The sequence below is a fragment of the Adonisia turfae CCMR0081 genome (genome assembly GCF_011009555.1).
GTDB classification, from domain to species: Bacteria; Cyanobacteriota; Cyanobacteriia; order Phormidesmidales; family Phormidesmidaceae; genus Leptothoe; species Leptothoe turfae.
Window position 1 is genome coordinate 7,244,883 of record NZ_QXHD01000004.1, and the last position, 48,995, is coordinate 7,293,877.

32 protein-coding genes and 1 pseudogene are annotated in these 48,995 nt (G+C 47.3%); 6 read left to right on the forward strand and 27 right to left on the reverse strand.

The window, feature by feature from the left end; all coding sequences use genetic code 11:
• From DXZ20_RS34880 to DXZ20_RS34920, 9 genes are all read right to left on the reverse strand, one after another.
• On the reverse strand, nt 1-1,757 hold a 1,757-nt coding region (locus DXZ20_RS34880; protein ID WP_250566029.1), incomplete at its 3' end, for a condensation domain-containing protein.
• Nucleotides 1,757-7,234: a non-ribosomal peptide synthetase gene (locus tag DXZ20_RS34885; protein ID WP_163703111.1), complete on the reverse strand. Its 5,478-nt coding sequence runs from the start codon at nt 7,232-7,234 to the stop codon at nt 1,757-1,759. The genes DXZ20_RS34880 and DXZ20_RS34885, both read right to left, overlap by 1 nt.
• Nucleotides 7,235-7,236: 2 nt before the next feature.
• Nucleotides 7,237-7,476, reverse strand: a complete 240-nt coding sequence (locus DXZ20_RS34890; protein WP_023070732.1) for an acyl carrier protein — start codon at nt 7,474-7,476, stop codon at nt 7,237-7,239.
• Nucleotides 7,477-7,561: 85 nt separating this feature from the next.
• Nucleotides 7,562-9,220, reverse strand: a complete 1,659-nt coding sequence (locus tag DXZ20_RS34895; RefSeq protein WP_163703112.1) for an amino acid adenylation domain-containing protein — start codon at nt 9,218-9,220, stop codon at nt 7,562-7,564.
• Nucleotides 9,221-9,229: 9 nt separating this feature from the next.
• Entirely contained in the window at nt 9,230-10,378 is a 1,149-nt protein-coding gene (locus tag DXZ20_RS34900; RefSeq protein WP_163703113.1) for an acyl-CoA dehydrogenase family protein, read from the reverse strand.
• A 30-nt stretch (nt 10,379-10,408) separates the two neighbouring features.
• Nucleotides 10,409-11,515 carry an ornithine cyclodeaminase family protein gene (locus tag DXZ20_RS34905; protein ID WP_163703114.1) on the reverse strand — a complete coding sequence of 369 codons (1,107 nt, stop codon included), beginning with the start codon at nt 11,513-11,515 and terminating at the stop codon, nt 10,409-10,411.
• A gap of 59 nt (nt 11,516-11,574) precedes the next feature.
• Nucleotides 11,575-12,783: a HupE/UreJ family protein gene (locus DXZ20_RS34910; RefSeq protein ID WP_163703115.1), complete on the reverse strand. Its 1,209-nt coding sequence runs from the start codon at nt 12,781-12,783 to the stop codon at nt 11,575-11,577.
• Between the two features lie 701 nt (nt 12,784-13,484).
• Nucleotides 13,485-16,883 carry a GAF domain-containing protein gene (locus DXZ20_RS34915; RefSeq protein ID WP_163703116.1) on the reverse strand — a complete coding sequence of 1,133 codons (3,399 nt, stop codon included), beginning with the start codon at nt 16,881-16,883 and terminating at the stop codon, nt 13,485-13,487.
• A gap of 82 nt (nt 16,884-16,965) precedes the next feature.
• Entirely contained in the window at nt 16,966-18,831 is a 1,866-nt protein-coding gene (locus DXZ20_RS34920; RefSeq protein ID WP_163703117.1) for an AAA-like domain-containing protein, read from the reverse strand.
• A gap of 764 nt (nt 18,832-19,595) precedes the next feature.
• On the opposite strand from DXZ20_RS34920, the gene DXZ20_RS34925 reads away from it, so the two are divergent.
• On the forward strand, nt 19,596-20,486 hold the full coding sequence (locus tag DXZ20_RS34925) for a metal-dependent phosphohydrolase (protein ID WP_163665336.1): 891 nt from the start codon (nt 19,596-19,598) through the stop codon (nt 20,484-20,486).
• A 197-nt stretch (nt 20,487-20,683) separates the two neighbouring features.
• On the opposite strand, the gene DXZ20_RS34930 is transcribed toward DXZ20_RS34925, so the two are convergent.
• Entirely contained in the window at nt 20,684-20,944 is a 261-nt protein-coding gene (locus DXZ20_RS34930) for a hypothetical protein (protein WP_163703118.1), read from the reverse strand.
• A 77-nt stretch (nt 20,945-21,021) separates the two neighbouring features.
• On the opposite strand from DXZ20_RS34930, the pseudogene DXZ20_RS34935 reads away from it, so the two are divergent.
• Nucleotides 21,022-21,165 (forward strand): annotated as a pseudogene (locus tag DXZ20_RS34935) (transposase); the annotation flags it as partial.
• A 268-nt stretch (nt 21,166-21,433) separates the two neighbouring features.
• On the opposite strand, the gene DXZ20_RS34940 reads toward DXZ20_RS34935, so the two are convergent.
• The 6 genes from DXZ20_RS34940 to DXZ20_RS38025 form a co-directional block, all read right to left on the reverse strand.
• Nucleotides 21,434-21,865, reverse strand: coding sequence for a hypothetical protein (locus DXZ20_RS34940; RefSeq protein ID WP_163665340.1), 432 nt, complete (start codon nt 21,863-21,865; stop codon nt 21,434-21,436).
• Between the two features lie 520 nt (nt 21,866-22,385).
• Nucleotides 22,386-22,814: a DUF1622 domain-containing protein gene (locus tag DXZ20_RS34945; protein WP_163665342.1), complete on the reverse strand. Its 429-nt coding sequence runs from the start codon at nt 22,812-22,814 to the stop codon at nt 22,386-22,388.
• Nucleotides 22,815-22,913: 99 nt separating this feature from the next.
• Nucleotides 22,914-23,348: a GNAT family N-acetyltransferase gene (locus DXZ20_RS34950; RefSeq protein WP_163703119.1), complete on the reverse strand. Its 435-nt coding sequence runs from the start codon at nt 23,346-23,348 to the stop codon at nt 22,914-22,916.
• 272 nt (nt 23,349-23,620) lie between these two features.
• Nucleotides 23,621-23,995, reverse strand: a complete 375-nt coding sequence (locus tag DXZ20_RS34955) for a VOC family protein (protein ID WP_163665346.1) — start codon at nt 23,993-23,995, stop codon at nt 23,621-23,623.
• Between the two features lie 102 nt (nt 23,996-24,097).
• Nucleotides 24,098-24,556 (reverse strand): GNAT family N-acetyltransferase, encoded by a 459-nt coding sequence (locus tag DXZ20_RS34960; RefSeq protein WP_348918750.1) that lies wholly within the window; start codon nt 24,554-24,556, stop codon nt 24,098-24,100.
• Nucleotides 24,525-24,773 carry a hypothetical protein gene (locus DXZ20_RS38025; RefSeq protein ID WP_250566030.1) on the reverse strand — a complete coding sequence of 83 codons (249 nt, stop codon included), beginning with the start codon at nt 24,771-24,773 and terminating at the stop codon, nt 24,525-24,527. The genes DXZ20_RS34960 and DXZ20_RS38025 overlap by 32 nt, the downstream gene beginning before the upstream one ends.
• Nucleotides 24,774-25,652: 879 nt before the next feature.
• Here DXZ20_RS38025 and DXZ20_RS34970 point away from each other — a divergent pair.
• The 4 genes from DXZ20_RS34970 (at nt 25,653) to DXZ20_RS34985 (ending at nt 29,448) form a co-directional block, all read left to right on the forward strand.
• A complete protein-coding gene (locus DXZ20_RS34970; RefSeq protein ID WP_163703120.1) occupies nt 25,653-26,285 on the forward strand; it encodes a hypothetical protein in 633 nt (210 codons plus the stop codon).
• Nucleotides 26,286-26,804: 519 nt separating this feature from the next.
• The gene (locus DXZ20_RS38375; protein WP_163703121.1) at nt 26,805-28,109 is read left to right on the forward strand and encodes a cadherin domain-containing protein; all 1,305 of its coding nucleotides are present in this window, start codon (nt 26,805-26,807) and stop codon (nt 28,107-28,109) included.
• A gap of 285 nt (nt 28,110-28,394) precedes the next feature.
• The gene (locus DXZ20_RS34980; RefSeq protein ID WP_163703122.1) at nt 28,395-28,679 is read left to right on the forward strand and encodes a transposase; all 285 of its coding nucleotides are present in this window, start codon (nt 28,395-28,397) and stop codon (nt 28,677-28,679) included.
• Between the two features lie 13 nt (nt 28,680-28,692).
• Complete coding sequence (locus tag DXZ20_RS34985) at nt 28,693-29,448, forward strand: IS3 family transposase (RefSeq protein WP_163665356.1); 756 nt, start codon at nt 28,693-28,695, stop codon at nt 29,446-29,448.
• Between the two features lie 78 nt (nt 29,449-29,526).
• Here the strand turns inward: DXZ20_RS34985 and DXZ20_RS34990 are convergent, their stop codons facing one another.
• The 11 genes from DXZ20_RS34990 to DXZ20_RS35040 all read right to left on the reverse strand — a co-directional run.
• Complete coding sequence (locus DXZ20_RS34990; protein ID WP_163665358.1) at nt 29,527-30,321, reverse strand: arylamine N-acetyltransferase family protein; 795 nt, start codon at nt 30,319-30,321, stop codon at nt 29,527-29,529.
• 373 nt (nt 30,322-30,694) lie between these two features.
• The gene (locus DXZ20_RS34995; RefSeq protein ID WP_163703123.1) at nt 30,695-31,180 is read right to left on the reverse strand and encodes a hypothetical protein; all 486 of its coding nucleotides are present in this window, start codon (nt 31,178-31,180) and stop codon (nt 30,695-30,697) included.
• Nucleotides 31,181-31,476: 296 nt separating this feature from the next.
• On the reverse strand, nt 31,477-34,380 hold the full coding sequence (locus DXZ20_RS35000; RefSeq protein WP_163703124.1) for an NHLP bacteriocin export ABC transporter permease/ATPase subunit: 2,904 nt from the start codon (nt 34,378-34,380) through the stop codon (nt 31,477-31,479).
• A gap of 40 nt (nt 34,381-34,420) precedes the next feature.
• Nucleotides 34,421-36,607, reverse strand: a complete 2,187-nt coding sequence (locus DXZ20_RS35005; protein WP_163703125.1) for an NHLP family bacteriocin export ABC transporter peptidase/permease/ATPase subunit — start codon at nt 36,605-36,607, stop codon at nt 34,421-34,423.
• Nucleotides 36,608-36,852: 245 nt separating this feature from the next.
• Nucleotides 36,853-37,953: an agmatinase family protein gene (locus DXZ20_RS35010; RefSeq protein ID WP_250564988.1), complete on the reverse strand. Its 1,101-nt coding sequence runs from the start codon at nt 37,951-37,953 to the stop codon at nt 36,853-36,855.
• Between the two features lie 101 nt (nt 37,954-38,054).
• Nucleotides 38,055-39,338, reverse strand: a complete 1,284-nt coding sequence (gene speE / locus DXZ20_RS35015; RefSeq protein WP_163703126.1) for a polyamine aminopropyltransferase — start codon at nt 39,336-39,338, stop codon at nt 38,055-38,057.
• Between the two features lie 308 nt (nt 39,339-39,646).
• The gene (locus tag DXZ20_RS35020; protein ID WP_163703127.1) at nt 39,647-42,181 is read right to left on the reverse strand and encodes an EAL domain-containing protein; all 2,535 of its coding nucleotides are present in this window, start codon (nt 42,179-42,181) and stop codon (nt 39,647-39,649) included.
• A gap of 54 nt (nt 42,182-42,235) precedes the next feature.
• Nucleotides 42,236-46,078: a CHAT domain-containing protein gene (locus DXZ20_RS35025; protein WP_163703128.1), complete on the reverse strand. Its 3,843-nt coding sequence runs from the start codon at nt 46,076-46,078 to the stop codon at nt 42,236-42,238.
• Between the two features lie 193 nt (nt 46,079-46,271).
• A complete protein-coding gene (locus DXZ20_RS35030) occupies nt 46,272-47,015 on the reverse strand; it encodes a DUF928 domain-containing protein (protein WP_163671435.1) in 744 nt (247 codons plus the stop codon).
• A gap of 660 nt (nt 47,016-47,675) precedes the next feature.
• Nucleotides 47,676-47,933: a hypothetical protein gene (locus DXZ20_RS35035; RefSeq protein WP_163703129.1), complete on the reverse strand. Its 258-nt coding sequence runs from the start codon at nt 47,931-47,933 to the stop codon at nt 47,676-47,678.
• A gap of 161 nt (nt 47,934-48,094) precedes the next feature.
• The coding region (locus DXZ20_RS35040) for a dihydrolipoyl dehydrogenase family protein (protein WP_163703713.1) at nt 48,095-48,995 on the reverse strand (901 nt) is incomplete at its 5' end.

Consider the following 48,995-nt stretch of genomic DNA (forward strand, 5'->3'; position numbering starts at 1 on the left):
TGCCCCTGTGCCTGCCCTTGCACCTTCCCATTCCCATCCAAATAAAGAACAGAAACAGAGGTATGCGGCAGGATAACTGAGCGCTGCGTCAGCAAGAATTTTGGGTTGGTGTCTTCTAGGCAGTATTTCAGCCGTTCAGCCGGATATGCTGGATCAAGGGGTACGTAGGCTGCGCCTGCTTTGAGCACGGCTAGAATACTAATGATTCTGTCTAGAGACGGCTTTAGGCATAGGGCAATTCGATCACCAGGGGTAACGCCTTTTGAGCGAAACAGATTGGCCAGTTGATCGGCCTGTTGATTAAGTTCGCCATAGGTGAGTGTTTGCTCTTTAAACACAACTGCTAGAGCGTCTGGTGTTTGCTGTACCTGGGCTTCAATCAGTTGGTGAATAGTTAAGTTACGGAGATAGTCGATCGTCTCCCAGGTGGTTAGCTGCTGCTGTTCTGCTGGTGTGAGACGGGGCAGATCAGCGAGTTTGCTTTGAGGCTGTTCGATAAAGGCAGTCAGCAACAGTTCTAAATGGGTGTGTAGGTGTGCGACTACACCTTCCTCAAACCTGCCCGAATCAAACAACAGCAACAACTCCAATGACTCACCAGGAACCACCAGCAGCGCCAGCGGATAATTGCTCTGCTCCAAATAGCGCACGTCGCTGGTATCAAACCCCAGTTCTGTAACTGCTGCCGCTGGATAGTTTTCAAACACCACAATGCTTTCAAACAGGGGACTGCCCTGGGGCACATCACTCCAGCGTTGGATATCGGTAAGGGCTGTGGTTTCGTACTGTCGCAGGTCGAAAAGCTGTTGCTGTCGCAACCGTAGCCAATCGATGAGAGTTTGGTCAGGCTCAATGCTTATCCGCACAGGTAGGGTATTAATAAACAATCCCACCATGGTTTCCACACCGCTCAGAGCAGCCGGACGACCCGATACCACCGAACCGTAGGTCACTTGGTCCTCACCGCTGTAGTGGTTTAACAGTAATGCCCATGCTCCCTGAACCAGGGTATTCAACGTTAACCGATGCTGTCGCGCCAGATTTTTAAGGGCTGTGGTTAAAGACGGTGATAGGGATTGTGTCTGTTGCTGGTAGTGTTGAGATGTGCCAGCAGAACAAGCAGCAGGCAGCGGTGTGGGCTCAACAAAACCCTGAAGCTGTTTTCGCCAGAAAGATTCAGCCTTACTGGGATCCTGTTCTTGCTGCCAGGCAATGTAGTCGCGGTAGGGGCGTGTGGGCTGTAGCTGGGGTACGGTTCCCTGAAGCAACGCGCCGTAGTAGGTCAACATGTCCTGCCAAATGAGGGGCAGTGACCAGCCATCAAATAGCAGGTGGTGAGAACTCCAAACAAACTGATGGACGTTGTCGCGTAGGTGAATTAGGGTGAGGCGTAGCAGTGGAGCCTGGTCTAGGTGAAAGCCTTGGGTGCGATCGCACTCCAAAAACTCCTCCAACTTAGCCATCTGCTCAACATCCGTTACCCCACGCCAGTCCAATAACCGCCAGGGTACATCTACCTGCTCACGAACCACCTGTAGTGGCTCATCCAACCCGTCCCACAGAAATGCCGTGCGTAAAACCGGATGCCGTGCCACCGTCTGTTGCCACGCCTGCTGTAGGAGTTCTATCTGGAGATCACCGCTCAGCTTACAGGTGTATTGATTCACATAAACACCAGCCTGGGTATCGGCCAGGGTGTGAAACAACATACCTAGCTGTACCGGCGAGAGCGTATAGATATCGGCAACATTTTCCATTAACCCTGACCTCCTGCACGATCGGCCTTATTTAACAAAGCTGAAAGCTTATCGAGCTTTTTGCTGTTAAGCTTTGCCAGGGGAAAGTCTGCAGCTGTTACCTTGTTGCCTGGTCCCTCCAGAAGTGTTTGGAGATGCTGCATTACACCATCAGCGAGTGCCTGGGCTGCAGAGTCGCCTAGACCGCTGTAGCACCAATCAATATGGAGCTGGCCTTCTCTAATAAAGGCGCTGATGTCGAGGGGGTGCGATCGCATCTGTCTCGGACTTCGAGATACCTGTAATGGCTGAGAAAATCGGAACATAGAGTTGGGCGGTAGCAGCTGCTCTAAAGTCCCGAGATAGTTAAATAAGATTTCAGGCTGGGGCTGGTTAGTAACAGCTTCATTTCCTCTGAGATAGCGCAAAATACCGTACCCAATACCATTTTGAGGAACCTGTTCTAGGGTTGCTTTAATAGATCTCAATGTCTCACCAGGTTCAGATTGAGCTGTTAGTGTTACCGGAAAGAGCGATGTAAACCAGCCAACGGTGCGCACCAAGCGAATATTGGGAATTATGGATTCTTCTCGTCCATGACCTTCCAAAGCAACTTGAACCGTAGGTTGCTCAGTGTGTTGTTTAACGGCTAAGGTCAAAGCCGCTAACAACAGTTCTTGAGGACGCGCACGAGATGTTTGCAGAAACGTTTGGGTCAGGTCATCACTGAGCTGTCGAGAAACAGTGCGAGCAGTAGCTTCGGACTGAGTAGTACCACTTAACTGAGCAACGGAGTCAGGCGGAGAGAGCCAATAGTCAATTTCTGATTGAGGTAATGCGATCTCTTTAAGCCCATGTGCCCATGCTTTAAAGGAGCTAGTCTTGAGCGGAAGCGAAAGTTCCTCACCCTGACTGAGTTGCTGGTAGGCTGTTTCTAAATCCTGAATTAGCGTTAGCCAAGATAGAGCATCTACTGCCAGGTGATGTATGACCAGCCCTAGCTGCTGGCGGTCACCTAGATCAAAGAGAACCGCTCGAACAAGATCTCCTTTGGTTAAGTCAAGCTGGGTCTGAAGTTTGGCAATGGTTTTAGTAATGATTTCTTGAGGATGGGGCTGCGCCGAGACATCTACTTCGATAGTGGCCACATCAGAAACAGGTTCACCATAACGTTGCTCCCAGCCTGCATCGGTTTGAGTATAGGTCAGCCGTAAACTATCGTGATGATTTACCACGGCTGTCAGGGCTGCCTTCAAAACTGACAGGTCTAGTATTTCAGCCACATTTAGCACCACTGTCTGGGTAAACTGTTCTGGCTCTGGTGATTGTTGTTCAAAAAATGCCTGCTGGATGGGAGTGAGAGGTATCAACCCTGTCAAATCTTCTGGGGTCAGATGCTCATGCTCAGGGGCCACTACAGCAGACAGCTTTGCCAGGGTGGGATGCTGAAAAATCTGGTTGGGAGATAAGCTAAAACCAGCTTCTGACATCCGGGCAGCAATTTGAATGGCCATAATCGAATCGCCGCCCAGCTCATAAAAGTTGTCGTGGATGCCAATGCGATCCACCTTCAGCACCTGCTGCCATAGCTTGGCTAATGTCTTCTCCTCAGCCGTAGCAGGGGCAACAAATTCTGCCCGTAGCTCGGGACGACTGGCTTTTGGATCCGGCAGAGCTGCAAAGCTCACCTTGCCATGCACGGTCAAGGGCATCTGCTCCAGCTGAATAAAATAGGCGGGCACCAAATTGCTGGGCAATCGCTGGGCTAAAAAGCGTCTCAAGTCTGCTGTCGAGGTCTGCCCCACATAATAGGCCGCCAGCTGGGCTTTGTTTATTTGCGCGTCTTCGTAGCCAATCTCCTGAAGAATTCTCTCCACTTCGGCCACGTCAATCTCATCATTGAGTTCGTCGATGGCCGCTTCTGGCGTTTTGTGCCCCATACGCACATCCCAGCTGTAGGGCAGAGCGTAGTTATGATAGCCACGCTTCTTAGTATGCAGATGAATGCCCACATTGTTGATCAGACAGTTGGTAGAACGCCCTGTGTCTGACGGACGAATCCAGGGTACCTGGTCCTTTAAGAAAGAGAGCATCTCTGCTAGCTCTACATCGCAATAACGGTAGAAGTCAATAATCTCCACCGTCTCAAAAATGTCATCGGTTTGAAATACCTTCACATCCATCAGCTGTGATACGGCATCGTCAGTGCGATGGTAGGCTTTGCGAGCGGCCAGAATGGTCTCGTCAATCTGGTCTACATCAAACTCAGACTGGCCAAACAGCTCCGTAAACCATTCTTCTGTCAGACGGGTTTCAAAAAACTGTCCCCGTGAGAGACCCGTCACAATGCAGGGAATCCCCCGCTCGTAAGCCAGCTGCATACTCAGGGTATAAATAGTCTTAAAGCAGCCGTTACACACGTTACAGTGGCGATTCAGGCTATCGACAAAAATGTCGTTCATCGCCGGTGTGGTGCCAAATTGATGCTTCACACCCAGAGTCTTAACAACACGTCGAATATTGTCTTTTGCTTGCTCAGAAATGTAGCCGTTATCGAGGGTAAAGGCAAACACCTTGAAGCCCATGGTCACCAGCTGAGCCAGGGCATAGGTGCTGTCCTTACCACCGCTGAGCAGCATCAGACAGTCGTACTCACCCTGTTTGCGCTGACGGGCTCTCTCTAGACGAGACTTGAATTCGTCAATCGACTTGAAGTATTGCTCGGTGCGATCGCGATAGGTCTCATAGGTTTGACAAATATCACAAACACCCTCGTGATCAAAGGTAATGCCAGGATAGTTGGAGGCAATGCCACAGCGAGTGCAGTAAGTCACAGGACCAGCCTGCACAGGACCAGCCGACTGAACTAAGCTAACGGCACTAGCACTTACTTCAGGATGGTCCATCAGGGCCGCTTCGATTTCCCCTAGCTCAATGCGGGTACCGTGAATCTTTACCTGACGGTCACCGCGCCCAAGGTACGTTAGCTGCCCATTCTCCTGCCAGCGACCCAAATCGCCCGTGCGATACAGTCTTTGATCACCGCGAGCAACAAACCGTTCCGCCGTTAATTCAGATCGATTGAGATACCCCCGCGCCAGACCAGGGCCACCGATAAAGATTTCACATACGGCTCCCTGGGGCACCAGGTTTAAATGATCATCCAAAAGATAAATTTCCGACCCTGCCGCTGGTTTCCCAATGGAAACAGATGTGGGTGCATCAGGCTCCATTTCAAATTGATGAATCATACAGCCAACCGTAGCTTCTGTTGGACCGTACTCGTTGTAAATCTCAAGGGGATGGTCACTAGCATTGGCAATGGCATCTGCCAAAGATGTTTTCAGATCCTCCCCACCTAAAATCAGCGTCTTCAACCGAGAGCCAATGGCCATGCCCTGCACCAAGGACAGGTGAGAAGGGGTTAGTTTAATCACATCTACTACATTCTCTTGGAAGATCTGCTGCAGCGAAAGATCAATAGCTTCATCCCCTTCAGGATAAATCACCACCTGTCCACCTGAGAGCAGAGGCACATAGATAGAAGTAACCGTTAGATCAAATGTAAAAGGAGAGAACAGGGGAAACGCCAGGGTTCTCCCTCTCACATACTGTTGAATCGCCCAGTTAACGTAGTTGGCTAATCCACGATGTTCAACTTCTACGCCCTTAGGCTTGCCTGTAGACCCTGACGTGTAGAGCAGATAAGCAAGCTGATTAATGCCAGACGGATTATTTAAATTGTTGTTTGGCTGCGACGTTAAATCTAATGTGTCCAACTGGATATTCACGGCATGACTGTTCAGGTGCACCGTAAACTCAGACTGGGTCAGCACCCAACGTACCTGGGTGTCTCTCAGAATATGGGCAATGCGCTCATTGGGGTGGCTGGGATCAATGGGCACATAGGCTCCTCCGGCTTTAAGCACTCCCCAGATAGACACCAGCATCTCAACAGAACGGCGCAGACAGATGCCAACGGGCATCTCGGGCATCACACCCTGCTGTCGAAGATAGTGGGCCAGCTGATTGGCTCGGGCATTCAGCTGACTATAGGTCAAAGTTTCATCGTTACAAGAGATTGCAACAGCATCTGGGGTTCTCTCCACCTGTTTTTCAAACTGTTGCACTACGGTTTGAGTAACGTCAATGCGATCGCACTTCCCCAGATCTACAAGGTGAGTCTTTTCCGACCCATTAACAATCTCCACCTCAGCAATGGGTTGGTTAAGATCAGCCAACACCGCATCCACCAATGCCAGAAAATGGCCTGTGGCCCGTTCCTGTAGTTCTGGCTCAAACAAGTCACAATTAAAGTCGAAATGTAGCTGCAGACTGCCCCGATCATCAAAATCATGCACCTGTAGCCGTAAATGATGTCGTGGATCGCCAGCCCCTGGATGAATCCATTCTGAAGACACTGGACGACCATCAAAATCCGACAGCCTAGCGTGGATAAAATTCAGTACCACATTGACATCACGACTGGGGGCAAACTGGCTAACACCAGGCTGGGCATAGCGCAGCATACCACCGCTAGCATGACTCACTTTCCGCAACAGCGATGCAAAGGTTTCCCCTGGTTCAATGTCAGCTTGTAAAGGAAACAGTTCGATAAATACGCCGATAGTCTCTTTCAACAGTGCGGTAGTGCGACCATGGGCAGGGGTGGCAAATGCTACTTGATTGCTGCCGCTAATCCGATGGAGATAGGCCAGCAGAATACCAGCCACCAGGTTAAACAGAGACAGCTGGGGCGTTAACGCCCGTGCATCCGAGTTCATCGCCAGCTGTTTCAATGCAGCCGTTCTTTCTGGGCCTAGTTCCCATGAAACACGGCGGGTGCGAGGGGATACCTGGCTTGCTGATCGATGGTAAAGATCTACTGAGTTCGCCTGCTGTTGTTGCCAGTAGTCAATGGCGCGAGACGAGGGTGATGGCAACGATACATCACTATATGCTGGTAATGCTGGGGCCTCTGACAAATTGCCCGCTATCGAACGATGATAGAAGTCTCCTACTGTTTGGTAAATCAGTTGAACTGACTGAATATCCGTAATCACATGGTGCTGACTGATATACCAGGCATAACAGTTAGAACTGAGACGTATTAGAGCTGTTTCAAAAAGTCTCTCGGATAAATTGAACAGTGTCTGACTACGATTCTCTGCCCAGGTACATGCCTTTACTTGGGGATTCCCTTGATCGCTGAAATCAAACACCGGCACTTCATAATCCAGTTGAGACAATACCCGCTGCTGCGGCACACCGTCCACTTCCTCAATCACCATCCGTAGAGCATCGCTGCGTTCCACCAATGCTTGGAATGCCGCCTGAAAATGAGCAGGCTCAATCTCACCGGATAGCGTAAACAAAAACGCCATGTTGTAAAGCGGTGATTCTGGTGCCAGCTTTTGCCCCAGCCACAGCAGATGCTGGGCCGTTGTCAGATTAGACTGGGCGGCAGTGGATTGAAGTGGCATTGCAACAACGGTCATGATTACAGGCTCCGCTTAGCAAGGTAGGCATCAATGGCCTTGATGGTCCTAAAGTTAGTGATGATGATGTCCGACTGGGGCACATCACAGCCAAACTTATCTTCCACAAAAGCCACCAGCTGCATCACTCCCATGGAGTCAATAATCTCTTCACCGAGGAGATCATCGTCTGCCTCAACCTGCATCCGACCGTTAAGCAGGGTCTGACTAATATATTGTTTAAGAATTTCTTGGTTATCCATCACTGTGAGTCTTGAATTTTGAGTTAAAGTTTGCCCGCCAAGAGAAATCACCTTATTTCTATAACTAAGAACTAAGAACCAATAACTAATAACTAATAACTCTCCTCTCCGCCTGTTGTTGCAACGCCCGTCGATCAATTTTGCCAGTGCCCGTTCTAGGGAATGCGGTCGCGATCGCAATCCTCCTCGGCACCGCATACCCCGGCAATCGTTCCCCCACATAATTAAGCAGTTCACCATCACTCAAGGTAGCCTCGGCCTTCAGAATCACCACCGCTTCCACTTGATAGCTACCGGCCTCAGCCGACACCGCATAGGCCGCCGCTTCTTCCACATCAGGGTGTCCCACCAAAACCGCTTCCACCTCATCCAGTTCAATGCGATAGCCCCGAGTTTTAATCTGACGATCTTTCCTGCCAACAAATTGATAGTTACCGTCCGGTAGCTGCTGCACTAAGTCCCCTGTGCGGTAAAATACAGCCGTCTGATGAGCAATTTCAGTCCGGTAAAAAGCACTCTTATTTAAGTCAGGTCGCTGCCAGTAACCCATCATCATGGTCGGCGTTCGCACCAGCAGTTCACCCACATCGCCTGACATAACTGGATTGTCCATATCATCCACCACAATTTCCTCTGCATTAGCCCAGATTTGTCCAATGGGAGCCACCTCATCAGGCATCGCCTGGCCCTCAGACAAAGGAGGGACATGGTAATAGCTACACTGGTTGATTTCTGCTGGTCCATACACATTACTAAAACGTGCCTGGGGCAAACGTTCCATCAACCCATACATATATTTCGCCGGGTAGGGCTCTCCACCAAACAACACCCAGCGCAGTGAGCTTAAATCTCTCTCTTCTAGCACACCCCGCAACAGTAGCTGGATTAACGCAAACGGTACCGAGTACCAAATGGTTAACGCTTCATCCTGGGCCAACTGCGAAAGACTGGCAGGCATTTTCATATAGGCTTCAGGGATAATCACCGTTGTCGCCCCTACCAACGGCCCTGAGAAGTAGTCCAGGGTGGACATGTCGAAATGAAGCGGCGAGTGATTACCCAGACGATCTTCGTGGGTCAAACCATAGGTATAGGCCGCCATCCGCGCATAGTTTAGACCACTGCAATGGGTATGCATAATTCCTTTAGGAGTGCCCGTAGACCCCGAGGTATACATGATGTAGGCCAGGTCTTGCTCCATGGTGAGCACCGACGGCGAGATATCGCTGGGTAGAATATCTGACCAGTCACAATGGTCCACAGCCTGTTCCAGGGCAAATGTTTCTGGCAAACCAATGATGTACTGTAGGGGTGCACCGCTGCGTGCCCTAATTCCATGGGCTCTGCTCCCATGCATGCCCACACCATGGGCCTCTCCCACCAGCGTATCTAACAAATCCGGCATCCGCACCCGCTTTGATTTCTGGGTAATCAGGTGACGAATACCGCAATGGTTAATGGCGTAGGCTGTACGGGCAACAGGTGCACTCGGATCAAGCGGCACATAGGCAGCACCGGCTTTCCAAATGCCATATATTGCGATCGCACTCTCCAAACTCTTATTCAAGTAAATCCCTACCCGGTCTCCCCGCTTTACCCCCAGATCAACCAACTTATGGGCCAACCCATTTGCACGCCGCAACAGTTCGCCATAGGTAAGACTCTCACCATCACAACGAAATGCTTCGCGTTCAGGAAACTGCTCGGCAGAGTGATCTAAAATTTGAGACAACAAATAAATCATATCCACCTCCTACAATCCCAATGAGCGCGCAATAATGTTGCGCTGAATATCCGAGGTGCCCGCATAAATCACCCCGCCAATGGCGTCCCGTAAATCTCGTTCCACCCCATACTCCGTGAGATAACCATTACCGCCATGGATCCGCACCGCATCTAACCCTGAGGCCACAAAACACTCGCTCAGATACAGTTTGAGCAATGCCGCCTCAAGCATGGCCGGTTGCCCGCGTTCTTTTAACCAAGCCACCTTATACAGCAACAGCCGCGCCGTCTCGAGGCGTAACTTCATATCAGCCACTCGATTCGACACGGACTGAAACTTACCAATGGGTTGACCATACTGCTCCCTCGCTTTGGCATACTCAACCGTCTTCTCTAACTGACGCTCCATGGTGCCTAGTTCGCTGGCCAGGTTAAAACAACGGTCATACTCCAGCGAACTATGGGAGAAACTAAACCCGGCTCCTTCCGGCCCCAAACGATCTTCTTCGGGAACAAAACAGTCTTCAAAGAAAATCTCTCCAAAGGGCACTGTGCGTAGACCCATTTTCTCCTTGACTGGCCCCGTGGAGAAACCCGCCGCTGTCCGCTCCACCAGAAAAGCCGTCACCCCCCACTTGCCTAGACTCGGATCAATGGTGGCAAATACCAGGGCCAAATCACAGATAGGAGCACAGGTGACAAACTTTTTACTGCCGTTGAGCATATAGCCCCCGTCACACTTTTGGGCATGGGTTTTTAGACTATAAACATCTGACCCAGCATTGGGTTCAGATAAGGCATGCACACCGATCCATTCACCTCGACATAGTCGTGGCAAATATCGTTGCTTTTGGTCATCAGTCCCAAACTGCTGCAAAAGAATCTGCACCGTCCACATCTGGGCATTCAGACCCAGGGTAAGGCCATTATCTTCACAGCCATAGCCGAGGGCTTCCATCGCCAGCACCGCTGTCATAATGTCCAGGGCGGGCGATCCGCTATAGTCTTCCGGCATACACATGCCTTGAATACCAAACTCAGCACATTTTTTCCAGTTCTCCCAGGAAAATTTGCCATGGTAGTCGCGCTCAACCATGTCACCATTGAGGTTCTTTTGCGCAAACTGAATGACACGATTCTTAAAAGCGAGTTGTTCGTCTGACCAGGAAAAATCCATGACAAATCTTGGGGGCGAGATGTGGGTAGATTACAGGACAAAACTGTAGGGATTTTTGACCTCAGCGGTGGCGCTTTCTAGCTCAACTAAGGTACCGACCTGCAGCTCAGTTGCATAGTCCAGCAGCATATTCATGGCCACCTGATCCTCAAGGGCAAATCCGGTGGAATCAAAAACCGTGGTCTGTTGCTGATGGTGACGATACTGGGCTGGATGCTTGACTACGTTAGATAGCTCAGCTCCAATCTGCTTCAGGTTCTTAAACTGTTGACATTCGCCTTCGCGAATGGCCTGATCTCGAAAATCAGGACACACAAAACTGCGCTCTAAAAGACTTAAGGGTACCTCAAACTTACCAGGAAAATCAGCCCCCACTGCGTTAACGTGCAGCCAGGGTTTCAGATTTTGATCGGGAAAGACCGGTCCATCATTCACATCCACGGACGTTGCTGTGCAGAGGATATCAGCTGCGGCAACAATATCAGCAACGTCTGCCTGGCAAATCTCTAAAGGGTTTAACCCCAAACATGCCACACGCTCAGCAAATGATTGACTCACGGCTGGATCGCTATCGAAAATGAGCACCTTCTTAAGATCAAAGCAGCGAGAGAGACCATGAAGTTGTGTAACGGCTTGGGCTCCAGCACCAATTAGGCCAAGGACTTGACTGTTGGATGAGGCTAGGAGTTGGGTTGCGATCGCAGATGCCGCTCCTGTCCTCAACGCCGTCAGAAATGTACCATCGATCACCGCAGACAAATGCCCCGACGCCGGATCATAGGCAGAAACCGTGGAAAGGACCGTCGGTAGGTTATGCAAGCTCGGATTCTGGGGATGATATCCCACCGCTTTGACCACAATCTGACGATGCTTTTCGAATAGCGGCATCCATTCCACTAAACCCACATGGGGTTGCTCATAGCTGAACCCAGTACGCACGGGCACCACAGTTTTTGCAGGATCGAAGTATTCAAATGCCTGGGTGAGGCGAGTAATCGTCTCATCCATCAGGGCATCTAAACCCACATACTCAACAATTCGTCGGGTATCCTCTACCGTGAGTATCAGCGTTTGTAACGGTGACTTAGAAACCACAACGACGTTATCAACCATGCTAGATTGCGCCAAAGAAACCATGGAAAACCTGTTTGCCAACTTACCATCTTAAAAAATGATGCTTCACCCCACTAGCCACCCTAAAACAGACCCTGTAGCACTGGTAAAACTCGAATATTGACATCAAACGCCCGTTCTATAAACCAATAGAGTGACATTACCCCCAGCATCGAAGCTCCTGTTTTCATGACAAAACTGGGATAAAATTGTTGGTTTCGCAACAAATAGAGCACTGGAAAGACTACAGCAATAATCATCAATTGCCCAATTTCCACACCCAGGTTAAATCCAAACAAGGATAGGGCCGCGTTTTGACTGGTCACCCCTAATTCTGCCAGCACATCGGCAAATCCAAATCCATGGAATAACCCAAAGAGAAAAATGATTAACCATGAGCGTCCCCGAAAGATGGGATAAAAAATATCCACCGCAGCTAGACCAATGGACGCCGCAATAATAGACTCCACTATGCGAGAAGGCACCTGTACAATCTGTAATGTAGCCAGGCAGAGCGTAATACTGTGGGCAATCGTAAAGGCCGTAGCAATCTTGATAATGTACACAAACGCAGTTGAAAACTTGCCCACTGGCTGCCACATTGAATCGTCTCGTCGCCTCAACACCGATGGCAGCAATAAAGCAACTAAAAAGAGAACATGGTCAATACCTTCTACGATATGTATTACCCCAAGATGAACGACCGCCGAAAAGCCCTGCCACAGACTACCGGATGTTAGATCTAACGTCTGAGTCTGCCCCGGTTGTCTAAATATCATTAGCGGCGTAGACTCATTTTGGAAGGTTCCAGTCATCCAGTTTTCTTCCACCAGCAACATATTTGTATGCTGCGGTAATTGCTCTAGAATCACATCGTAGGTAACATCAATAGCCTCAGGCGTAGTCTGAAAACCCTCTAAGGTATACTCAAGCGTCAGAAACTGGGCAAATGTGGTGTTCAAGAATCCATACTCTTGGAATGTAAGATTACATGCCAGAGGAGAACAGTCAAGGGTTAGATATTCATCTACATAGGCTCTAATCTGCTCTATATGAGGTTCAATATCTCCTCTACGAACCTTCTTTTTACTAGCAAGCCCCAGCTCAAGTACCTCATCTAATTCTTTAACGGGCATTTCTACCCGTGTCGAGACAGCATCTTCCCTAATTTGAAAGTAGACATAGCTTTGCCCTAAATTATGTGCTGACGCACTCGGCAATAAAGATGAGCTAACAACACACAACAAACAGGCCAAAGTAGCCAGTAAAACTCTGGCTGCGGTAGATCGCATCAGCTTACCAAGCATGACTCTTGCTAGGTCAAAATGACCTCTCCTTAAAATATCTCGTGAATATGAAAAAACACTGAATTCTGTCTTAAACCTAACTAATTCCCAAACCTCAACTAATCAGAGACCAGTTAATGTCTGGAATCTCCACACAAGTCCCGCTTAGTGCTTCCCCAAGAACTATACATTAGATTTACTGTTCTCAAAACATCATAGATATAGACCGTTATTCCGATAGTCCAACAAATCAAAGATTTTCTATGGATAGTACGGAAAGGTATGAAAACTGGTTTTAAAGCTCACATAAACTTTATTTGAAGTTAACATGAAGATAATGGTGTCACCATACAGTAACTATTCCAACAGTTCAAAACAGTTTTTATGAATATATTGTGAGATTATTCTTGTAGTCAGCAAAACAGACAGTATATAAGTCTTATGGTCAACAGTAATAGTCTAAATCTAAACAAGCTTTAGGCAATAAAGCATGAGGCGAAAGTCCTAAGTGTTAGGGTGGGTCTTTAGCCCTATGGAAGAAATTGCCAGGAATCTCAAAACATTACGTTAAGACATATTGGAATTATTTCGAAACATATTGAAATATTGAGTTATTTCTTCCGCGTCAATGTCTGCCTTGTGTAATATAAGACGCTTGCAAGAGCCAATAGTCAGTTTTATAGAGCTTTGTCAAAGGCACGGAGGCGTCACTGCTTGGACAAATTCTCTCTCAGAATCTGCTCCTGTTGTCGTACGGCAGCCAATAGCTCTGCGTTCTGAATGATCATTCCCACCTGATTATTAAAGATATAGAGACACTTTTGATCGCTATCATCAAAACTAGTTCGATACAATTCTGGCACGGGTTGGTCGTACACCAGCGGCAACTCAGGATAGTGCCCTGCTTTCTGTTTATTAATCAGCTGGGTCACACCAATCAACTCACCGTCTTGATTAAGAATCGGCATACAAAGTAGACTACAGGTGCGATAGCCGCTGCTAGCGTCAGTATTCCTTGCTCGTTCAGAGGCCGGATGGTCGTACAGGTCAAAGGGAATGTTTAAGGGGTCACGGCTTTTAGCCACTTCTCCTGCAAATCCTTCACCGATCTGGAGTCGAATTTCTTCCACCTGACCATTATCAAACTGGATGCGGCTCCAGAGTTCATTGCGATCGCAATCCAACAACCACAAGGTGCCCCGATCTGCACTCATTAGTTCTTTAGCCGCATCAATAATTCGTCCCAATATCTCCTCTGGTTCAGCTGTATTAAAATCGCAGGAACGTACCGCCCCCATCAACGTGGCCGCCACCCGCTGCCCCCGCGATGTCTTATGGTACGAAAAGAAGCTCTCTAAAATAATCTGAATAGCAGCGGAGCTAGCATTAACAGTTTCAATATCTTCGGCAGTAAACCCCTGACGATCAATGCGCTCTTCTAAGGGTAAATCTGGGTTCAAATAGGGCAACAATTTGTTCAAGAGCTGCACCACGGCAATCAACTCACCCCGATGATTGATCAAGGGTAAAGATAACAACGTGTACGTTCGATAGCCTATTTTTAGCTCTTGCTCTTGGGCAAACGCTGAACGTGGGTCGCCATAAAAGTCGTAGGGGATATTAATCATTCGATGGTGGGCTGCAACCTCTCCTACAATGCCCTGGTTGAGAGGCACCCGAATTTCCAAATCATTGGCTTCGCTATCGGTTTCTGCCACAATGGACCAAAATTCCTGACGGTCGGAGTCAAACAGAAAAATGGTCGTCCGATCGGCTCCCAACGACTGGCCCAATTTAAGGGTAATAGAACGCAGGGTGGTGTCTAAAATCTCATCGAAACCCTGTTTGTCCATGACCTGATTTAACAATTCCAGGGTTCTGCTGACAACATTACGAGGATAGGCCGACTGACGTTCAAGTTCGTTAAAATACTGAACATTTTGCAGGGCAATACCCACCTGGGTATTAAAGACCTCCATATGTTGTTGGCTAGTAATGTCAAAACTGGCCTGAAAACAGGCGGGGGGCTCAGGCCAGGTACTGGGATCGTAAGGAGGGAAATCACCCTGGCGGCGTTTATTGATCAGTTGGGTGACGCCGAGGAGCTGGCCGTTGCGATCACACACCGGCATACACAGCAAACTACAGGTACGATAGCCCGTCCGCCGATCCGTCAACTTAGCCCGCTCAGACTGAGGATGGTCATATAGGTCAAAGCTAATATTTAAAGGTTCTCCCGTTTGCGCCACCATTCCTGCATAGCCCTGACCAATGGGAATGCGGATTTCTTTGACCTCACCATTTTCAAAGGGAATATTCGACCAAAGTTCTTGACTTTCAGGGTCAACCAACCACAGAGTCACCCGATCAGCATTCATCAATCGCTTGGCTGCATCAATCACCCGCCCAATAATTTCATCAGGATTGAGACTACTCTGGGACACGGATGTTGTCGCTTCCGTCAGGGCCTCAGATGTCTGTATGCGCTGGGTAAGACGATAACAGTAATGACACTGTTCTAAAATCCGCTGAATCGGTTCAGCATAGTCCCTTAATTGCACCTGATCTTCTTGGTTAAAGCCCACCAAATCAACGCGTTCTTCTAAGGGGGCGGTTGGATTATGGGAGAGTTTGAGCTTATTCACTAAATGAACAAACGCGATCAAATGCCCTTGAGATTGAGGCAAAGAAAAAAATAAATCATTATACGTAATATAGTTCTCGGCTTCACGAGCAGACCCTTGAGTAGCTTGAATAAACTGTTGAAATTCTGTCAGCTGGCCTGCACTCGCCTCATTGGTCAAAATCTTAATTGTAGGGTATTTGATATCACCGCTATTGGCTTCAATGGACCACAGCTCATTTTTCTCTGGATCAATGAAGAATATTGTCGTGCGGTCGGCACTCAACAACACACTCATTTTCAAGGTAATATCACTCAAAATCTCATTAAGGATATAGTCAAACCCCTTACCCTCCATGACATTGAGCATGGACAAAAGTTTTTGCTCTTGTTTAGAAACAGTTTTCATAAACTCCTCGTAAACGTTAGACAAAACCCGTTGCACCCATTGGTTATTAAAGACCGTGGCATAAATCCGATTGTAAACACGCAGTTGTTCGCCCCGTTTTACCACCAGTCCTGCTAGCTGTAGCTCTAACTGTTCACCACTGTCATCGGCAGAGACATACCGATCTTTGAGAATCCGCTCATACAGCTGTAATAACGGTCCCGTTCGTTTCTCAATATTTAGCAAGCGATCGCGAATTGTCTTTAAATGGGGTGGCTCATCCTGAACTTCCCAGTTATCTAAAACGCGAGCTTCCACCAAAACTTCCACATAGCGCCGTTCTTGCCCTGCCGTAATCGGCTCATTCTCAGCCGTAATGACCTGACATAGCTTCTGAGTCAATAACGGCTGTCCCCCCGTCCAGTTCAAAATACATTTCAGCACCACCTCTGGACGTTCAGCATTAACCAATCCTTTGGCCAGGGTGCGGGCTTCTTGAAACGTAAACCCATGCAGATCAATAGCCCGTCCCACATTAAAGGGGGTGCAATACTTATCTGTAATCAAATCAGAGGGTGTCGTGACCCCCAACAGCGCAAACGTTAGCTGCCCCGAATCGAGACAAGAACGAATACAGGCAAAAAAATCATCGGTCTCAAACGGCAAGCGCCGCATGCTGTCAATCTCATCAATAAAGATAACAATTGGCTGGGTAACATTATCTAACAATATCTGTTCTATAAACTCGTTGAGTATCTTTACCGGTGATAGATAGTCATACTCTTTTAACCACTGACGCAGATTGACAGGCAGGTCAAAACTGGTCACTAAACGCCGCATAATACCGGCATACCACTGTTGAGCCGTAATATCTCGACTACCAATCTTGTTCAGATCAATGGCCACACAGGCAACACCAACCTGTTGCAAACGATAAAGTGTACGCACCCGCAGACTGGTCTTCCCCATTTGGCGAGAGTTAAACACATAACACAGCTCGCCCGCTTTCAATGCTTGATAAAGCGCCTCATCTGCTTCCCGCACGATATAGCTTGGAGCATCCAGAGGTAAATGTCCTCCAACCTTATATTTCATACCTATATCACCCCCTCATTTACACACAAGCCTGTCATCTCTTTGATCACAGCTTCAGACCATTCCCTCTAGATAATCCCCTTTAGACAATCACCTTCAAACGGCCACTAAAGTACTGACGATACAATTCAAAGCGAGGAACAACGCCATTGCCTTCCAGTTTTACTAATCCAAGACTGTGAAGCTTGAAAGCACATTCCGATTCCAGACAAACGGGTTCATGTCGAACCAGCACCTGGCTAAATGAATTAGCCAGAACAGAATTACGATGTAAAACCCACAAATGGCGGCGCAGATGGTCACCATAAATGCCAGATTCTGTTGGCGCACTTTCTAGAAGCTGCTTCCAGGTGAGGCGCTTTTGAGCAATGTGATAAAACGCAAATCTCACAAGATATGGATGACCACCAATCAACGTCATCAGCTGTTCAAGCTGCTCAGCTGTCCAATTCAATCCGTGACGACAGGCCAGATCGGTCACCTGGTCTAGATTAAAATCCTGCAGTTCAATGGGCAGACCGACGTTAAACGGCGACTGGTTAATATCCAGAGGAATATAGCCCTCCGTCGAGTGCACCACCACTAACCGTAATTTTTCCCAAAGACTGCTGCCTGCCATGCCATAACCCGCTTCTTCATACCAGGCCCGCAATAGTCCAAAAAAGTCATCTACAATATTGGCATAATGAAACACCCGATCAACCTCATCCATCCCCAACACCAGAGGTGTGGTAATTTCAGGCAGCAGATAGTCCTCAAAATAAGCCGTACAGTTATCCTTACTGCCATAGGTATCCGTCCAAAAATCCTCTAGCCGAGGCGGAAGATTTAGTTTGCGAGCCACACGCACACATAGCCAGCGCAGCACCTTATCAAGGCTATTGAAAATCTCCTGGTCCGCATGCTGAAAGCTAAGGGGAATCGTTTGATATCCCTGCTCGCGCGCTTTAGACAAAATCCGAGCCATCAGAGATGTCTTACCCATCTGGCGTGGGGCCTTAATGCGAATCAGAGCCCCTGGTTTGAAAATTTCTTCATAACACAGCACGTCTTGAGGATTGCGTTCAATGTAAAAGGCAGAAGCCAGGCGTACTTGCCCCCTGGGTAGCTCTGGATCTGCAACAGGCCGTGGGGCAGGCAGAGAGGATTCAGACCGCTCTACATCAGCAGAACATAATGATGGACTTTCAATTGTTTTTTCTGTAGAGCTAACCTTAGCAGTACCCACTATGGGCGGTTTGCCAACCTGAATAATTTGTACGAGATCTCGAACCAGTCGTTGCTCATCGTTGGGCTTCACCCAGCTATACTGTCGAGCCTGCGCTAGATAATTACGCAGGTCATGATTTAAAGGAAATGGTGACTCTGTACATACATGCAGCACTAACAACCACGGTTTATGGCTGTAGTAACTAACATGATGGTCCCAAATGCGTTGCAAAATCTCAATGACCATCTCACTCATCGCCATTTGAGATGACAACACCAAAATAAAGTGGCTGCAGCAGATCAGCTTTGCCTCCAGCTGGCTAGCCCAGCTACCGCCTGTACTGGATACCGTATCTAAATTAGCTGAAAAAGAATGGCCTACTGGTTGAACCGCCCGGCTTAAAATCTCAGCGATCTGAGCATCTGGCGTTTGTTGTCGATAAATAATGGCAATCTGTTTCTGTTGTTTAATTGCCCGTTCAACACATCCTTTCAGGCGTTTTTTAGTAATCTTTTCCCCTAAAACATCGGAGAGTTTATGCCAAAGTCGATAGCCGACAGACTTCTCAATGTATTCTGCCTTAAACGGATAAATTTCCTCATAGGTTTTTCCATGCCACGAACCCAGAAAAACCTGACGTTCTAGGTCATTAAGTCGTTTTTCTGTCTTGGCATAGACTAATCGATCAACAAATTCCAAGGCTGCATCTGCATCCATAGCAAAATCGCTGCTGAGCATGGGAGTGACGAATCATGGTAGGTAGTCGAGGCAGGGGATGCACAGTCCTAAGTTACCCCGCTGTTTATTTTCTGACAAAGCTAATGTGGAGGTTTGGAGGGCTTTGCTGAGGTTTTATGAGGTTTAGATAAAGCGAGCGTTTGAGCAGCTATCCTATACTTAGCAAATTTTTCCCCAGATTGTGAGCTTTTCTGGTTACACTCCAGAGCTTAACGTCAGATACTAAGGGTGACGGGGATAGTCAGATAGCACAAAAATACTGGACTAGCCACGGGGTTACTCCCCTGTAGCCTTGGCCCATGATTCGAGCCAAACTATAGACTTAAGCAAACGCCTGTGCAGCGCCAGTATTAAATAGCCCAATGCAAGCATAGTGCCCCATTACAGTGTCAAGCAGCCGCACCTGGAAGGAGAACATCAATGGCACCTGTTCTTTGATATTTCTCTGTTTTTCTCCGGCTATTACTGCTTTTCAAAAGGGTCAATGCCAGCACGGCCAACCCCAAACCATCTTAGCTATCTATCGAAAAGGTAATCGACCTATTCGGCGGTCAGGATGACGAAATTATTATCGTTTATCAAAAGAAACGCTAATGCAAAGAGCAAATATATTCATCAAACCAAGTAAGATTGACATTAAGACTGAAAAGGGTAGGTTAAATGAAACATATAATTTACCCATAGCTCATAGTTCCTTAAACGCAAGCTCTTTAACCTGCAATCAAGTTCCACGGACATTAAAAGTGCTATACCCCTCCACCTCAATGAAGCAAGCTTGTGTAAATCAGCTGCACGAGAAGTATATCCAGATGCTGGGGAAACCTTTGGGCTACCTATCTGCAAAGCCTGAACAAGCGTTTCAATTGGACTATGGTCATTTATTAAGCACGTTTGCTGCTCAGGTATTGGATAGGCTTAGTGCTAGCACAGCATTGTACCACAATGTTGAACACACGATCCTTGTCTGTCTAGTAGGGCAGGAAATCTTGCACGGCAAGCATCAGCTTGAGGGTAATGTCACTTGTGAGGACTGGCTGAATTTTATGGTGTCGTTGCTCTGCCATGATATTGGCTATGTCAGCGGTGTCTGCCAGCAGGATGATATTGCACAACGCCGTTATGTTCGATCGCGGGTTCAGACCTCTGGTTTAGTGCCAGAAACAACCTGGGTTACCCTACCTCCAGGGTCAACAGATGCTAGTTTGGCTCCTTACCACATTGAACGAGGTAAGCTATTCGTGCAAGAGAATTTCAGCCACTATGAAGTTTTAGACCTCCAGGCAATTAAGCGCAACATTGGCTTTACCCGATTTCCGGTACCAGATGAGCCAGTCTATCAGGTTACGGGGCACTATCCTGGTCTGACCCGTGCGGCGGACCTGATTGGTCAGCTTAGCGATCCGGGTTATTTACAAAAGACAGTGGCGCTTTTCTATGAGTTCGAGGAATTAGGGAAGAACCAAGAGCTGGGCTATCGGACTCCTGAGGATCTGAAATTGGGTTTTCCTAAGTTTTATCGCACTCAAGTTTATTCCTACATTCAGCCTGCGTTGACCTATTTGCAAGCAACCCCCCTAGGACAACAGATTGTTGAAAATCTAGAAGCTAATGTGGAGGCGGTAAATATTAAGCAACCAGCTCTCACAAAACGCTAATTTTTTTGAGGATAATATTGGATGAAATTGCTTCAAATTAATCAATATTATCTCAAAGTTCCAGGCCATCCCCTTGAAGCTAGCAACTCAAGTTTCAAAGCTTATTAAATAGGCTATATCGTAGTTTTCTATCTTCTGTAACAACTTTAAACTTGTATGAAGAATAGAATTACATGTAATTGTTGGATAGTCTAGTGCTATTCAACAATGCGCTCAAAGCTTCCTTCACGTAATTCCACCAATATCCCATCACCATTACTACGCTCTTCTTTGGATTCAGAAACAACTCGGTTACCTGAATCAAATCTCAACCTACCAGTTGCTCCGTAATCTAATGCGACTTGTGTCGCTAGCTGCTCTTGAACTTGGGTGCGACAAAAAGCAGTATTTTCCATAGTTGGCACACAAGAAGATTTTTCAAGAGCTTCATAAAAAATAGCTGCATCATCATATGCCATAGCGCTACGCCAGTTTATAGCATTATCGACTCCCCATAATCCAACAGCATAGCGTTCAAATGTATTTCTATAATCATGCCGCCGTCAAGGCTGGTCTCACGTTGGAGGTGAGTAATGGACCGGTCGAAGGATTAAACAATCGACTGAAAATGTTGAAGCGGCAAATGTATGGCAGAGCAGGGTTCGACCTACTGGCAAAACGATTTATTTTGGCTGCATGAAAATACCTCTCTACTAAACTAGCAAGAGGGCATTGATCAGATAACAACAGTTTCGGTAACAACCTCTGCAAGGTGGACTTCCAAGGCAATAACTGCCTTGACCATTTGCGCTGCCAAGCAACTATGCCTTTGACCTGAAAGGGATGTGGCAGCATCTCTAACGGAAATGCAAGGAGTTCAGATGATAACTGAACGGTGATTTAGGCCAATTTTAGTCACCAAAAGCTCGGAAGAGCCCAAAGTACTTGACATTTAATAGGCGATTAATTTACTGAATCTCAATGCTTTCAATCGACCAACTTTGGGGTGAATGGTTAAAGGTAGCCACAAAATCAGCCTCAGTTCGCCCGCCAACCTGATCGATAGTTACTTCCCTGAACTCTTCAGACCGTCCTTCTTGCTGAGCACGAATAGTGAGCGTAATGTTGCTAATGGGCGAGGTTCCAGAATTTCTTAGCGTCCCTTCTATGTTATTACCGACAGCCCTAACGCCATAGGTATATAAGTTTGATAGCCTCTGCTGATTGAGCACGGCAATCGCTTGTTCCTCTCTCGCCTGGGCCGCGACGTCTCGCTCGTTGCACATATAACTCAGGTCCGTGCGTACACCATACATATCCATGTAGCACACAGGTATAGCCAATGCCGAGGGAGCAGCAGAAAACAATGCAAACGAAGCGATAACCGGGGTAAGTTTCATGTGTTGTATGTAGGGAAACTACACTAAAAACTTCCCTGGGATGGCTTGCTATCGGGAGCCTTTTACTAAATGAGACTTTCGGCTAACCCCCTCAATAGATAGCATTGAGTATTCCTTCGCAACTTTTAAAGACACTCGGAGGTCTATGCTACATATTCCTCAGGACAAAAGGGTGCTCACCAGACTCTAAATTCACTGTTCATGTCCCTCAGCTATTACCAGCCGAGGGATTTTTTTCAAAAAAATACCCCAACAAATAACCCCCGAAGCAATGAGCGTCAGGGGGTGTTGCAAGGTGCTATGTCTATCTTGAGTTAGGGTGCCCAGGTGCAGGGTGCTCTAAGCCATCTCCGTCTCCAACCGCTTCCAGATAGGCACGGGGTTAGGCGTGTAGGTTCCTGCGCGGTTTGCCTTCATGCGACCGATAAAGGTAAGCCTCGGTGGTTCCCTTAGCAGGTAAGACAAATGCTGCAAGAGGTTTACCCAATAAAGGTGTTTTATCCTGATGCCCTGTCCTCACTTAACTTGTACTTAACTTCTCAGAACTTGTACTTAAGTTATCAGCTGAAGATCTCACTAGCACAGCTTCTTCCAACCGGTGTAATTCTTCCAGTTCTCGGGTGAGGAAGAAGTTGAGGCCCGTTCGGATCACTGCAAGGATTGCTAATTGGCCCAAGGACTCAAAGGATGGGAATACCGCTGTCGCTAAAATATCGGCGGCTAATTGAAATTCTAAAGCCAGAGCCAGGGCTCGCCCAAAGCGGGCACGGACTCGGGTGTAGTGATAGGTGTTGGGACGTCGTAAGAGTAAGAACGCAAGTCGCCCACTCGTAATTAGCCCAAATAGGATGGTACCAATGGAAATAGCTTCAAAACAAACCTTCAGCGAATAGGCAAATAATCCGATAGTCGCTTCAAAATTTTCGACGAAATGTGTGAGAACGTCCATTCACCATCACCTCAAGAATTCAGTATCTTTAGTCTCGTTTAGCCTATTGTTTTATCCACACATTAAACCGATTATAGGAGTTGAAGCTCCAACGAGTGGTTAGGCGCGCACCGAACGTTTGACATACACGATCTCCGGATCGTCGGGATCAAGATTATGGATGACTCCTGACCGTTCGTAACCCAGTTTCTCAAGGACATGTTGAATGTGCGAGTTGGATTCGTTGGTCGAGGTGAATAGATCGCTCGATTGCGATTGTCTTTCGAGAAACGCCACCAATTTAGGTCCGTGCCCGGATGAGCGATGGGGTTCTGCAAGGTAGATGAGATCAATGAATGAGCGGCCAAAGAACCCATGGGAGATGACTCCGTAGCCAATAATCTCACCGGAAATTTCGACCACCCAAGCGCAATCACTTTCCACCGTGTTTCGGATAAAGTCCCTTCGATTGGAACTGCCACGGGCAATGTGATCGAGATCGCTTAATGTGGAAGCATCGTTGACGATCGCCCGGCGGATTATATGGTCTGGCATGTGCGCCTAACGTATGGCTGAGCGACGGCCAGTAGTTTTTCGATACCTGGATGTAAATAGTTCCGTCCGCTCCTGCACAGGGTTAGGCGGCAAGGTAAGGGCCTTTACCTGTGTTCGCATCGCAAATATTTTAGGCTGAGAGCGCTTGCTTCAGGGAGTTTATAAGCATGGTGTGGCCCCTAAAATTTATTAGAGAGGTATTAGAAGTTGCAGCAAGAACCACACCTTACAGTTTGTTGTTATGTGGAATTACCATTGATGGCGTTGTGCAATTACTCATACCGGTAGAATACAGCGATTTTATTTCCGTCAAAGTCTCTAAAGTACGCACCAAAGAATGCCCCCTCGTTCCTTTCTCCTGGAACACCTTCACATGAAGCGCCTAATTCGACAGCCTTGGAATAAACTTCTTTGACCTTCTCTATACTTAGCAATTTAAACGCAACCATAGTTCCATTACCATGAGTAGCTGGCATACCGTCAAACGGTATGCTTATAGCTAATTTGGTATCGCTATCCGGAAAGCTGAAAAAGACAACTTTTTCTGATTGATGGATTAGTTTTCCACCAAACAAACCTAGCAATGTTTCATAAAACAAAACTGCCTTTTCGATATTTCCAGTACCAAGCGTAATATGTGAAATCAAAATTTAACCTCAATTACTAGTGTAACGGCTTGGGCTTGAGCGAACGACAATAATGTTTCATTATATCAATAGTGCATATTTCCGTTCCGTTGCAAGTGCTTGTTAGCCATTGATGGTGAATGAGCGTATTTGCTCTTCTGATCGAGGCCATATATAGGCTGAGCACTGTTTATGCCAACCTAGTTTTTCATAAAAGCTGTTTTTCCCTGGTACGGCTGTCAACATTGTAGTAAGAAAAGGCTTGAGGTCGTTTTCAAGCTCACTAAGGATTTTAGAGCCAATCCCATTCCTTTGATATTCCGGCAACACAGCCAAATCAACTATCCATCCATAGTAATATCCATCATCAACTGTTCTACCTACACCAACCAATTCATCACTAATATAAGCAAAGCGTTTAAAGGAGCTTCTTTCGAATGAGAGTCTAACTTGTGCCGAAAGCCTTTCACCCCATCCGACAGCTTTGAATATATTGGACATGTCCTTCCAGTTTGTATTTTCAACTGAAGTTGTATACCTGACATTCATATCAATATTTTTGATAGCTAATAGCTCGTTCACGGATACGGCGTTTATTGATAAATTCTAAGATCTTTTTCTCATCGCTTCTGGCTAAGCCGCTATATTTTTCAGCAAGGGTTAATGCAAATTTGTCATGAACCCAATCTTCTTCAGTCATCTCGGCGAGGGACTTGAGCGGTCGTGTTTTACGGGTCCAACGAGATTGATACTCCTTAAGAGTTTGTGTAAATTGCTCAATCGAATTGAAACATAACATTGAGGTGTCAATGGCAAAAGCATAAAACGCTTCATCAGAATGCCCCTAGGTAAACTGTTCAATTTTGGAGCAGCAATCAACAAATATTTTATCAATGTCGAATGGCATTAAGGTTATCTCTTTGCAGCATAACGCCTAGCTCAGTGGCGCTTGAGGCGGCACCTCCCCTACACATCCTGGCCGCTCGCTTTGGACAACGGTTCTGGATGCGATCTCGGGGCAAGCCTTTTCACTCATGCGGCAATTCTACCCCGCCGCAACACCCACGCCATCAGCGCGTTGGATTGCCGAAAACGAGCCACAAAACCGCTGGAAATCGCGGACAAAACATCCGTGACGACTAACTCATTATTGGGAGGAAACTTTCTGCCTAATCCCCTGATTTAGTAGATTAGGTAGAAATATTTCAGTCTAACACCCCGATAAGATAATTAGCTGGACAGCTGTCAGCCTAACATGCTGATTTGGGTGATTAGGTGGAAACTTTCTACTGAATCACCTAAGGCTCTATACCGTGGATTAGTTGCACTAGACACAACGGGGCTATGGATTTTTCAGGGCTTTCAGCGATCACAGCAGAACGGCAGCATCAGGCTTTGAGTTTATGTCCCCGTTTTTTTGCCATTAGCGGGCGTCATCATGGGGTATGGCTTACTAATCTCCCCCCCAACCCCTGCCGCTCCCCTTTGCCATCCTGGAGGCTTTGGCTAAGATGCTGAGCATTTCTATGTTCTCAGGAAAGTCATGCAAAATCAGTAAAAAGTCATGCATTCTCAGTCTTGAAGTCGGTCGATGACCCATGACAATAAAGGCGTAATGACCACAATGAATATCATTACGCCTCAAATTAAAGCCTCATAGAAATGGAGAATTGAGATCATGAAATACAAACAAATATTATTTGCTGCTGCCACACTCATTGCGACCGCAGCCTTTCCAAAATTATCAGTCGCTGATACAGGTAACGTGGTTGGTATTGGTATTGCCGGGTCTAATGACCACACCTACTACTTCTACACTGGCGGTCAGGTGAGTTCTGGTACCACTGACGATCCAGAGCATCACCGACAGACCTATAGTGCCAACTACCCGCCTCAAAAATCTGTTATCGCAGTCGGCATTGCTGGATCAAATGATCATGTTTATTACTGGTATGTCGACGGCACGGTAAGTTCGGGAACGACCAATAACGCAACTAGGTATCGAGACTACTATCCAGGTAACCTTCCAGAGGATGAGGATAAAGATCTGATAGCGGTTGCCATTGCAGGGTCTAACGACCATGTTTACTATTGGTGGTCGGATGGAACCGTAAGCTCAGGTACTACAGACAATCCCGTGCTTCACCGAAATTATTATGAGTCTAACCAACCAGAGAATAAGAGTTTGATTGGTGTCGGTATCGCTGGTTCAAATGACCATGTTTACTATTTCTATTCGGACGGAACAGTGAGCGCGGGCACGACTGACAACCCAACCAAACATCGTACGTACTATAACTCGGGGCTTTGACACTCATTCAGCCAAATCAGAGATTATGGTTGATGAGCATCAAAAGATCGAGATACACCTTACCCTTCCAACCCTGGCTTCGGTCAGGGTTTTGTTTTGGTTAGGTGACTGCATCTCCCTTAATCAAGTCCGGTACCCGCTCACTCCACTTAAGATTCTGACCGATTCAAGCCGCTCTAAAGTGGTTGTGCTTGGCTGCAATATTTATGCCCAGGGTTACGAGCTGATGAGTTACCGAGAAACTAGAGGCAGGGTTCGGAGAAAGTTGAAGAATCTGGAAAATTAATAGGTGTCAGGCATGGGAATTAGGATGGATTGTTAGTTTCAGCATGCGCTAGATCACAGAACGTTGAGTAGTGGATCACATAGTCTCATCAGACCTGAATAAACCTGAATATTTACCTGAATAAACCTGAATATTTCGGTCTTTTTCCTACCCTTGAGATTCGCCATAGTAAGGCCAGCGACATAGGGAAAAGATTGTCACTTATCTTGTAATTGCTTTAGGAGATTGAAGGAATGTTTGGTGAATTTTTTAATCAAATTATCGATAGCGGTGTCCGCATTGGAGATGAGGGTAATAATGTCTTAAACGGAACTAATTCAAGCAATCAGCTTTTGGGTCTGAGTGGTAACGATCGTCTTAAAGGAATGGCCGGAGCGGACTTGCTAGAGGGTGGTACTGGCAATGACTGGCTGTATGGTGGGAAAGGTCAAGATCTACTAAAGGGCGGTGCCGGTAATGACTGGCTGTATGGTGGGAAAGGTCAAGATCGATTAGAGGGTGGTGCTGGCAATGACTTACTGGTGGGGGGATTAGGTAACGATATACTGGTGGGTGGAGCAGGTAACGATATTGTTGTGCTAGCTCCCGGTAGCGGGTCTGATACCCTGATAGACTTTCAAAATGGACAGGATAAGATTCAGCTAGAGGGTGGCCTTACCTTTGATGATTTGGATATCCTTTCTCAAGGTGCTAACAATACAGATATCTTTATTAACAAGGCTGGTGATCCAAATGATGGTGAGAAATTGGCCACTTTGATAAGAGTTCACCCTACACAGCTAACTAAGGCTGATTTTATCAGTGCTCCAACTATTACCAGCACTTTTACAGCAAGTGTTCCAGAGAATCAGATTGGCGCAATTAACGTAGAAACATCAGATGATAGTGATTCTGAAGGCTCTGGTTTAACCTATAGCATTTCAGGGGGTGCTGATGCAGCATTGTTCTCCATTAATGCTGATAACGGTGTAGTCACCTTCAACAATGCACCTAATTTTGAAGCGCCTGGGGATACCAATGGTGATAATAACTATGACGTTGAAGTAACGGTGACTGATTCGGATGGGTTAACGGATACTCAAACAGTCACTATCAGTGTGACGGACATAGCAGAGGATGCCGCGTCAACAAATAATATCCAAAGCTTGCAGGCAACAAATAACATCAAAGATTTGAAGTCCTTTCTGAAACGAAATAGGAAAGTTGATTTTCGAACCGCAAATTTACTCAAAAATTCGACCCTCGATAGCTATAATTGGAAAGGCTTAGAGGACAATAAAGAAAGTGTGATTTTTCAGCTTAAAGCCTACCAACGCTTGCTAAGAATTGTTCCCAATGGTCAAGAAGACGTCGCTATAAAGTTACTACAAGAAGGGTTTCACTCTTCTTTGCAAATTGCCAATACGCCTAAAGCAAAGTTTCTCCAAGATACTCATAGCATCTTTAGTGGCGACACAACCCTGGCCGAACAGTTGTATAAGCGTGCGTTGGCGGTGCGTAAACTGGTTATATTAAAATATCTGAACCAAGCCCAGTAGCAGTCTAACCATGCTGTTGCTCCATCATAGTGAGAAGTGTATGCGCCTGGGGGGCGTTTGGGACAGAGTTCGGGAAAGAAAACCCCTCTGGCCGATTGGTCACCAGAGGGGAATGTCAACTATTTGCTTTACACAGAATTACCTGACGTATTAACGTACATTGTGGTTCCCACACAGCAACATCAGCCTTAGTACAGATGGGAGGCGAAAGCAGGACTATAGTGACCCCCAAAATTAGGACAGGACTGAGAGAGCGTAAGCTAGAGTCCAATAAGGGGAATGAATATGGCCAGCAAACCCAGAAACTACAGTAGCGAATTTAAGGCAAACGTGGTGCTGGAGATCGTCAGTGGCCAGCGGAGTGTGAGCGAAGTGAGTCGAGCCCATAAAGTTCATACATCCGTGATCAATCGTTGGCGCAATGAATTTCTAAACCAGGCGCATTTAGCGTTTGGAGGCAAAGGAGGTGGGCATGAATCAGTCGAGCTAATCGCGGAACTAGAACGCATGGTAGGTCGGCTAACGATGGAATTAGCGGTAGCAAAAAAGCTTCAGACGTATGGAATCTGAGCGGAAACGAACGATGATTGAGCAGTTAAAAGCCGAGTATCCGATCCAGGTAATCTGTGATGTGATTAGCTACAGCCGAAGCCGCTATTACTATCGGACAGAATCAGATAAACAACAGCAAGAGGAGGAACTGAAAAAAGCGATCATTGATGTAGCGGGACGGTATCCCACCTATGGTTATCGCCGGATTACGAAACAATTGCAGCGAGAGGGATGGACAGTTAATCATAAACGTATCAGCCGATTAATGAGAGAATTAGGACTACTGGCCAAGCGGCGCATACGTCGGAAACGAACAACGAATAGTGGGCATGGCTATAAGCGGTATCCTAATCTAGTCAAAGGGTTGGCAGTAGAGCGTCCAGGGCAGGTGTGGGTGGGCGACATAATGTATATTCGATTGAAGGATGAGTTTGTTTATTTAGCGGTGTTAATGGATGTGTTTACCCGCAGTATTCGAGGCTGGCACTTGGATAGAACGATGGAGAAACAGTTAACGATAACAGCCTTGGAGAAAGGACTGAATCAATATATTCCAGAGATCCATCATTCAGACCAAGGGGTGCAATATGCGGCCAATGCGTATGTTCAGCTATTGGAGGAGAACGAGATAGCCATTAGTATGGCGGGTGTGGGCAAAGCCTATGAGAATGGCGATGCTGAACGACTGATGAGAACAATTAAAGAAGAGGAGGTTGACTTATCAGACTATCGCAACTTTAATGAGGTACATACCAGAATAGAAGAGTTTTTAGACGAGAGAAACTGAGAACCTAAGGTTACCTTTAGCGGTGCGGGGGGTATCTTTTAAAGAAACTGAAAAACAACTTATTTATCAGCTGTAAGGCTAGTTAGGCAATACATCTAGACCTATAAGAATATCAACGCATACTCCTTTTTTAAATTCTATCCCGAACTTAGATTTCAGAAGATTTCGATACGCCTTCTCATCTGCCACCATCTGTTCCTGACGCTGCCCTCCAGCAGTTACGATCAAACGATTATTTGAAAGCGTGATACGTCCATCTCGCGTTGCCAGTGAGCAGAGTGATTTTTGTTTGAAAGCTGACTCTAGAGAAGTCTGTTGATGCTCGCACATGGTGCTGAATTCAGCAAGCTGATGGGGAGTCAATGAAAAAACATATTGTGACTCCCAAGTAGACTCTCGTCGACGCTGGAGGAGCCTATCAGTCCCTGATTCTATCAAGCGATATGAACAACCATATTGCACATCCTCTGCTCCAGCATCGAGCCGTAGCGGTTCTAGAAATGAATCTCCAAATCCCACATCTGCAATTAGACGTTCCTCCATCTCAACCAATAGAACTAGATGGTCAAACTCAGGCCCTGGTTGATCGCCATTAAACACTTGTGCTGACAAGAGTACTACCGTAAAACCAAGCTGCTCAAGTAGCCATCCAAAGAGTCCATTCAGCTCGTAACAGAAACCACCTCGCCGATGCTGAACAATCTTGTCGTAGAACGACGCGAGGGAAAGGGTAATCGGGCGACCTAGAAGAATATCCAGATTTTCAAATGGAACAGCAAGCATGTGCGCCCGATGAAGTTGTTTCAGCGTCTCTGTTGTAGGTTCACGTGGCCCGCAGTATCCAATGCGTCTAAGATACGACTCTATATCCATGGCTTTACCTCATGTCGAAAACCACAATGGGCAAGTTAGCAGTTGTTGAATGACTCGAAATAGCATTGATGGCTGAAATAATGTACCAGATGGCTGAACCATATGAAAAACATTAAATAATACCAAGGTCACTTGAGGTTCTTTCGTTGTTAGCTGAATAAGTTGATCCGTATACCAGCCGATCGCTTGTTCTGGCAGAATTGGAGGTTGTGTTAGGCCTTTCACACTGGGATATTTCGCGTCTTGACTGGTCGCTGCGATCCAGGGGTTGCATTGACCTTGGCAAGTTCTTTTTGAAAACGACTAGGTAGTTCTGTTAAAGCAGTTTCTTGCAAACATTGCCGCAACAATATGGCTCCTAATGCGGCTACCGTTATCCCCTGTCCATAGATCGGTGTAAATGAGCAGACAGAATCTCCCAAGGCAATAAATCCTTGTAGCTAGCAGCTAAGACGTTCCGTTCATAGTAGCGTAATCGATTGCCTGGTGGATGATAAATTCCGATTTCAGTTGCAGGCCTTGCATCCTTCACGGCATTGTAAATGTGTGGACTTGGCAAATTTCGCAAGGACTCTAGAAATTCAGCTTCATTTTTAGAAGGTCGATGCGGAGCCGTCGCACAGACACCGACAATCCAATGGTTATTTTCAATTGGATAAAGTACTCCCATGGACGTTCGCTCGGGAGGAGCTGCTTGAATGTATACCCCTCTCCAGTCTGCTTGAAAATTAGCAGGGATTTCATAGAGGCGGCTGGCATAGCCCATTGACGTTGTGACTACTGTCTCTTCTGGGGCATCATAGCCGATCGCTTTCAACCATTTGGGTGCTTGAGAACTATAGCCACTGGTATCAATCACCAAATCTTTAGCAAAATATGTAGCTGCTTACATTGAGGCACGCCTTTTCGAGGCTGAGGACTTGTGGTCAGAAAGCGATCGCACTCCAAAATCAATCGTAACTTGCTCAAAATAGTCCACTTCCTGAATGTGAGGCAGTGCTGCTACCGTTACACTCACAAGCTTAGATTGATTGATAGGCTGTGAATTGGCAGCGATCACAATCGTTCTCTGCAAATTCTATAGGGCACCCTAGTCCAGTCCACTAGAATGGGTTAGCAATAACGCAATGCATCCTAAGATAGAATTCATGGAGCTTAAGCTAGCTGTCGTTTTATGAGCTCTGCAAAAACGCCTGGTTGTTTTGCTAACTCATCAAAGTTGCCTACCTGAACTACACGACCAGCTTTAATCACATAAATGCGGTCGGCATTTCGAATGGTGCTCAGACGGTGGGCGACAACAACACGGGTAACGTTCAGCTGGTCTAGACTTTCACTCACAATTGCCTGGGTTCTATTATCTAAAGCACTGGTAGCCTCGTCCAACAGTAACAGTTTTGGGTTAAGGGCCAACGCTCTCGCAATAATCAATCGCTGTCGCTGTCCTCCAGAAAGGTTGCCGCCTCCCTCACTGACTACTGTGTGTAGCTGCATTGGAAAATTGCGGATATCCTCAGCAAACCCAGCCATCTCAGCCGCTCGCCAGGCATCATCTTGGGTAATCAGTGCTCCACCTGAGATATTTTCAAAAATGGACCCAGCGCTGATGTGACCATTCTGCAACACCACACCCAGCTGTCGACGGATGGCAGTTAAATTTAAACCGCACATATCCCGACCGTCATAGTAAACAGTGCCTGAATGGGGATGTTCAAACCCTAGTAGCAGCCGCAGAACAGTAGACTTACCAGAACCAGATGGTCCCACCAGCGCAATAAACTCTCCAGGCTTAGCCTCTACTGTCACATTGTCTAAAATCAACGGGCCATCTTCCCGATAGCGGAAGGTAACACGATCTACACAAAATGCTCCCGATAGCTGCCCCGGATCGGTTTTTTCAGTAGTAACTTCAGGAGATGCCGCGAGGATAGGTTGCGATCGCATCCACAACGGGATCACATCCATCACATCGATCATCGTCAAACTCAGATTAGTGATACCGCCGATAAAGATCGCAAAGGCTGCATTAAATGCCAGGAATCGCCCCGTCGATAGTTCAAATGGCCCTACCAGCGTACTTGCCAACCAAAACAGGGCAATAGTTGTCACGGTGGGAATCACCGTATTAAACACATTGACCGAGTCTTCCAACTGCTGGGTGCTGAGCTCTATCTCCAACAGTCGACGATACTTATTGCCCCACTGAGCAAACGCCCGCGACTCCGCCCCAGCAATCCGTAGTTTTGAGACTCCATTGATCAGCTGCACCATGAGACCATACAGTTCTCCTCGAATCTCCAGCATAGGCCGTTGTTTCTTTAGCAAAAATGCGCCAGAAGTGACGGTGACGACCATAATCAACAGCGCTACTACCAGTGCCAGCGCAGCCAATTTACCACTGTAATAAAACAACAATCCCAAATTCAGCAACGCAAACGTCCCTGACAAAATTGCATCCAATGCCGAACCACTGAGTAACCGACGAATCGACGTAATACTTGACACCCGCGACAGTAAATCTCCTGTGGCATAGTCCCTAAAAAACGACGTCTGGAGCTTTAGCAACCGATCCCACACTGCTGCCTGCAATGCCACATCAGACCCCGTCTCCAGTCGCATGGTGGTAATCGCCTGCACCAGCTGAAAGCTTGCTCGCCCAATGGCCACAGCCACCAGCGCCAAACCAATTTGCAACAGCAATCCTGCACTACCAAAGGGAATCGCATCATCCACCAGCACCGCCGTCATCTGCGGCAGCACCATTCCCAACAGAGTCACTACGACTCCCGCCAGCCCCATCACTGTCAGGTCTCGTTGACGCCCCTGAAACGCAAACTTCAGTAAATTCCAGGCCGTCAGATGGCCCTCAGGCAAAGGCCGATAAAACATAAACGCCACCGGCTCCACTGTCCTCGCAACCGCTTCAGTCACGGGTATGCGCTGACCATTCGATTCCAGTAGCTCATAGTGAGTCTGACGCACCGGAATCAATGCCACTGGACGACGCTCATCTTGTGTGTAAGCGACCAATGGGCCAACATCCTGCCGCCACCAGCGCCCCCGCAACAATACCTGTCGCATTCGTAGCTGAGATGCCCTGGCAATGGCCTCCAACGGCTCCTTAACCTGTTGTGCCTGTTCAGACTCTGCCGGAGGTTCAATCTTCACTCCCAAGGCATGGCCCACGGCCCCTGCCACCCTTAGCAGCGGCGTGTCTGCCAGCAAATAATCCCCTGAACTTGGCTGCAAGACAGAAACCAAACCCTGCAGTGCCGTTTGTGTCACTTCCTGGTTTAGTTGTTGGCGAGCCGTAAACTGTTGTTCCCCGCGTTGTCGATCTGTCTGCCACCCTTCTTCAATGACTTCTAGCGCATACTGGTGAAACAGATTTAACCCCTGCATAAATTCCTTATAGGAACTCTTAGAGCAAAGCTGATCAGCAGAAACAATCTCTAACTCCACTGACTGATCTGGAGCCTGCAACCAAGTTGTCCGCGAAATCGGAAACAAAGGAGACGAAGGCCCAAGCACAAACCGCTCCACATCTAGCCAATATGCCTGATGGGTCGTAGGTCTCACCCACATCATCGCGGCCTTTGGACTATAGCCCTCGGCAGGCTCAAGGCTCACGGTTCCAACAATTTCAGAAGACTCTGCAATCGATCTGCCAGGAAATCCCTTGACCTGAGTCAGTCCACCCACCCATCGCTCAACCTGCCTGAGCAACGGTATGGTCACATGGCCACAAATACCCCCATCCCCATTAGCATCTGCTTCTTTGGCAATAGGTTCTATCTCACTTGCCTCAAACGCCACCGCCACTAAAGCCAGATCGCAGGATCTAGCCTCAGTCTCGATGATCAAATCCCCTACATCTACAGTCCACAGATAGCGGCGTTCGCCTACAGGTTCACCATTCTTCCAACCCACGGCAAATATGCCTAAGCGACCAGATTTAACTCGCCACAGTCCGGAAGATAGTAGAGGAAAGACATCATTACTGTTGATGGAATAAATGCCAGAGGTATTAGACGTGCTTTGTGAATCTGCGAGAACCATGGGATCAAGTCGTCGATAAAACAGTTAAACTCAAAACTCTCTAGGCAACCGCCAATGCCGTCCCTGAACTGCGAATCAAGTCTCCATAATGGCCAGCCTCTTGCCAAAGTTCTCCATGATTTCCCCTTTGCACAACTTTCCCTCGATCCAACACAATAATCTCATCCGCATCTCGAATCGTACTTAACCGATGCGCCACAATAATACACGTACACCCACGCCGCCGTAGATTCTGATCAATCATCTTCTCAGTCTCCGTATCTAGCGCACTCGTCGCTTCATCCATAATCAAAATCGACGGGTTATTAACCAATGCCCGCGCAATCTCCAGTCGCTGCCGCTGACCACCACTGAGGTTTTGGCCCCCTTCCAACAACTTGGCATCATACCCATAGGGCATCGCCAAAATTGCTTCTTCAATCGCCGCGTCTCGACAAGCCTGCTTCAAATCGTCATCCGAAACGGTATCATCCCAAAGCGTTAGATTATCTCGTACGCTACCGGCAAACAACAGAATATCCTGTTCTACCATGGCAATGGAGTTTGTTAGTGTGGCTTGGGAAATCTCTTGTCGGGGGCGGCCATCAAAACAAACGTCACCACTTCTCGGCTGATACAGTCCCGCAATCACTCGCGCCAATGTAGATTTACCCGAGCCGCTGCCACCCACGAGTGCGATCCGCTGCCCTGGTTTAATGGTGAGGTTAAAGTCTTCAATCAGAGGAGGATCCAGCGGGCTGTAACCAAAGGAAAGATTACGAATCTCCACGGCTCCAGAAAGACGGTGATTATTGGCAGCCTCCTCTTCTTCAGAGACATTGTGCTTGCAGTGCTGGCAAAAAGCGACATCTGTCTCGTTTTCCAACACGTCATCCAAACGGTCAAGATTGCCCTGTAGGGTTTGTAATGTCCCGGCAAACTGCACTAGGGCATTCACCGGCCCCTGGAAGCTTTGCATTAACAGCTGGAATGCTACCAACATACCGATGGTGAGACTGCCGTGGATGATGCGCCAGCCGCCAATGATGAGCAGCGACAGTGCAGCCAGGGTGGACAGTAGCGATGGCAACAGGCCAATGACACGGTTAGCCAATCCCAGGTTCTGCTGAGCATTGACCGCTTTGGTGTGATACCCCGCCCAGCGAGCAAAAAAGTCAGACTCTAGACCACCTGCCTTGAGGGTCTCCATGCCCTGTAATCCAGCGACGGCAATTCCTGATGCCTTACCGTATTCTTGCACCAGTCGCAGGTTGGCATCCTTACGTTGCCGAGATACCCACTGTAGAACGCCGACGTTAATGATGGCAAAAGAGATGACGATGATGGTTAGGGGGACATCGTATTGGAGCATTGCGATCGCATAAAACACGATCATCACCGAGCTAATAATTGTCGTCGTCAGTCTCCCTGACAGCACTGCGGCCACACTGTCATTTAGACTAATGCGACCGCTAATTTCCCCCGCAAACCGCTGGGCATAGAACCCCACCGGTAGCTGTAGTACATGCCACACAAATCGACTGGCCATACCCACCGCCAGCTTGATCCTGAGCGCTCGCAAAAAGCGCAATTGCAGCATGGTCAATAGGCCCTGCACCAGCACTATTAAGGCGATGCCCAAAAGCACATAGGGTAACCAGTCCAAACGCTTAGCCAACAGAATGTTGTCAATATAAATGCGGCTAAACGCAGGCAGTGCCAGCCTTGGCAACACCAACAAAAAACCTGCCAATGTGCAATAGAGTAAGGCTCCCGTAGATCCGGCCAGTCGCCTTACCAGGGAGCCGATTACGTTGGGTTTGCGACCACCCTTTTCAAAGGTATCCGTTGGCGCAAACGTTAGTGCAATTCCCGTATATCCCTCATCAAATTCTTGACGTGTGACCCGGCGCGGTCCAGTCGCTGGGTCGTTGAGACGCACATGGCTAGCCTCAAACCCATCCACCACCAAAAAGTGGTTGAAATGCCAGAATACAATAAACGGTGGTTTTAGCTGTTCTAAGCTATCCAGACTTTTCTTAAATCCCTTCGCCTCCAGGCCATAGGTGCGTGCGGCCTTAAGTACATTGGCTGCCGTCACCCCATCCCGTGAAACACCGCAGGCATGGCGCAACTCCGCCAAGGGCACATACCGACCGTAGTAACCCAAAACCATACTGAGGGCGGCGGCACCACATTCCACCGCTTCCATTTGCAGAACCGTTGGCGAATTAACCCGACGCGCCATTCAAGTTACCCCTTTGAACGAACCACCTAAAGCTAGTTTTAATTGCTTGGCAGAATAAAAACAGCACCTGAACAAGCATCTAAACAAATCATTAGAAAGCGTTGAGAAGGCAATACTTCTTAACTTGGAGGGTTGTAGAGTTCTGAGTTTTTAATTTTGAGTTTTGAGTGCTCGGTTATTGGTTATTAGCTAGTTGTTTTTAGAGGCATATCCTAGGCAAAGGCTATTAATTCAAAACTAAGCACTCACAACTCAGAGCCACCCTCACCCATATTCATAAGACTAAATAGCTTATATAGTATCCGCGCACTCACATTGCCATCCCACTCATGGTTACCGGTCTCGCAAATGTCGCAGCCAATAATATGCCGCCCACTGCGAACCACCTCACGCCATAGACAATAAGCCTCTTCAAGGTTTAGTCCGCCAGGGACCGGTGTACCCGTATGGGGACATAGCTTCGGATCGAGACCATCTACATCGCAGCTGATATACACATGCTCAGGCAAATGGCGCACAATGTCCTGACACTGCTCCAGCCAGCTTTTCCCAGCATAATTTGCCTGCTTTAGCTGTGTATCTAGATAGGTCACAATCCGGTCATTAGAGTCTTGAATCATGGACATTTCACCATGGGAAATATCCCGAATGCCTACCTGCACTAGCTTTGAAATCTGCGGCAGCTGCATCGCGTTAAACATAATCGATGCGTGGGATTCTTGAAATCCCTCGTAGGCATGGCGCAAATCACCGTGGGCATCTAGATGCAAAATACCAAAACTGAGATATTCCTGAGACAGAGCTTCCAAAGCCCCTAACGGCACACTGTGATCGCCACCAATAACGACGATCTTTTTCTGCTGCTGTAGGGCCACTTGGGTTTGATGGCTGACCCAGCGACTCATGGCGCGGCAGCCTTGGTTAATGCGCTCTAGGGCAGCCGCTAGATCTAGATTATCGTCAGGGGTTATGCCCTGCTCAGCATTGCGGATGATTGCGATCGCATCCGGTCTTAACCGCCGATTCTCCGCCAGCAACCACTGTGGAATCGGCAGCATATAAATACCCTGTCGCCATGCTTCAGGATTATCAAAATCATAAAAATCAAGCTGGGGCGATGCCCGTAGAATAGCCTCTGGCCCCCGACATGTGCCATCCTGGTACGACGTCGTCACATCCCAAGGCACGCCAATCACCACCGTACTGGCATGGGCATAATCATGGGGAAACCCAAACAAATTACCATTGACAGCACCTACCCCGCCCGGATCAAAGCTGGCAATTTTGTTAGAAATACGTTCCTCTGAATCAAATGACTTCTTTTCAGATTGAGACTGTTTACCCATACTATCCTTCAAGGTGAGCGTTCCTTGAGCGCAGCTAAAAGAGACTACTGTCAAAAAATTTTAGCTTCAGCTCCGCTCGCTTAGCAGAAAGCGCAAACTAGTTAACTATCAAGCATGGTACGAATAAAGGTGGGCAAGCAAAACGCCGCCCCATGAATGTCGCTGTTGTAATATTGCAGACCAAACTCTTTAGAAATTAACTGGGCTCGTTCCCGATCAAAATCTGCAACAGGATGTTTGCCCCCCTTAGTGCAGTAAGTGAAGCTCCACATGCCCGTAGGATAGGTGGGAATAAACGCTAAATAACAAAAGACACTGTCGACATTAAAAATATCCTTCAAACAGTGGTTGAGTTCAACAAATGCCTTTTGGTTAAAATGGGGCGACTCACTCTGGGCCGTCATCACCCCGCCTGGTCGTAAACAGCGATAAACATCTTGATAAAACGATTTGGAAAATAGCCCTTCAGCCGGACCCACAGGATCAGAAGAGTCCACAACAATCATATCAAAGCAGGCATCTGGAGCCTGCTTCACATACTCAATGCCGTCATCAATAATTAAATTGAGCTTGGGATGATCAAAGGCCGACGACAAGCTGGGTAAAAATTCCTTAGAGGCCCTGACAACAGCATCATCAATTTCTACCATGGTCACCCTTTCAACAAGGTCGTAGCGCAAAATTTCACGGATGCTGCCCCCATCACCACCGCCCACCACCAGAACGTCCTTCACCTCTGGCTGCATCACCATCGGCACGTGGATAATCATCTCATGGTAGCCCTTCTCATCTTTTTCGCTACACATAACCATTTTATCAACGGCCAACAACTTACCATACTCAAAGGTGTCAAACACCTCTACCGTCTGGTAAGGGGATTTTTCTCGAAACAGACAGTCTCCTTTATGGCGAATCGAGAGGGCCATGTTTTCATTGCGATCGGTAAACCAAACGCTGCGACTATACTTCGGAACTACCATCTGTTGTGCGGCCTCATCCCTCAGCTCTCCCAGTTCCATACTCGCTTTCTCTAATAAATCCAGTTGACCCCGGTTAATTTCCACCGCTGAGCCATGTTCAGCTTGAAATGCTTTTTTGAGAATTTTATAGGATGTCCATGGATTAACCGAATCACCACAGGTAAATAAGTCTACAGCTGCATAGCGGTACTCTGGCCAGGTGTGAATTGCCAAATGACTTTCTTGAATAACGACTACACCTGACACTCCAAAGGGAGAGAAATGATGAAATACCGAGCTAATGATCGTAGCTCCCGACTCTTTGGCTGCACCGACCATGCTTGATTCTATGCATGGCACATCATTCAGCACTTCAGATGAGCAACCATGGAATTCCACTAAAATATGGCGACCAAGAGATTTCATGCACCTACAGCCTCAATATAAGCTACTTAAAAACAGCCATCTTCAAAAGAAACAAATACTTGCCATACCCCTCATGTACCGATAAAGGCTTAAGACCCAACTGGGAATTAGAGAGGTGAGAACCAATAGTAGACCGTCCACATAACTTAGCTAGATAAGTTTATAACTAAATTGACTGAACTGAAACAATCAGACACCATCATAATCATATATTCTTTTGAAAGAGAACTATGATGGTAGTTGGGTCCAAAATTTGAGGACATAACATGCGATCGATTAAAGAGATTGTCATAACTCCCTACGCCCCACTAATCTTCAATCTTCCAACGCTTATTCTGCCTCAACAGCTGCGCAGCTTGGTCTCTAGGCAAAGGTTTTGCAAAAAAATACCCCTGCACATATTGACAACGCAGTTGCTTTAGCAGACAGGCTTGTGCCATGGTTTCTACACCTTCGGCAATAATATCCAAATTCAGACGATGCCCTAAGGACACAATGGTGCCAACAATATCTGCATGTTCACTAATGTTTTCCATGCGGTCAACAAAGGATTTATCAATTTTTAGAGAATCAATCGGCAGACGATGGAGATAGCTCAGGGATGAATACCCCGTACCAAAGTCGTCGAGACTGATGTGTAAGCCTTTCTCCTTCAATCGTTTCAGCTGCTGAATAGCGGCTTCTACATCTTCCATGGCCACACTTTCTGTGAGTTCTAGTTTGAGGCCACGGGGGTCAATTTGATGCCGCTGTGTAATAGTGGCAATCGTCGTCGCCAAATCTTGTTGAACAAACTGTCGACTAGAAAGATTGACACCAATAAATAGGGGTTGAGGCATGGGAAATTGCTGTTGCCATTGGCGAATTTGATAACAGGCTTCATCTAAAATCCAATCCCCCATAGTTAGAATCATGCCAGTGTCCTCAGCAATGCTAATAAAGTCATTGGGGGGCACGGTGCCACGCTCAGGGTGCAACCAACGAATCAGGGCTTCAAAGCCCGCTATTTTACCCGAGGCTACCTCGATAATCGGTTGATAGTAAAGCTGGAACTGTTCATCATCTCCAGCGTGGCGCAACTCCATCTCCAGTTGAAACTGAGAGACCGAGTGGGTGCGCATGGTTTCGTTGAATACTTCATAGCGATCGCGACCTGATTTTTTGGCTTTACCCAGAGCCCGGTGAGCATCTTGCAACAGTGCATGGGCTCGATATCCCAGCCCTTTATGATGGAGCGCGATCCCAATACTGATGGTGGTGCTGACTAACTGCCCACCAATGTGAATAGAGTGCATCAGCTGTTTTTGCAGAGCAGCCGTGGTGGAGATCGCCTCTTGACGATGGGCCACTGACGGCAAAATTAGGGCAAACTGATTGCCACTTACCCTGGCAGCCGATGCATGGGGCATCAGATAAACGATGCGTTCGGCAACAATTTGCAGTAGCCGATCGGCCACTTGCACGCCCAACGTTTCATTCACTGATTTGAATAAATCCAGATCAAGTAACAGCAGGGCCACCATAGGCTGCGATGCATTACGCTGATTTAGACAGGACTGTAGGCGCTTGAGGCTAGAGACTCGATTGGGCAAACTGGTCAGCGGATCGTAAAAGGTGCGATAAAAAACTTGATAGGCGATGGTACTGCTCACCACGGTGGCAAAGCCCAAAGCAGGTGGCACAATGGGAATCCAACCCTGGTAAAGAAACATCCCCCAGCCGGTAATTACCAGGGAAGCCAGTGCGATCGCACTAGTTAGGGTCAACAGCACAAACCGCTGAATATGCCAAACTAAAACACTTCCCATCAGACACCAAAAGCCTATCCACAGCATTTCCTGCCATTGGGTCCATCCCCAAATCAGAGAATAGTCTCCCTCAACAACTGACAAAATTTGACGCACCGCATGGGCATGTAAAATCACCCCCGGTGTTGTTGCAACCGATCCTGCTTGGGTATTGAGGGAGGTGAAAACAGTGTCTTTAATACTAGGGGCTACGGTACCTATCAAGACCACCTTATTTTTGAACCAATTGGGATCAACCTCGTTATTAAAAACATCCGTCAGAGAGACTTGGCGAATTGATCTGTCGGTGGTCTGGTACTGAAACATGACCTGGTAGCCAGCCATGTCTTCATTCTGATAACCGCCCGTATTTTGGGCCAAAGTAGGGAAAAACCGACCAGCAATGGTGAGGCCTGCTAAATTTTTTTTTAGAATATCGGGGCCATAGCGGTTTTTCAGCACATGCAGGCTTAACTTTAAACCCAAAGCATAGAATTCATCAGGCTTAATGGAGGCAAACATAAAGTTGCGGCGAATCACCCCGTCACTATCAGCCACAAAATCTGCAAATCCCGTACGTTCTAGATCCATCCCTTGCGGCGGTGGGGTGCTGCGGGTGGGATCCAACCCTACATCATATACGCCATAGACATTCTCCACCGCCAGTTGTTGATCTAACTGTTCACGACCAGGAGGATGGTCAATGTCCCGATAGATATCCAGGCCAATGGCTACAGGTTCATAGGTCTGTAATTGTATTAGCAGCTCAGCTATCGTTTGATCACTTAAAGGCCAGTGGTTGTAGCGCTTGATATCCATCTCATTAATGCCTACGACCACCACATCGGGCAGATCAACATTGGTCACAGCATGACGGACACGACTGTCAAATAGTTTAAGTTCTAACTCTTCTAGTCCCCCAAGTTGACGAATACCAATAACAGCAAGAGCTACTCCCAGAGCAATTAATACATAGCCATAGCGCTGCAGCCATCGCCACAGCCACAGCTGCACAGAACGTAGACGACTACGACCGTAAAAGCTACCAAAGCGCAATGGGCCCCCTTAGGATTAGGCAGTCAACTGGATATGATGAATTAGGCGGTAGATTTACCAAGGATTCCCAATCATCGTAAAACCAGACCAATAGGCTGGATGGCTAAAATCCCAACTGCCGCTGGTGCCTAACCCAGACAGATGCCCAATTAGCTGACCATCACTGCCATATACGGTGCCATCTTCAATACCAACCTGGCCGTGCAACATCGCCAACTGGGCCTGACGAAGGGCGGCACTGCGGGTTAAAGGCTGTTCAAGGGCACGATAAAATTCCGCCATCAGGCCCAGGGTGCTCTCATCATCAATGGACCAAAGACTGGCCAACGCTGTTTGAACACCTACATTAACCGCTAATCCTGCAAATCCAAATTCGGCAGCAGCATCGCCCACTGCTGTGGCACAAGCACTTAAAATCAAGAAGTCAACCGCATCAAGCGGTAATGTCTGCAGCTGTTCCAGGTTCACAGTTTGATCCCAAAGCTGCACATAGGATGCCTCTAAACTGCCAGGCTGAAACACTGCATGGGTAGCTAAATGAACAGTCTTAAAGTTTCCCTGTTCTAAACGCTGCCGTAGCACATCCAGGGTGGCCTCATGATCCAAATATTGCTCATCATCCTGGCGTTGACTAGCCAGTGAAAGCTCAAACGGAACCGCCGCCAGATCGGCATGGGCTTCAAAGTTAGCAACCCCCATAGCCAGGGTAGCCTGTAATGCACCAGGCTCCGTTAACAAGTCTATGGAGGGCTCTAGGGGGGTCAACCCAGCACTGGGCAGTAGGCCAATACTGTAATTCTCGATCAAAAAGCGTTGCCCATCGTGGAGAGCGGCCATCGGCAAAGAGCGTAGCCCAGTATCTAGAACGAAACCAATATGGTCGATATCAGCGACTTCCAACTCGTCTAATATTGGTCGCACTAACCAATCATACAGCTGTTGCGCGGCAGGCAAATACTGAGCAGGGCGCAACACTGGATTTGTAATTGTCTGATGAAACGTTTCTACAACAGCTTTCACGTCTGCGGCAGTAGCCTCAACCGGACGATACACGGGTGCCCCCTCACCAGTGACAAGGACTAACTCGACATGGGTGTCTTTGAGACGAATGTACATCAGAGCCGGTGTAATGGCCTGAGCTTCACTCACCTGCCTCAGAGTTTGCTGGAGTCTCTGTAAGGAGGGTGAGGCAGGCATCGGTAGATTGAGGGCTCTAGCGAACTCAGCTGAGAACGACCTCTCTATTTGAGCCCAAATCAACTCGCTATCGCTAACAGAGCCTTCTTGCTTTTCCCTAGCACCATTGGCTAATGCGTTATTGTTTAGACTGTCGATACTCTCAAGTCCAAGCACAGTGGAAAGATTGGAAAGGTCTGCAACTGGCGACAAAGGTTCTGGGGAGTCAGATTGTGAACCTGAAGGGAAAGACTCAAATAAGTTATTGAGTTCAATGGTCTCTAAACTAACTTCTTCAACAGTCTGAGGAGCCGTCAAGGTATCTAAACCGGTCGTAATCTCACCTGCTGTTCCATTTATCCCACCATCACCCAGGGAGAACGAGATAGCAGGATCACTATTGTAGGTTAAACGAATGGTTCCACCATTTGTTGTCAATAGGCTGGCATTGGTGTCAGCAATCGTATCAATAGCTCGAAATGACTGTTGCGTAGTCACGTTAATATTGCCACCTTGCCCCTCTCCTGTGGCGTTAATAGAGTCCACTACAATCATGCCATCAGCCCTTAGGCCAATATCGCCACCCTGGGTTTGAGCTGAATCAGGGCTAACCGTGATAGACGTAATTTGCTGACTCGTAATGTCTCCTTTACTGGCATTCAACCTAATGGAACCACTATTGCCTGTATTACTGCTAGCCGCCTCTGTATTGGTATTGAGTGCAGCAGTCGTAATATTACCAGAACGATTAATAAGAGAGATATTACCAGCATCACCAGCGTTGTTAACAGTGGCTTGAACAGATGTTGTCACATCAGCGGTGTTAATGTTGGCAAATGCATCGATAGAAACCTCTCCTCCTGCTCCTGAGTTATTGTTGCCAGAGGTGCCAGTATTCAGAGAACCTGTCACAATGTTGCTTCTGCGACTAATAAGGGTAATATCACCACCGCCACCGCTATTGCTGAGGGCCGTGGTGGCCGTTGTAATATTGCCAACGCTGATCGCACCAGGTGCCGATAAAGCTATCTCACCACCATTGCCACTATTATTAAGGGTGCCACGCGCTGTGCTAATGAGATCGCCACCCACAATACTCCCGCGAGTTGATGTAAGCTGAATATTTCCCGCATTCTCCGAGTTATCGATGGCGGAAAATGCACTAGTATTTAATGTTCCGACCGTAATGTCAGCAGCTGTAATGGCAATGGCTTGCCCTGAAGTGCTCAGACGATCGCCTGGAGCCATGGTAAAACTGCCCTGACCATCGCCATCTGCATCCGCTAAAAAGCTGATACTGCCAGTTCCTTGGCCAAAGGTTAACTCGCCATCGCTTAAGGGTTCAATGGTAATGTTGTTGTCTGCTTGTAGCAACAAATTAATATTGCCGATGATAGAAGACTCTAGGGTGTTTTCATACAATATTTGAGGCTCACCCGTGTCCATACTTCCTGGATCGCTCCCCGCCCGAATTTCAATATTTTCCGGGTCGAGCAGTAAGGTGCCTGGGGCACCTTGCGATCGCAAATCTACTTGTCCACCAAAATACAGCTGCTCCTTGGCAGATACCTCGACTATCCCTCCAGCGGTATTTCCCCGAGCCCTAATCGCCCCCCTAAATTGGGTGAGTCCATCTGACCAGATGACCACTTGTCCACCCGCCTCACCATCAGCAATAATTGTAGAAGCAGCATCGATAAAAGTTGACTGAGCCGTCGGCAACAAGCCCCTGCCCTGATAGTCACCACCAATCAAAACTTGACCACCGTCAGTGGTGCGCAATGTCGCTCCTACAGTCGCCACATGGTCACCAACAATCTGAATACGGTTTAAGCCTAGATTGGTTGTTTGCTGAGTTGTTAGCAGCCCCCCCACTAGCGCTGTTCCAACAGGAACATCGAGCAACTGTCCCCCAGTCAAGCTTAGGGTTCCATCCTGATTGACTTCAATGGCCGTAGCATGGTCAACTCCTGTGGATGTAAGCCACAGGGGTAACGATGCCCTGGGTTGAGCCGCCGCCGCAAACTGCAATCCACCAGCCAAACCAACAATCTCATGGGTGCCAACCGCAGCGATGTTAATTGCTCCACCTCTTATGGTTCCCTGATTAACAACACTATGACCAATTAAGGATAAAGAATTATCGGCACCAACCGTCAGATCACCTAAATTCGTAATGTTACCAGGACTGTCAGGATTGAACTGTAACTGTAAAACGTTACCCTGTACATCACTGGAAAGACCCGTTAGTCCAAAATGTCCCCGCTCAAAATCTAGACGTTCAGCTGTTAAGACGGTAAAATCACCTGCCAAATTGATAGATGCGTCAGTACCGAATAACACACCTGCCGGATTGATCAAATACAAACTAGTTGGACCCCCAATAACGTCTATTAGTCCATTGATCTGCGAGGGCATGCCATTGGTGATGCGGCTAAAAACAGCTTCTACGCAAGATGTCACCTGAAATTCAGCCTGATGATTTTGCTCTAAGTCAAATTGCTCAAAGCTATGGAACAATAGTCTGGCATTATCCGCTGTTGTTCCTCCAGAAATCTCAAATTGATTGTTCTGTTGAACAACTTGAGTTTGTATAGAGTCTTGAGCTGAGATTACCTGGGCATTAGCCCATGGGATCCCTTGCCAAAGAGCTGTGTTAGCGATCCCAGCAGCACATATCTTTTGACCATAACTACGCCATAATATTTGAAGCTTACCCATGACGATTAACACTCCTCAGGTGACGATTTCTGATCAGTACAGTTCCCACCGTCGGTTCTACTGCAGAGTCTCAAGCTGTGGCACTGGAAATAAAATCAATTAACGTCCAAATTTTGGATGTGCAGACGTTCCATGGAACATCTCTTCAACATTTACGTTTGGAATTTCTTGATGGCTTGCTCTTGAGCAACCGTTAGTTTATCGCCTCCGTTGTTGGCAGCATAATTTCCACAGAGCTGGCACTCACCGACAGAGGAACAATTTGTTCTAGCCTAGCTGAAGCCATTAGCGTATGCCATTGACTCCATACATCTTGATTGTGTGGATGACGTTGCATCTGTTCCAGCAATACTCCCAGATGGTCATACCAAAGTTTGTTGGCGTCTAAGCTAGAACCCTCAACCCGATCAACCCAACCCTCCACTGAAATATTCTCTGAGCGGTTGTTAGGGTTACAAACGATGGAAGCTGCCCAACGATATCGCTGATTGATTTCTAATTTGGGCGCTCCACCCATGACACCTAAATCTAAACCAACAAGATCAGCGGTAGGTTCAACCGTTAAGTTCGTTTGATAAATAATCTCATCCTGGGCATTAAACAGATAAAACTCTAACTGTTTGGTACTTTTGACCTCTGGCACACTAAGCCAAAGTGTTGGTTCCGCTAAGGCCGTTGCCCCTAAATTAGTCTCTGGCACAATGGCCACCAGAGGTGCCGTATTTTGGGCACAGGCAGATGTTGGCAGACGAGAGGCACCACTGATGCGTCTGCCTGGCAAACCTTGGCGAACTTCTTCTTCCTCAGAAGCCTGAACTATACTAGGAGAACAACATTGAAGCCCTAACAATGTTGCTACTCCTATCGCTGTCAAGCGCACTAACCATTTAGAGGCAGGTAAAGAAACTGGGGTAATTGTGTTATTTGTGAGTTTCATGTGAAATAGTAAATTCGATGTCCTGCGGTTTATACGTGTTGTTATTTTTGACAAAGTTCTCAATTTAAATAGCACCCATAGAATAAACAGGACTCAGAGAAGACATACCGTCTAGTTCTTTATGAACTAAAAAGCACAGAGCGAAGCAAAATTAGTTTTACGTTCTATGGATGAGGCTATCTCCTTAATTCCCTCAACATGCCTCTCTTTAACTTTTCTAAGCCATGGGCTACCTGAACCAAAACCGTGGTTGTACTTACCTGATTATGTGTATTATGCGAAAATAAATTTACCTATTTAGACAAAAGTAGAGCTATTTACGCTCTAGCTAACAGGCACTAAAACCCCCGAAATACGTTGCCTTTCAAACCCTAAGTCTTTTATTTAATTTTAAAGTGAAGATTAAAGTAACTGTTTTTAGAAGAAATCAACTAATAATGTTTCGCCATTTGTCGGAAATAAATAATGACGCAATAACAGACATATAAACTCATCAACTTACACAACAATGTTATCTATAGTTTTCAGCAAGAGCTGATGTTGTAAACGATGTGCGCCAAGCTATACATCAGAGTTGAGTCATCTAGACACACAAAAACCGTCCTAGATACTTTTTCTAAGACGGTTTTGTATAGGTGAAATCTCAGTATTTATGAGGAACTATCGTTTAGATTTCACCTGGGTTTTGTGCTTTCTAGACTTAGAGCCAGATTTGCCCTTGTAGTCGTCATCATTATTTCTGCCGTTAGCCTCCCGAGAAATGTAGTCGATCAAGGCTAAGCTTAGTGACTGATCTTCAAAATCTCCATAGGATGTGCGCTTGGTTGATCGTTTTTCAAGCCGTTGATTAGGCTGTTGGAGAATTTTACTTCCTGCTAAAAAGATACCAATGACGATGAATAATGGTAGGAAAGGCATGGGGGTAACCCTCGTAAAATTCAGTAGATGCGCTGATAACAGGGAACATGCATTTAACTTTACCTGTGTGAAATTACCGTGAGGATGATTTTGATCACACGTCCCATAGGATTTTGATAGAGCGTATCTGTGATTAGTAGGGTTGGATACTTAATGATCTCTTAAGCAAGGGAACGTCGCCAGCTGAAGAACCCACGCAGTATATTCTGTAACCGATCGTTTTGGGCATAGCTTTGCTTAGTCAGTTGCAAAGCCGTCTTAGCATTGATTTCTGACAGTGTGGGGTAGATGTGAATGATGCTCTTAAGGGCTCCAATTTTCATTTTGTAGCTCATAGCCAAAACCACTTCATGGATGAGCTCACCGGCATGGGGACCGACGATGTGAGCCCCTAGAATTTCACCGTTTTGACGGGTAATAAATTTGGCAAATCCATGGCCTGCGGCCTCAGCTAAAGCGCGATCGACATCCTTAAACTCGTGCTTTAGTACAGCTACGTCATCCCCGTATCGTTCCTTTGCCTGCGCTTCTGTTAAACCAACGCGGGCAAGTTCCGGTTCTGTAAATGTCGCCCAGGGGATAACCCGATAATCGGCTTTTTTAGTGGCTAGGAATAGCGCATTCTGGATCACAACAGCGGCTTCATAACCAGCGACGTGGGTAAATTGGTATCCACCAATAACGTCGCCAGCACCATAAATGTGCTTGACGCTGGTCTGAAGTTTTTCATTGACCTTAATACCGGCTTTACCGACTTCTACACCGGCTGCCTCCAGACCTAAGGATTCTACATTGGGGATGCGACCTGTGGAGAGCAAGATCTCGTCCACAACAATGACTTGGTCGCCGACATAGAGATGCTTTTTGCCGTCAATCACCTCTACTTTCTTGGCTCGGCTTTTGGTAAGAATGCGAATGCCTTCGGTCTCAAGCTGCTTTTGGACAACAGCCGCTGCCTCAGGTTCTTCCTTAGGCATAATCTGATCGCGGCTGGCAATGATAGTGACCTCAGCTCCCAAACGGGCAAAGGATTGACCGAGTTCACAGCCAATGGGACCAGCG

What these genes read in the sequence shown, in the direction of transcription:
- DXZ20_RS34915 (WP_163703116.1), bottom strand. Translation starts at nt 16,883, where the DNA reads ATGAAATATAAGGTTGGAGGACATTTACCTCTGGATGCTCCAAGCTAT.
- speE (WP_163703126.1), bottom strand. Translation starts at nt 39,338, where the DNA reads ATGAAATCTCTTGGTCGCCATATTTTAGTGGAATTCCATGGTTGCTCA.
- DXZ20_RS34985 (WP_163665356.1), top strand. Translation starts at nt 28,693, where the DNA reads ATGATTGAGCAGTTAAAAGCCGAGTATCCGATCCAGGTAATCTGTGAT.
- DXZ20_RS35005 (WP_163703125.1), bottom strand. Translation starts at nt 36,607, where the DNA reads ATGGCGCGTCGGGTTAATTCGCCAACGGTTCTGCAAATGGAAGCGGTG.
- DXZ20_RS34980 (WP_163703122.1), top strand. Translation starts at nt 28,395, where the DNA reads ATGGCCAGCAAACCCAGAAACTACAGTAGCGAATTTAAGGCAAACGTG.
- DXZ20_RS34900 (WP_163703113.1), bottom strand. Translation starts at nt 10,378, where the DNA reads ATGGATTTTTCCTGGTCAGACGAACAACTCGCTTTTAAGAATCGTGTC.
- DXZ20_RS34950 (WP_163703119.1), bottom strand. Translation starts at nt 23,348, where the DNA reads ATGCCAGACCATATAATCCGCCGGGCGATCGTCAACGATGCTTCCACA.
- DXZ20_RS34930 (WP_163703118.1), bottom strand. Translation starts at nt 20,944, where the DNA reads ATGGCATATGATGATGCAGCTATTTTTTATGAAGCTCTTGAAAAATCT.
- DXZ20_RS38025 (WP_250566030.1), bottom strand. Translation starts at nt 24,773, where the DNA reads ATGTTATGTTTCAATTCGATTGAGCAATTTACACAAACTCTTAAGGAG.
- DXZ20_RS34905 (WP_163703114.1), bottom strand. Translation starts at nt 11,515, where the DNA reads ATGGTTTCTTTGGCGCAATCTAGCATGGTTGATAACGTCGTTGTGGTT.
- DXZ20_RS38375 (WP_163703121.1), top strand. Translation starts at nt 26,805, where the DNA reads ATGTTTGGTGAATTTTTTAATCAAATTATCGATAGCGGTGTCCGCATT.
- DXZ20_RS35010 (WP_250564988.1), bottom strand. Translation starts at nt 37,953, where the DNA reads ATGGGTAAACAGTCTCAATCTGAAAAGAAGTCATTTGATTCAGAGGAA.
- DXZ20_RS34910 (WP_163703115.1), bottom strand. Translation starts at nt 12,783, where the DNA reads ATGCGATCTACCGCAGCCAGAGTTTTACTGGCTACTTTGGCCTGTTTG.
- DXZ20_RS34970 (WP_163703120.1), top strand. Translation starts at nt 25,653, where the DNA reads ATGAAATACAAACAAATATTATTTGCTGCTGCCACACTCATTGCGACC.
- DXZ20_RS34920 (WP_163703117.1), bottom strand. Translation starts at nt 18,831, where the DNA reads ATGCTCAGCAGCGATTTTGCTATGGATGCAGATGCAGCCTTGGAATTT.
- DXZ20_RS34890 (WP_023070732.1), bottom strand. Translation starts at nt 7,476, where the DNA reads ATGGATAACCAAGAAATTCTTAAACAATATATTAGTCAGACCCTGCTT.
- DXZ20_RS35000 (WP_163703124.1), bottom strand. Translation starts at nt 34,380, where the DNA reads ATGGTTCTCGCAGATTCACAAAGCACGTCTAATACCTCTGGCATTTAT.
- DXZ20_RS34945 (WP_163665342.1), bottom strand. Translation starts at nt 22,814, where the DNA reads ATGGACGTTCTCACACATTTCGTCGAAAATTTTGAAGCGACTATCGGA.
- DXZ20_RS34990 (WP_163665358.1), bottom strand. Translation starts at nt 30,321, where the DNA reads ATGGATATAGAGTCGTATCTTAGACGCATTGGATACTGCGGGCCACGT.
- DXZ20_RS34895 (WP_163703112.1), bottom strand. Translation starts at nt 9,220, where the DNA reads ATGATTTATTTGTTGTCTCAAATTTTAGATCACTCTGCCGAGCAGTTT.
- DXZ20_RS34940 (WP_163665340.1), bottom strand. Translation starts at nt 21,865, where the DNA reads ATGAAACTTACCCCGGTTATCGCTTCGTTTGCATTGTTTTCTGCTGCT.
- DXZ20_RS35025 (WP_163703128.1), bottom strand. Translation starts at nt 46,078, where the DNA reads ATGGGTAAGCTTCAAATATTATGGCGTAGTTATGGTCAAAAGATATGT.
- DXZ20_RS34925 (WP_163665336.1), top strand. Translation starts at nt 19,596, where the DNA reads ATGAAGCAAGCTTGTGTAAATCAGCTGCACGAGAAGTATATCCAGATG.
- DXZ20_RS35035 (WP_163703129.1), bottom strand. Translation starts at nt 47,933, where the DNA reads ATGCCTTTCCTACCATTATTCATCGTCATTGGTATCTTTTTAGCAGGA.
- DXZ20_RS35030 (WP_163671435.1), bottom strand. Translation starts at nt 47,015, where the DNA reads ATGAAACTCACAAATAACACAATTACCCCAGTTTCTTTACCTGCCTCT.
- DXZ20_RS34885 (WP_163703111.1), bottom strand. Translation starts at nt 7,234, where the DNA reads ATGACCGTTGTTGCAATGCCACTTCAATCCACTGCCGCCCAGTCTAAT.